The 57,671-nt window shown below is 71.4% G+C and carries 49 protein-coding genes, 1 tRNA gene and 3 rRNA genes (2 of these 53 only partly in view); 9 read left to right on the top strand and 44 right to left on the bottom strand.

Features of this window, described 5'->3' with window-relative positions; translation table 11 throughout:
* From ACQPZK_RS12025 to ACQPZK_RS12010, 4 genes are all read right to left on the bottom strand, one after another.
* On the bottom strand, positions 1 to 687 hold the beginning of the coding sequence (locus tag ACQPZK_RS12025) for a DUF6575 domain-containing protein (protein ID WP_433538357.1). Its footprint begins 1,134 nt before the window's first position; 687 of the gene's 1,821 nt are visible here — the first part of the coding sequence; the start codon lies at positions 685 to 687; its stop codon lies off the left edge, out of view.
* Positions 677 to 1,105 (bottom strand): hypothetical protein, encoded by a 429-nt coding sequence (locus ACQPZK_RS12020; RefSeq protein ID WP_433538356.1) that lies wholly within the window; start codon positions 1,103 to 1,105, stop codon positions 677 to 679. Before ACQPZK_RS12020 ends, ACQPZK_RS12025 begins: the two co-directional genes overlap by 11 nt.
* Before the next feature lie 497 nt (positions 1,106 to 1,602).
* Positions 1,603 to 2,145, bottom strand: coding sequence for a hypothetical protein (locus ACQPZK_RS12015; RefSeq protein WP_433538355.1), 543 nt, complete (start codon positions 2,143 to 2,145; stop codon positions 1,603 to 1,605).
* Positions 2,142 to 3,650, bottom strand: coding sequence for an alpha/beta hydrolase (locus tag ACQPZK_RS12010; RefSeq protein WP_433538354.1), 1,509 nt, complete (start codon positions 3,648 to 3,650; stop codon positions 2,142 to 2,144). Before ACQPZK_RS12010 ends, ACQPZK_RS12015 begins: the two co-directional genes overlap by 4 nt.
* Between ACQPZK_RS12010 and ACQPZK_RS12005 the strand changes: the two genes are divergently transcribed.
* Positions 3,585 to 3,899 (top strand): tyrosine-type recombinase/integrase, encoded by a 315-nt coding sequence (locus tag ACQPZK_RS12005; protein WP_433539187.1) that lies wholly within the window; start codon positions 3,585 to 3,587, stop codon positions 3,897 to 3,899. The genes ACQPZK_RS12010 and ACQPZK_RS12005 overlap by 66 nt on opposite strands.
* A gap of 113 nt (positions 3,900 to 4,012) precedes the next feature.
* Here the strand turns inward: ACQPZK_RS12005 and ACQPZK_RS12000 are convergent.
* The 9 genes from ACQPZK_RS12000 to ald form a co-directional block, all read right to left on the bottom strand.
* Positions 4,013 to 4,086 (bottom strand) — tRNA-Pro (locus ACQPZK_RS12000).
* A gap of 165 nt (positions 4,087 to 4,251) precedes the next feature.
* On the bottom strand, positions 4,252 to 5,652 hold the full coding sequence (der, locus tag ACQPZK_RS11995; protein WP_433538353.1) for a ribosome biogenesis GTPase Der: 1,401 nt from the start codon (positions 5,650 to 5,652) through the stop codon (positions 4,252 to 4,254).
* Positions 5,649 to 6,329 carry a (d)CMP kinase gene (gene cmk / locus ACQPZK_RS11990; protein ID WP_433538352.1) on the bottom strand — a complete coding sequence of 227 codons (681 nt, stop codon included), beginning with the start codon at positions 6,327 to 6,329 and terminating at the stop codon, positions 5,649 to 5,651. Before cmk ends, der begins: the two co-directional genes overlap by 4 nt.
* Before the next feature lie 196 nt (positions 6,330 to 6,525).
* Positions 6,526 to 7,296, bottom strand: a complete 771-nt coding sequence (locus ACQPZK_RS11985; RefSeq protein ID WP_433538351.1) for a pseudouridine synthase — start codon at positions 7,294 to 7,296, stop codon at positions 6,526 to 6,528.
* A complete protein-coding gene (scpB, locus tag ACQPZK_RS11980; protein ID WP_433538350.1) occupies positions 7,283 to 8,350 on the bottom strand; it encodes an SMC-Scp complex subunit ScpB in 1,068 nt (355 codons plus the stop codon). The genes ACQPZK_RS11985 and scpB overlap by 14 nt, the downstream gene beginning before the upstream one ends.
* Positions 8,347 to 9,354: a segregation and condensation protein A gene (locus tag ACQPZK_RS11975; protein ID WP_433538349.1), complete on the bottom strand. Its 1,008-nt coding sequence runs from the start codon at positions 9,352 to 9,354 to the stop codon at positions 8,347 to 8,349. Before ACQPZK_RS11975 ends, scpB begins: the two co-directional genes overlap by 4 nt.
* A gap of 41 nt (positions 9,355 to 9,395) precedes the next feature.
* Positions 9,396 to 10,319, bottom strand: a complete 924-nt coding sequence (locus ACQPZK_RS11970; protein WP_357120878.1) for a ParA family protein — start codon at positions 10,317 to 10,319, stop codon at positions 9,396 to 9,398.
* 183 nt (positions 10,320 to 10,502) lie between these two features.
* Positions 10,503 to 11,483 (bottom strand): site-specific tyrosine recombinase XerD, encoded by a 981-nt coding sequence (locus tag ACQPZK_RS11965; RefSeq protein ID WP_433538348.1) that lies wholly within the window; start codon positions 11,481 to 11,483, stop codon positions 10,503 to 10,505.
* Positions 11,484 to 11,494: 11 nt separating this feature from the next.
* Positions 11,495 to 12,610: an alanine dehydrogenase gene (gene ald, locus ACQPZK_RS11960; protein ID WP_433120255.1), complete on the bottom strand. Its 1,116-nt coding sequence runs from the start codon at positions 12,608 to 12,610 to the stop codon at positions 11,495 to 11,497.
* A 225-nt stretch (positions 12,611 to 12,835) separates the two neighbouring features.
* Here ald and ACQPZK_RS11955 point away from each other — a divergent pair, with 225 nt between their 5' ends.
* Positions 12,836 to 13,159 carry a TM2 domain-containing protein gene (locus ACQPZK_RS11955; RefSeq protein WP_433539186.1) on the top strand — a complete coding sequence of 108 codons (324 nt, stop codon included), beginning with the start codon at positions 12,836 to 12,838 and terminating at the stop codon, positions 13,157 to 13,159.
* 87 nt (positions 13,160 to 13,246) lie between these two features.
* Here ACQPZK_RS11955 and ACQPZK_RS11950 read toward each other — a convergent pair whose 3' ends face one another.
* The 9 genes from ACQPZK_RS11950 to recN all read right to left on the bottom strand — a co-directional run bounded on the left by ACQPZK_RS11950 (position 13,247) and on the right by recN (position 26,026).
* On the bottom strand, positions 13,247 to 13,852 hold the full coding sequence (locus tag ACQPZK_RS11950) for an NUDIX domain-containing protein (protein ID WP_433538347.1): 606 nt from the start codon (positions 13,850 to 13,852) through the stop codon (positions 13,247 to 13,249).
* A 37-nt stretch (positions 13,853 to 13,889) separates the two neighbouring features.
* The gene (locus ACQPZK_RS11945; protein ID WP_433538346.1) at positions 13,890 to 15,641 is read right to left on the bottom strand and encodes a CTP synthase; all 1,752 of its coding nucleotides are present in this window, start codon (positions 15,639 to 15,641) and stop codon (positions 13,890 to 13,892) included.
* Positions 15,642 to 15,804: 163 nt separating this feature from the next.
* Entirely contained in the window at positions 15,805 to 18,219 is a 2,415-nt protein-coding gene (locus ACQPZK_RS11940; protein WP_433538345.1) for a hypothetical protein, read from the bottom strand.
* Positions 18,219 to 19,367 (bottom strand): glycosyltransferase family 4 protein, encoded by a 1,149-nt coding sequence (locus ACQPZK_RS11935; RefSeq protein WP_433538344.1) that lies wholly within the window; start codon positions 19,365 to 19,367, stop codon positions 18,219 to 18,221. Before ACQPZK_RS11935 ends, ACQPZK_RS11940 begins: the two co-directional genes overlap by 1 nt.
* 31 nt (positions 19,368 to 19,398) lie before the next feature.
* Positions 19,399 to 21,090, bottom strand: coding sequence for a murein biosynthesis integral membrane protein MurJ (gene murJ, locus ACQPZK_RS11930; RefSeq protein WP_433538343.1), 1,692 nt, complete (start codon positions 21,088 to 21,090; stop codon positions 19,399 to 19,401).
* Position 21,091: 1 nt separating this feature from the next.
* Positions 21,092 to 21,958: a hypothetical protein gene (locus ACQPZK_RS11925; protein ID WP_433538342.1), complete on the bottom strand. Its 867-nt coding sequence runs from the start codon at positions 21,956 to 21,958 to the stop codon at positions 21,092 to 21,094.
* Between the two features lie 43 nt (positions 21,959 to 22,001).
* Complete coding sequence (locus tag ACQPZK_RS11920) at positions 22,002 to 22,943, bottom strand: copper transporter (protein WP_433538341.1); 942 nt, start codon at positions 22,941 to 22,943, stop codon at positions 22,002 to 22,004.
* A 27-nt stretch (positions 22,944 to 22,970) separates the two neighbouring features.
* A complete protein-coding gene (steA, locus tag ACQPZK_RS11915; protein ID WP_405433895.1) occupies positions 22,971 to 24,149 on the bottom strand; it encodes a putative cytokinetic ring protein SteA in 1,179 nt (392 codons plus the stop codon).
* Between the two features lie 119 nt (positions 24,150 to 24,268).
* Positions 24,269 to 26,026 (bottom strand): DNA repair protein RecN, encoded by a 1,758-nt coding sequence (gene recN, locus ACQPZK_RS11910; protein WP_433538340.1) that lies wholly within the window; start codon positions 26,024 to 26,026, stop codon positions 24,269 to 24,271.
* Positions 26,027 to 26,128: 102 nt separating this feature from the next.
* On the opposite strand from recN, the gene ACQPZK_RS11905 reads away from it, so the two are divergent.
* The gene (locus ACQPZK_RS11905) at positions 26,129 to 27,229 is read left to right on the top strand and encodes a helix-turn-helix domain-containing protein (protein WP_433538339.1); all 1,101 of its coding nucleotides are present in this window, start codon (positions 26,129 to 26,131) and stop codon (positions 27,227 to 27,229) included.
* 81 nt (positions 27,230 to 27,310) lie between these two features.
* Here ACQPZK_RS11905 and ACQPZK_RS11900 read toward each other — a convergent pair whose 3' ends face one another.
* The 5 genes from ACQPZK_RS11900 to ACQPZK_RS11880 all read right to left on the bottom strand — a co-directional run bounded on the left by ACQPZK_RS11900 (position 27,311) and on the right by ACQPZK_RS11880 (position 34,003).
* Positions 27,311 to 31,039: a S8 family peptidase gene (locus ACQPZK_RS11900; RefSeq protein ID WP_433538338.1), complete on the bottom strand. Its 3,729-nt coding sequence runs from the start codon at positions 31,037 to 31,039 to the stop codon at positions 27,311 to 27,313.
* A 158-nt stretch (positions 31,040 to 31,197) separates the two neighbouring features.
* Positions 31,198 to 32,082: an NAD kinase gene (locus ACQPZK_RS11895; RefSeq protein ID WP_433538337.1), complete on the bottom strand. Its 885-nt coding sequence runs from the start codon at positions 32,080 to 32,082 to the stop codon at positions 31,198 to 31,200.
* 88 nt (positions 32,083 to 32,170) lie between these two features.
* A complete protein-coding gene (locus ACQPZK_RS11890) occupies positions 32,171 to 33,025 on the bottom strand; it encodes a TlyA family RNA methyltransferase (protein WP_433538336.1) in 855 nt (284 codons plus the stop codon).
* A 37-nt stretch (positions 33,026 to 33,062) separates the two neighbouring features.
* Positions 33,063 to 33,344, bottom strand: coding sequence for a hypothetical protein (locus ACQPZK_RS11885; protein WP_433538335.1), 282 nt, complete (start codon positions 33,342 to 33,344; stop codon positions 33,063 to 33,065).
* On the bottom strand, positions 33,341 to 34,003 hold the full coding sequence (locus ACQPZK_RS11880; protein WP_433538334.1) for a hypothetical protein: 663 nt from the start codon (positions 34,001 to 34,003) through the stop codon (positions 33,341 to 33,343). The genes ACQPZK_RS11885 and ACQPZK_RS11880 overlap by 4 nt, the downstream gene beginning before the upstream one ends.
* A gap of 111 nt (positions 34,004 to 34,114) precedes the next feature.
* Here ACQPZK_RS11880 and ACQPZK_RS11875 point away from each other — a divergent pair, with 111 nt between their 5' ends.
* Complete coding sequence (locus ACQPZK_RS11875) at positions 34,115 to 34,453, top strand: SCP2 sterol-binding domain-containing protein (protein ID WP_355050207.1); 339 nt, start codon at positions 34,115 to 34,117, stop codon at positions 34,451 to 34,453.
* A gap of 108 nt (positions 34,454 to 34,561) precedes the next feature.
* Here the strand turns inward: ACQPZK_RS11875 and ACQPZK_RS11870 are convergent, their stop codons facing one another.
* Positions 34,562 to 35,587: an HAD-IIA family hydrolase gene (locus ACQPZK_RS11870; RefSeq protein WP_433538333.1), complete on the bottom strand. Its 1,026-nt coding sequence runs from the start codon at positions 35,585 to 35,587 to the stop codon at positions 34,562 to 34,564.
* The gene (locus ACQPZK_RS11865; protein ID WP_433539185.1) at positions 35,584 to 36,582 is read right to left on the bottom strand and encodes a hypothetical protein; all 999 of its coding nucleotides are present in this window, start codon (positions 36,580 to 36,582) and stop codon (positions 35,584 to 35,586) included. Before ACQPZK_RS11865 ends, ACQPZK_RS11870 begins: the two co-directional genes overlap by 4 nt.
* On the opposite strand from ACQPZK_RS11865, the gene ACQPZK_RS11860 reads away from it, so the two are divergent.
* Positions 36,571 to 38,409 carry a hypothetical protein gene (locus ACQPZK_RS11860; protein ID WP_433538332.1) on the top strand — a complete coding sequence of 613 codons (1,839 nt, stop codon included), beginning with the start codon at positions 36,571 to 36,573 and terminating at the stop codon, positions 38,407 to 38,409. The two genes, ACQPZK_RS11865 and ACQPZK_RS11860, sit on opposite strands and share 12 nt — an antisense overlap.
* Positions 38,410 to 38,499: 90 nt before the next feature.
* Here the strand turns inward: ACQPZK_RS11860 and rrf are convergent.
* The 4 genes from rrf to tyrS form a co-directional block, all read right to left on the bottom strand.
* A 5S ribosomal RNA gene (gene rrf / locus ACQPZK_RS11855) occupies positions 38,500 to 38,616 on the bottom strand.
* Positions 38,617 to 38,705: 89 nt separating this feature from the next.
* A 23S ribosomal RNA gene (locus tag ACQPZK_RS11850) occupies positions 38,706 to 41,816 on the bottom strand.
* 372 nt (positions 41,817 to 42,188) lie between these two features.
* A 16S ribosomal RNA gene (locus tag ACQPZK_RS11845) occupies positions 42,189 to 43,703 on the bottom strand.
* The 16S, 23S and 5S rRNA genes sit together here, the layout of an rRNA operon.
* Positions 43,704 to 44,344: 641 nt before the next feature.
* Complete coding sequence (tyrS, locus tag ACQPZK_RS11840; protein ID WP_433539184.1) at positions 44,345 to 45,637, bottom strand: tyrosine--tRNA ligase; 1,293 nt, start codon at positions 45,635 to 45,637, stop codon at positions 44,345 to 44,347.
* A gap of 100 nt (positions 45,638 to 45,737) precedes the next feature.
* Between tyrS and ACQPZK_RS11835 the strand changes: the two genes are divergently transcribed.
* A complete protein-coding gene (locus ACQPZK_RS11835; RefSeq protein ID WP_433538331.1) occupies positions 45,738 to 46,127 on the top strand; it encodes a PaaI family thioesterase in 390 nt (129 codons plus the stop codon).
* A 13-nt stretch (positions 46,128 to 46,140) separates the two neighbouring features.
* Here the strand turns inward: ACQPZK_RS11835 and ACQPZK_RS11830 are convergent, their stop codons facing one another.
* From ACQPZK_RS11830 to ACQPZK_RS11820, 3 genes are all read right to left on the bottom strand, one after another.
* On the bottom strand, positions 46,141 to 47,484 hold the full coding sequence (locus ACQPZK_RS11830) for a hemolysin family protein (RefSeq protein WP_433538330.1): 1,344 nt from the start codon (positions 47,482 to 47,484) through the stop codon (positions 46,141 to 46,143).
* Positions 47,485 to 47,610: 126 nt separating this feature from the next.
* Complete coding sequence (locus tag ACQPZK_RS11825) at positions 47,611 to 48,252, bottom strand: hypothetical protein (protein ID WP_433538329.1); 642 nt, start codon at positions 48,250 to 48,252, stop codon at positions 47,611 to 47,613.
* Between the two features lie 9 nt (positions 48,253 to 48,261).
* Positions 48,262 to 48,762, bottom strand: a complete 501-nt coding sequence (locus ACQPZK_RS11820) for a GNAT family N-acetyltransferase (RefSeq protein WP_433538328.1) — start codon at positions 48,760 to 48,762, stop codon at positions 48,262 to 48,264.
* A gap of 154 nt (positions 48,763 to 48,916) precedes the next feature.
* On the opposite strand from ACQPZK_RS11820, the gene ACQPZK_RS11815 reads away from it, so the two are divergent.
* The gene (locus ACQPZK_RS11815; RefSeq protein ID WP_433538327.1) at positions 48,917 to 49,774 is read left to right on the top strand and encodes a universal stress protein; all 858 of its coding nucleotides are present in this window, start codon (positions 48,917 to 48,919) and stop codon (positions 49,772 to 49,774) included.
* Here the strand turns inward: ACQPZK_RS11815 and ACQPZK_RS11810 are convergent.
* The 5 genes from ACQPZK_RS11810 to ACQPZK_RS11790 all read right to left on the bottom strand — a co-directional run bounded on the left by ACQPZK_RS11810 (position 49,767) and on the right by ACQPZK_RS11790 (position 53,757).
* On the bottom strand, positions 49,767 to 50,402 hold the full coding sequence (locus tag ACQPZK_RS11810) for an FMN reductase (RefSeq protein WP_433538326.1): 636 nt from the start codon (positions 50,400 to 50,402) through the stop codon (positions 49,767 to 49,769). The two genes, ACQPZK_RS11815 and ACQPZK_RS11810, sit on opposite strands and share 8 nt — an antisense overlap.
* A complete protein-coding gene (locus tag ACQPZK_RS11805) occupies positions 50,399 to 51,541 on the bottom strand; it encodes an LLM class flavin-dependent oxidoreductase (protein ID WP_433538325.1) in 1,143 nt (380 codons plus the stop codon). Before ACQPZK_RS11805 ends, ACQPZK_RS11810 begins: the two co-directional genes overlap by 4 nt.
* 123 nt (positions 51,542 to 51,664) lie before the next feature.
* Positions 51,665 to 51,940: a ubiquitin-like small modifier protein 1 gene (locus ACQPZK_RS11800; protein ID WP_433538324.1), complete on the bottom strand. Its 276-nt coding sequence runs from the start codon at positions 51,938 to 51,940 to the stop codon at positions 51,665 to 51,667.
* Positions 51,941 to 51,942: 2 nt separating this feature from the next.
* Positions 51,943 to 53,028, bottom strand: a complete 1,086-nt coding sequence (locus ACQPZK_RS11795; RefSeq protein WP_433538323.1) for a WD40/YVTN/BNR-like repeat-containing protein — start codon at positions 53,026 to 53,028, stop codon at positions 51,943 to 51,945.
* Positions 53,029 to 53,115: 87 nt separating this feature from the next.
* Positions 53,116 to 53,757, bottom strand: a complete 642-nt coding sequence (locus ACQPZK_RS11790; RefSeq protein ID WP_433538322.1) for a DNA-3-methyladenine glycosylase — start codon at positions 53,755 to 53,757, stop codon at positions 53,116 to 53,118.
* Between the two features lie 76 nt (positions 53,758 to 53,833).
* Between ACQPZK_RS11790 and ACQPZK_RS11785 the strand changes: the two genes are divergently transcribed.
* A complete protein-coding gene (locus tag ACQPZK_RS11785; RefSeq protein ID WP_433538321.1) occupies positions 53,834 to 54,259 on the top strand; it encodes a DNA-binding protein in 426 nt (141 codons plus the stop codon).
* Between the two features lie 167 nt (positions 54,260 to 54,426).
* The gene (locus ACQPZK_RS11780; RefSeq protein WP_433538320.1) at positions 54,427 to 54,780 is read left to right on the top strand and encodes an MmcQ/YjbR family DNA-binding protein; all 354 of its coding nucleotides are present in this window, start codon (positions 54,427 to 54,429) and stop codon (positions 54,778 to 54,780) included.
* A 42-nt stretch (positions 54,781 to 54,822) separates the two neighbouring features.
* On the opposite strand, the gene argH is transcribed toward ACQPZK_RS11780, so the two are convergent.
* The 3 genes from argH to argF form a co-directional block, all read right to left on the bottom strand.
* A complete protein-coding gene (gene argH / locus ACQPZK_RS11775) occupies positions 54,823 to 56,286 on the bottom strand; it encodes an argininosuccinate lyase (RefSeq protein WP_433538319.1) in 1,464 nt (487 codons plus the stop codon).
* Between the two features lie 82 nt (positions 56,287 to 56,368).
* Positions 56,369 to 56,884 carry an arginine repressor gene (locus ACQPZK_RS11770; RefSeq protein ID WP_433538318.1) on the bottom strand — a complete coding sequence of 172 codons (516 nt, stop codon included), beginning with the start codon at positions 56,882 to 56,884 and terminating at the stop codon, positions 56,369 to 56,371.
* Positions 56,881 to 57,671 carry the 3' portion of an ornithine carbamoyltransferase gene (gene argF / locus ACQPZK_RS11765; RefSeq protein WP_433538317.1) on the bottom strand. It continues 145 nt past the right edge of the window, so the window shows 791 of its 936 coding nt (coding positions 146-936); the start codon falls outside the window, past its right edge; it ends in the stop codon at positions 56,881 to 56,883. The genes ACQPZK_RS11770 and argF overlap by 4 nt, the downstream gene beginning before the upstream one ends.

Genomic DNA, 57,671 nt, shown 5'->3' with positions numbered 1-57,671 from the left:
AGGGGCTCGGCTCCGCTTTCGGTCGAGGTCGTCACGTATGTCCCGAAGACTGCCGAAAGGTAGATCCAGGGGAAGTCCTTCTTCCCACGAAAAGTACGCCCAAGAACGTGCCAGGAAACGCAGAGCTTCCCTCGCGTCAAGTACGGCTCCGGAGGCCTCATCACCCCAGACGTAGCTCCCAGCGATCGCCAGCCGAATTGCGACGCACGGAGACAGCGGAGCGTCGGCCTGCTCATCGAGTTCGGATGGATCGGAGGCCCACTGAAGTTCTATCCAAACGGCCTTAGAGTCTTGAGTGCCACGGTGCTGCTCAGTACCTGAAACGGCAAGGTTGGCGTCGGCAGGAGGAAGCCATGTATCAGGCAACTCGCTCGCCGTAATTGATTTAATCTCAAAGTCGACTGATTCGAGGGACCGCCTCACTGCCCAGACATGCGGACCGGACGGTTTGAGTATCGCATCGCGGAGGCTGATGCGGCCAGCAATCAAGTCTCGCATGCGGCCAGCGCTTTGAGGAGCATAAACGTACCATTCTGATTCGTCGTCTTCGTCGACAAAAATCGATAGGTAGTATTGCCCTAATTCATTCACGCAAGCAAAAAGTTTGGGTCCGTCGTATTCGACGAAGATGTCGGTGATCGACAGGACTCCAAGTTGTGTACCGAGGGGCGGGACATCACTCATCATCTACCGCCTCAAAAAAGGAGCTCGGCTCGATATTGGTGGGAAACCACCAGCTTGCATGTGATTTCAAGATTTCGTGAGCATGGGGAAAGTAACTGGGAGTGACTTGCGTTACTCCGCAAATCGGGCTCAATGCGCCTACCACCAAGCGTCTTTTCCTGAAACCCGGCACAAGCACAATTGCTCGTTGCGCATCTGTGAGATTTCCGTACAGCGAAAGCGCCGACGCTTGACACATTTTGTTCGGCGGAAAAGGCTCGGCCCTAGGGAGGTCTCGAGGGCGTCGAAAGTCTCGCTTTGTTAGCGGCAAGGCCTTGACAACGCGGTAGTAGCTGCCGGTAGCCGGCACCGCGGCGGCAGGCGGACACAGCTCGGGAAGATCATCTGCCCACTCGTAGGTGCGCTGTCGCTGCTCGGTCACGGCTTGGATAGTGGCACACGCAACAAGTTTCGTGGCAGGGGGTAACCGGCGCACTTGTGCCCAAGCCTCTGCCGGCTGCACTCGCCACCTGTTCGGCCTGCGAGACGGCATCCACCAACCGGCTCCGACTAGCTGCCGCTGGGCTGGTGACCGCAGCCGTGTGTCCATATGACCAGCGTAACGGCAGATTCTCCGCCGCTGGGTGGACTGCTACAACCAAGCAACGGTCGAGGCCGATCACCGAGGAGGACGCCAGCCGTCAGAGCCCCACGATGCCTTAGGCGACTTCGAAGAGTGCGAGTCTGTAGCACCTTCTGCGAAAGCAGGTAAGTCCGAGCAAATAGGTCGATTCGGCAGAGTGGCGTATTGATCGCCTTAGAAGGCCTGCGGTGTGCGCGTATGCGAGCACATGTGCATCGGCAGATAAGGGTGGCTGAATTACGACATGCGATGCTGAGCAAACCCTCGTCTGCCGTCCGAACTATACTGGCACTAGATCAAGCCTTGGCCGGACTCCCGCCGTCTACCGGCATGTAGCAGTCGCTGAGCAGCCCCACGGCCACCTGATCCAGTGCCTTGGTCGTGGTGAGTCTGACGGTGATCGCCGTACTCGGGTCACGAGCCGACAGCGACCCGCGGGTGCCGTCGGCGAAGCTACGGTCCTCGGTGATCTCGTAACCCTGCTGCCGCAGCGCATCCCGTACCCGGTTCAGTGTGGTGAGCTGCTCGGCGGGCGCCACCCGCAGGTTCGCGGTGGCGCCGAGGTACCAACGGCCGTCGTCGGCGGTCTCACCGCCACGCCCTTCACACGGCACCGTGTTAGTGCTCCAGCCCTCGAGTGGGCCGTCGGCAAGATCGGCAACCACCTGGGCTCGCGTCTGCACCAACTGAAGCACCTCGTTCACCGGCTTCTGCTGCAACGCCTCATCCTTACTCTCCGGTGGGTCGCTACCGCCGCCCGTGCACGCGCTCAGGGTCATCGTGAGCGCGATGACGGCGAGCAGCCTGCGCGCGGGCCTCTTGATGGTGCAGACCGTCACGGCGCCTTCCCCTGTTCGAGTAGGGCGGCGTCGTAGTCGCCGATGATGACCGCTACCTGTGAGTTCAGGGCCTGACTGTTCGGCGTCCAATAGCCACTGTGTCCCGAGGTATCGACGTGGAAGACATTGGCACCGAACTGCGGGTCGTGGGGCGCCGGCCCGTGGATCCCCACGGCGCCTTCGGCAACCCACCCACCAACGAGCGGCACACCGGTGAGCCAGCCGGCGTTCTCCTCGGGTCGGGCGACGAGGGTGTCATCGCTGGCGGCACCGACCCAGACGTGCCGAGGGTCGACGTTGAGTTCGCTGGCGGTGTCGACGCGCATGCCAGGGCTTCCGACGGCGATCATGTCGTCGGCAGCGAGCCCGTTACCGGTGCTGGCCGCCTCGCCCAGTACCGTCGAGCCGTAGCTGTGCCCGATGACGGTCAGGTGGGATGGGCTTCCGTCGTGTGCGGCCCGCAGCCCGTCGACGAACCCGTCGAGCGCTCGCGCGCCCGCCTCGGACTTTCCGCCGAAGGGCGCCGTGACGATGTCGGTGTCCGCGGATGGTGTGTCGTATCCGAGCCACGCCACGACCGCTACGGGCGGCCCCCCGGGGTTGAGCGCGATCGCGGTGTCCTGCAGGAGACTTGCCCTGTTGATCAGGCCGCGAATCCCCGCGAGCTCCGTGCCTACACCAGGGACGAGCACCGCAGTATTCCCCGCAGTGTCGGGATTTCCGAGGGCGACCGCAGCCTTCCCATCCCGGCTGGGATCGACCGACAACAGGTATAGGCGCTCGTCCGGCGCAGCGTTCTCGGCACCTTCCAGCTTGTCCAGCAGCATTAACGCGGCCGCGTGCTGGCGGCTGTCCAGGTCCTGTCGCTGGTTGACGTTGTCACCGATGAAGGTGCGCAACGCCAACTGGTTGGCGGCGTCCCGGTCCGTCGCGGGCAGGCCGTCAAGGGCACCCAACCGCTCGGGGTACGCCGCCAGGTAGACCTGCCGCTCATCACCCGACAGACCACTCCACCAGCTCCGTACGCCTGCGGGATCACTGCCCAGCGCGGGGATGTCGGACTCACTGAGCCCCAGGGCAGTCGCAGCCTCACGGGCACCGTCACGAGCCTTGTTGTATTCCCACGCGTACTGGCCCGGCATGCTGGCCTTCAACCGGCCGAGCACCCGAGCGATCCGATCGTCGACCTCCGTGGCCTCCTGAACGATCTTGACGATCAAGTCACCGTAGATTCGCGCGTTCTGCAGATCCCGACGGTGCAGCAGTTCCGCGTCCGGGTCGTTCCAGTCACCTCGGTCCGTTCCTCGGGTAGAGACCCGGCCCGTCCCATCGACACGCAAGCCCAGCGAGGCAGCAGCGTCTACCGCGGCATCGAGGCGCCGCTGTAGCTCTTCAAAGTCCTCCGCCGCCCCTCGGAGCACGCTCGCAGCGGTCCGGGTCTGCAGGCAGGCGAGGCCTACGTCGACAGCGACTACGTCCTGGTCGACGAACTCGGCCGCCCACAACGCACCGACTGGCTGCGTCGCCGGGTCTACAAGCTAATGGCCAAGGTCGGCGTGCGGAAGGTACGGCCCTACGACGCCCGTCACGCCTGCCTGACCTACCTCGCCGGCGCTAAAGTGCCCGATGTCGTGCTGGCGGCCTGGGCCGGCCACGCCGACGGCGGCACGCTCGCCAAGCGGGTCTACGTCCACCCCGACAACAGCCACCTCCAGGTGGCGGCCAAGCACCTCGAATCAGGCCTGTTCGGGTAACTCCAGCGCCCCAAATTCAGCAGTACGGGCGTACGTGAGAAATTGTGAGACGAAACGGCAAAAGGCCCCGACTCACCGAAGTGAATCAAGGCCTCTGAACTGCCGAAACTCTGTCGGGACGGCCGGATTCGAACCGACGACCCCTTGACCCCCAGTCAAGTGCGCTACCAAGCTGCGCCACGTCCCGCCCCCGCAGAGTTCCCCCTGCGACAGCCGGTACAGCTTAGCGCAGCACTCTCGCCCCGTCCGCACAGGCCCCACCCGCGTCGTCGAGGCAGCGAACCACCCCACAACCCCTAAAGCGTCCTAGGAGGGTGGGCCAGGAGAGAGCCTGGCCCACGCCTTCAAAAGGTCAGCCGTGCGCCTTGCCGCGGCCACCCGGGCCGAGCTTCTTGCGGGGGCGTACGGAGATCTCAATGGGGCTGCCCTCGTACCCGAACTCCTCGCGGAGCTTGCGCTCGACGAACCGCTGGTATCCGGCGTCGAGCGGGCCCGTGGTGAAGAGCACGAACCGCGGCGGCGCGACCCCTGCCTGCGTGGCGAACAGGATGCGGGGCGCCCGTCCACCGCGCACCGGGTGCGGGGTGGCCTGTACGAGCGCGGTGAGCCACTGGTTGAGGTGCGCGGTCGGTACGCGGAGTTCCCAGCTCGCCAGGGCCTTGTTGAGGGCCGGGGCCAGCTTGTCGACGGCGCGGCCGGTCATGGCCGACAGGTTCAGCCGGATCGCCCAGGGGATGCGGCGCAGCTCCCGGTCGATCTCCTTGTCCAGGTAGTACCGGCGGTCGGTGTCGACCAGGTCCCACTTGTTGAACGCGATGACCAGCGCGCGGCCGGCCTCGGTCACCATCGTGAGGATCCGCTGGTCCTGCTCGCTGATCGGCTCGCTGGCGTCCAGGAGCACGACGGCCACCTCGGCGGCCTCGATCGCGCCGGCGGTGCGCAGGCTGGCGTAGTACTCGGTGCCGCTGGCCTTGCCGACCCGCTTGCGCAGACCGGCGGTGTCCACGAGCTGCCAGGTCTGGCCGCCGATCTCGACGAGGCTGTCGACCGGGTCCACTGTGGTGCCGGCGACCGAGTCGACGACGGCCCGGTCCTCGCCGGAGAACCGGTTGAGCAGGCTGGACTTGCCGACGTTCGGCCGGCCGACCAGCGCCACCCGGCGCGGCCCGCGCGGCCGGTTCTCGACGATCGCCGGGGCTTCCGGCAGCGCGGCGAGGATGGCGTCCAGCAGGTCACCGGAGCCGCGCCCGTGCAGCGCGGACACCGGGAACGGCTCGCCGAGGCCGAGCGACCACAGCGACACGGCTTCCATCTCGATGGAGTTGTTGTCGGCCTTGTTGGCCACCAGGATGACCGGCTTGGCGCTGCGGCGCAGCATCTTCACCGCGGCCTCGTCCACGTCGGTGGAGCCGACCATCGCGTCGACCACGAAGAGGACCACGTCGGCGGTGAGCACCGCCGTCTCGGCCTGCGCGGCGATGGCCGCCGCACGGTCCTTCGCGTCCGGTTCCCAACCGCCGGTGTCCACCACGGTGAACGACCGGCCGTTCCACTGCGCGTCGTACGGCACGCGGTCCCGGGTCACGCCGGGAACGTCCTCCACGACCGCCTGCCGGCGGCCGATGATCCGGTTGACGAGCGTCGACTTGCCCACGTTGGGACGGCCGACGACCGCCACCACCGGTTGCGGGCCGGTCGGCTCCTCGACGACGAGGTCAGGCTCGCGCAGCTCAACCCAAGAACCCTCGCTCATGCCACTCCCCGCTCGGTGAGCAGGTCACGCAGTCGGGCCACGACCTGGTCGATGCCCAGTTCGGTGGTGTCCAGCACGACGGCGTCCGGCGCCTGGGCCAGCGGGTTGACCTTGCGGGTCGAGTCGAGCCGGTCGCGGCGGGCCAGGTCGGCGGCGGTGGCCTTGACGTCGGAGGCGTCCTCGGCGCTGCGCCGGGCCGCGCGGGCCGCCTCGGAGGCGGTCAGGAAGACCTTCAGGTCGGCGTCCGGCGCCACGACCGAGCCGATGTCCCGGCCCTCGACCACCATCCGGCCCGCGTTGACGATCATCTCGCGCTGGCGGGCGACCAGCAGCTCACGGACGGCCGGCACGGCGGCGACGGCGGAGACCGCCTGGGTCACCTCGGGCCCGCGGATGTCCGCGTCCACGCTCACGCCGTCGACGGTCACGCCGTACCCCTGGGGGTCGGTGCCGATGCGCAGGTCCGTCTCGCCGGCGACCTTGGCCACCGACGCGGCGTCCGTGAGGTCCACGCCGGAGCGCAGCACGGCCCACGTGATCGCCCGGTACATCGCCCCGGTGTCGAGGTAGCGCGCACCGATGCCGGCGGCGAGCCGCCGCGACACGGTGGACTTACCCGAACCGGACGGCCCGTCCACAGCGACCACACATCGCTCGGCCCGTACGTTTTCCTCCACCGTGTCCTCCTCAGCCCGTACCTCGCGGATCGCCCGGTGCTCTGACGCCGCAAGCGGTTGTCCATCGTCATCCATCATGCCCGGGGCCCGTGGCGGACCCACGCGCGACGCCGCCCGACGCGACGCACGCCACCTCCGGCGGCCGCTCCCCGGCCGCTGCGGAGCCTACCGGCAGCCGTACCCCGAAGGCCGGGGGTCAGTCGCCCACCGCGCGGAACAGGGCGGCGACCTCCGCGTTGGTCAGGCGCCGCAGACGCCCGGTGCGCAGGTCGCCCAACCGGATCGGACCGATGGAGGTACGCACCAGACGGGTGACCGGGTGCCCGACCTCGTCCATCAACCGCCGCACGATGTGCTTGCGCCCTTCGTGCAGGCTCAGCTCCACCTGGGCGCTCTTGCCCAGGGTGCCGACCACCTTGAACGAGTCGACCTTGACCGGCCCGTCCTCCAGCTCGACGCCGGCGAGGAGTCGCTTGCTCAGGTTGCGCGGGATCGGCCCGACCACCTCGGCCAGGTACGTCTTCAGCACCTCGTACGAGGGGTGCATGAGCTTGTGCGCGAGGGTGCCGTCGTTGGTGAGCAGCAGCAGGCCCTCGCTGTCCGCGTCGAGCCGCCCGACGTGGTACACCCGCTGGTCCAGCCGCCTGCCGATGAAGTCGGCCAGCTCGGTGCGGCCCTTGTCGTCCGCCATGGTGGTGACCACCCCGCGCGGCTTGTTCATCGCCACGTAGACGAGGCGGGTGTCGACCTGGAGGCGCTCACCGTCGACGTGGATCACGGCCTTGGCCGGGTCGACCTTGTCGCCGAGCTTGGCGACCCGCCCGTCCACGGTGACCCGGCGCCGGAAGATCAGGTCTTCGCAGGCGCGCCGGGAGCCCACGCCGGCGGCGGCGAGCACCTTCTGCAGGCGTTCCGCGCCCTCGTAAACGGGAGCGTCGGGCTTCGGGGAACGGTTATCGGGTCGCATCAGCAAGCTCTTCTACGTCGTCGGGCAGGAAGGGTGCGAGGGGTGGCAACTCGTCGACGGTGTTCAGCCCGAGCTTCTCCAGGAACAGCGTGGTGGTCCGGTACAGGAACGCCCCGCTGTCCGATTCGGTGCCGCACTCCTCGACGAGACCGCGAGTGACCAGCGTACGGATGACGCCGTCGCAGTTGACACCCCGGATGGCCGAGATCCGCGACCGGGTCACCGGCTGCTTGTACGCGACCACGGCCAGGGTCTCCAGAGCCGCCTGGGTCAGCCGCACGGACTGCCCGTCCAGGACGAACCGCTCGACGTACGTAGCGTATTCCGGCCGGGTGTACAACCGCCAACCGCCGGCGGCCCGGCGCAGCTCGAACCCGTTCCCGGCGGCCGTGTAACCGGCGGCGATCTCGTCGAGCATCGGCCCGATCCGCTCGGCGGGCTGTTCCAGCACCTGAGCCAGGACCAGCTCGCTGACCGGTTCGTCCACCACCAGGAGGATCGCCTCCAGCGCGCCGCGCAGCTCGGCGTCGAGCAGCTCGGGCGCGGGCTCCGGCACGACCGTCGCCCGCCGCCGCCCGGCCGCCTGCCGAGGGGGTACGTCCGGAGTCCCCGCCTGCGCGGCGACGACCGACTCAGTGGCGCTGTCCCGCACGGGCTCGGCGGGGCTGGCGGCCGCGACCGGCTCGGTGGTCTCCGACCCCTCAAACGTCCCGAACGCCTCAATCGGCTCGGCTGCCTCGGCGACGTCAGGCGCCGCAAGGGACTCCCCCGGCTCGGCGGAATCGGCGGCCTCCGCGGGCTCGGCGGACTCGGCGGACTCGACGGCCTCGACGGACTCGACGGACTCGGCGGGCTCGGCGGCCTCCGCGGGCTCGGCGGGCTCGACGGACTCGGCGGGCTCGACGGACTCCGCGGGCTCGACGACCTCCGGGTGGTCCTCAGGCGCCGACGCGGTTTCCGGGGCGGTCGGTACCGCTGGGCGGGGGCGTTCCCACGGGGGAACCCAGGCGGCGGCCTGGTCGGCCAGCGAGTCCCGGCGTTCCTCGTCACTCATCCCGCTCCACCCTCTGTCGCTCGCATCCCGGCGGCACCGCCGGTCTCCCCCGCCAGCTCCGGCCCGGCCGCCTCCGAACCGGCCGGCTCCGAACCGGCCGGCTCCGAAGCTGCCGGCTCCAGACCCGCCGGCTCCGCGCCGGGAGGCGCGTCGGACTCGGCCGCCGTGCCGGCGTACTCGTCGACGTGCAGCTCGGTCTCGCCGTCGGCGGGGCCGGTCCAGCGCACGGTCAGCTCCTCGAGGGCCTGCTCCTGCACGAAGGCCACCAGACCCTCCCGGTACAGCTCCAGCAGCGCCAGGAACCGCGCCACCACCTCGAGAATGGCCTCGCAGTCGGCGCAGAGCAGCGAGAACGTGGCCGTGCCGGCCCGGCGTAGCCGGGCGGTGAGGATCGCCGCGTGTTCCCGGACACTGACGCGGACCATGTGCACGTGGGCGATGGACACCTCCGGCGCCGCCTTCGGGGTCATCGCCTTCACGGCCAGCTTCAGCAGCCGTTGCGGGCCGATGCCGAGCACCAGGTCGGGCAGCGCCTCGGCGTAGCGGGGCTCCAGACTCACCGCGCGGGGGTACCGACGGCCACCGACGGCCTCCAGCTCGGCGATGTGTGCCGCCGCCTCCTTGTACGCCTTGTACTGCAGGAGCCGGGCGAAGAGCAGGTCCCGGGCCTCCAGCAGGGCGAGGTCCTCCTCGTCCTCGACGTCGGCGGCGGGCAGCAGCCGGGCGGCCTTCAGGTCGAGCAGGGTCGCGGCGATGAGCAGGAACTCGCTGGCCTCGTCCAGGTCCCAGTCGTCGCCCATGGCGCGGATGTAGGCGATGAACTCGTCGGTGACCGTGTGCAGGGCCACCTCGGTGACGTCGAGCTTGTGTTTGCCGATGAGTTGCAGCAGCAGGTCGAAGGGGCCGGTGAAGTTGGCCAGTCGTACCGTGAAGCCGCTGGGCTGCGCACCGTCGACCACGGCCGGATCGGCGGTGTCGGGCGGGTCGAGGGGTGGCGCGGTCACCGCACGACCGTAGTCCACGAGGCGGGCACCGGGACGTCCGGCTACCGCTCCGACTGGGCGGCGATCACCTCGCGGGCCAGCTGACGGTAGTTGCGCGCCCCGGAGGAGGCCGGGTCCATCGTCGTGATGGGGGCACCGGCCACGGTGGACTCGGGGAACTTCACCGTCTTGGTGATGACCGTCTGGTAGACCTTGTCGCCGAACGCCTCGACCACCCGCTGGAGCACCTGGCGGCAGTGGGTGGTGCGGCTGTCGTACATGGTGGCGAGGATGCCTTCGAGTTCCAGGTCGAAGTTGAGCCGCTCGCGGACCTTGTCGATGGTGTCGAGCAGCAGGGCCACACCGCGCAGGCTGAAGAACTCGCATTCGAGCGGGATGAGCACGCCGTGCGCGACGGTCAGCGCGTTGATCGCCAGCAGGCCGAGTGACGGCTGGCAGTCGATCAGGATGTAGTCGTACTCCTTGCGGACCGAGCGCAGCACCCGGGCCAGGGCCATCTCGCGGGCGACCTCGTTGACGAGCTGGATCTCGGCGGCGGAGAGGTCGATGTTGGCCGGCAGCAGGTGCAGGCCGGCGACGTCGGTCTTGATGAGGACGTCCTCGGCGGTCACGTCGTCCTGCATGAGCAGGTTGTAGACGGACAGGTCGAGGTTGTGCGGGTTGACCCCCAGGCCCACCGAGAGCGCGCCCTGCGGGTCGAAGTCGACGAGCAGCACCTTGCGGCCGTACTCGGCGAGAGCGGCGCCCAGGTTGATGGTGGTGGTCGTCTTGCCGACGCCACCCTTCTGGTTGGCCATCGCGATGATGCGCGCCGGACCGTGCCGATCGGTGGGCATCGGCTCGGGGATGGGCTTGCGCATCGTGTAGGCGGCCGGGTCGGCCGGACCCAGATCGTTGCCGAGCGCGGCCTGCTGCTCGCGGAGCTCCGACGTCCACGTCTCGGCACGGTCACCGTTGCCAGCCATGTGCTCGTTGCCCCCTCCCGACGACCCACCCGGCGTCGGAGCCGTCCGACGTCCTTCGCGGCGCCGCTGCGCACCCCGGTCGTGTCGCCCCAGGAGGTCCGCGCCGATGCCGACTGTACGCCACCGACCAGCAGGGCGTTCGGCACCGGCCCGGCGTGTCGGGGCCGACGCCTGCCGGGGCGTTCAGTCGCGGGCGCGCGGGTGGGCGGTGGCGTACACCTCGCGCAGCCGTTCGACGGTGACGAGGGTGTAGACCTGGGTGGTGGTCACCGAGGCGTGGCCGAGCAGTTCCTGGACGACCCGGACGTCGGCGCCGCCGTCGAGCAGGTGGGTCGCGTACGAGTGGCGCAGGGTGTGCGGGGACACCGCCGACGGTCCGTCGACCGGCAGTCCGGCGCGGGCGGCGGCGTGCCGCAGGATCATCCAGGCGCCCTGGCGCGACAGCGCGCCGCCCCGGGCGTTGAGGAACACGGCCGGGGTGCCCCGGCCCGCGGCGGCCAGCGCCGGGCGGGCCCGGACCAGGTAGGCGCGGACCGCGTCGACGGCGTACCCGCCGATCGGCACGAGGCGCATGCGACCGCCCTTGCCGCGCAGCAGCACGGCGCCCTCGTCGACGTCCAGGTCGTCGATCGCCGCGCCGACCGCCTCGGAGATGCGCGCGCCGGTGCCGTACAGGAACTCCAGCAGCGCCCGGTCCCGCAGCGCAAGCGACGCGCCGTCGCCGGTCGCGGTGACCGGCCCGGCGGTCTCCAGCAGCCGGACCACGTCGTCGACTCCCAGCGCGCGGGGCAGCCGGCGCGGCGGGGTGGGCGGGCGGACGTCGCGGCTCGGGTCGGCGCCGGCCAGCCCCTCCCGCAGGGCGAACCGGTGCAGGCCACGGACCGCGCTGGCCGCGCGGGCGGCCGATGACACGGCCAGGGGCGGATGGTCGTCGTCGCCCGCGCGCAGGCGGGCGAGGTGCGACTCGACGACGCCGGGGGCGACCGACGCGAGGTCGGCGACGCCGGCGGCGGCGAGGGTGGTGAGGTAGCGGTCCAGATCCCGGCGGTACGAGGCGAGGGTGTTCGCGGACAGGCCGCGTTCGACGGTGAGGTGGTCGAGGTACCCGCGGACGGCACGACGCAGGGCCGGCGCGGGTTCGACGCCCGCACCGGCCCGCCTCATCGTGGAGTCGGTCAGCCCAGCACCTCGGCCAGCGGGAGCACGGGCATGCCGTGCGCCTCGGCGACCGGCCCGTAGGTGACCTGGCCGTCGTGGGTGTTGAGGCCCAGCGCCAGCGCCGGGTCGTTGCGCAGGGCGTCGCGCCAGCCCTGGTTGGCCAGTTCGAGGGCGTACGGCAGGGTGACGTTGGTCAGCGCGTAGGTGCTGGTGTTCGGCACCGCGCCGGGCATGTTGGCCACGCAGTAGAAGATCGACTCGTGCACCTTGTAGACCGGGTCGGCGTGCGTGGTGGGGCGCGAGTCCTCGAAGCAGCCGCCCTGGTCGATGGCGATGTCGACGAGCACGCTGCCCGGCTTCATCCGGGAGACGAGCTCGTTGGAGATGAGCGTCGGGGCCTTCGCGCCGGGCACCAGCACCGCGCCGATGACCAGGTCGGCGTCGAGGACGGCCCGCTCGATCTCGTACGCGTTGGAGGCGACGGTCTGCAGGTGCCCCCGGTAGATCGCGTCGGCCTGGCGCAGCCGGGCGACGTTCTTGTCCAGCAGCAGCACCTCGGACTGCAGGCCCAGCGCGATGGCGGCGGCGTTCATGCCGGAGACGCCGGCCCCGATGACCACGGTCTTCGCCGCGTACACGCCGGAGACGCCGCCGGGCAGCACGCCCCGACCGCCGCCGGTACGCATCATGTAGAACGCGCCCACCTGCGGGGCGAGCCGACCCGCCACCTCGGACATCGGCGCGAGCAGCGGCAGCGACCGGTCGGGCAGCTCCACCGTCTCGTACGCGATGCCGGTGACCTTCCGGTCCACCAGCGCGTCCGTGCACTCCTTGGAGGCGGCCAGGTGCAGGTAGGTGAAGAGGACCTGCCCCTCGCGCATCCGGTGGTACTCCTCGGCGATCGGCTCCTTGACCTTGAGCACCAGCTCTGCGGTGTCCCACACCTCGTCGGCGGTGGCGAGGATCTTCGCGCCGGCGGCGGCGAACTCCTCGTCGGTGATGCTGGAGCCGACACCGGCGCCGGACTCGACGAAGACCTGGTGGCCGCTGCGGGTGAACTCGTTGACGCCCGCCGGCGTGATCGCCACGCGGTACTCGTGGTTCTTGACCTCGCGTGGGATTCCGACCTTCACGATGCAGACACCTCTCTTCGGGGCTGCGTCACCCCGACCGCTCGGCGCCACGACGGCCCCATTGCCGCCGCGGTCCACCGGTCCCGCCGGCGGCAGTCTAGGCGCGTCCGGTGCCGCAACGAGCCAGCACAGTGGCATCCGGTGCCCGGGTGACCTGACGGAGTGTCAGGGCACGGACCGGGCCGGCGGTGGACGTCACCTCAGCCGTCAGGACAGTGTTCGCCCATTATCGTCCCATCTGCCGCGTGGCGGTACGGACAGCAGGCGAGTGGATCACTATTGTGTCCGCCCATGACCACTCCTCCTTACCAGCCCGGGTACGCCCCGGGCGTCTCCGACAAGAGCAAGGTCGTCGCGGGCATCCTCGGCATCCTGCTCGGCACCTTCGGTGCCGGTCGGTTCTACACCGGACACACCAAGATCGCCGTTCTCCAGCTCGTCGTGAGCCTGGTGACCTGTGGCGCCGGCGGCCTCTGGGGCCTCATCGACGGCATCCTGATCCTCGTCAACGGCGGCACGGACGCGCAGGGTCGCCCGCTGCGGGACTGACCATCCGCTCGGACATACAGAGGGGCCCCGCCGATGGCGGGGCCCCTCTGGCGCGTACTCGATGATCGGCGGGACCGGCGGCGGCGCTCAGCGCGGCAGCGGCGCCTCCGCCCGGCGCAGCGCCGCGAAGCCGGTGTCCCGGCCGCGCGCCGCCGCGAGCAGCCCGGCCACCGCGGACGCGTTGGTGATCTCGCCGGCCAGGACCATGCCGACCGCCTCGTCGAGGTCGACGCGGACGACCTGGAGGTCGGCCTCCTCGTCGTGGCGCTCGTGCCGCTCGTCGGCCGGCACGTCGACGAGGTCCCGGGCCAGGAAGACCCGCACGAGCTCGTTGGTGAACCCGGGCGAGCTGTGCAGGTCGACGAGCACGTCGATCCGCCCGGCGGTCAGGTCGGCCTCCTCGGCCAGCTCCCGCAGCGCGGCGGCCGGCAGCTCCTCGCCGGAGACGTCCATCAGCCCGGCCGGCAGCTCCCACAGGTGCCGGCCGACCGGGTGCCGGTACTGGCGGATCAGCACGACCTGGCCGGCGTCGTCGAGGGCCACCACGGCCACCGCCCCGACGTGCCGCACCAGATCCCGCCGAGCGGTACCGCCGCCCGGCATGGTCACCTCCTCGGTGACCACGTCGAAGATCCGCCCCCGGTAGCGCTCCTCGCGGGAGCGGACCTCGTACCGGTGCTCCAGCCCGCTCACGCCGTCGCCCCGCTGCTGGGCCTGCTGGTCCGCTCGCTCATGACGCCGACGCGGCCTTGGTGGCGACGCCGTTGCGGGCGGCCTTGCGGGCCGACGGGGCCTCCGCGGCGGCCTCGAGGTCGACCGGCAACTGGTCGGCCTGCGAGTACGCCACGGCGGCCTTGACGAACGACGCGAACAGCGGGTGCGGACGGGTCGGGCGGCTCTTGAGCTCCGGGTGCGCCTGCGTGGCCACGAAGAACGGGTGCAGGTCGCGGTCCAGCTCGATGAACTCGACGAGCCGGCCGTCCGGCGAGGTGCCGGAGATGTGCAGGCCCGCCTTGGTCAGCGCGTCCCGGTAGGCGTTGTTGACCTCGTAACGGTGCCGGTGCCGCTCGCTGATCTCGGTGCTGCCGTACGCCTCGGCGACGATCGAGCCCTCGGTCAACGTCGCCGGGTACGCCCCGAGCCGCATGGTGCCGCCCAGGTCGCCCTTGCCGGCGACGATGTCCTCCTGGTCGGCCATCGTGGCGATGACCGGGTGCGCGGCCTGCTCGTCGAACTCCAGCGAGTTGGCGCCGTCGAGGCCGGCCAGGTGCCGGGCCACGTCGATCGTCATGCACTGCAAGCCGAGGCAGAGGCCGAGCAGCGGGATGTTGTTCTCCCGGGCGTACCGGGCCGTGCCGATCTTGCCCTCGATGCCGCGGACGCCGAACCCGCCCGGGATGAGGATGCCGTCCACGCCGGCCAGGGCCGCCGCCGCGCCGGCCGGGGTGACGCACTCGTCGCTGGGCACCCACCTGAGCTGCACCCGGGACCGGTTACCGAACCCGGCCGCCCGGATCGCCTCGCTCACCGACAGGTACGCGTCGGGCAGGTCGACGTACTTGCCGACCACGGCGACGGTCACCGTGTGCCGGGGACGGTGCACCCGCTCCAGCAGGTCGTCCCAGCTCGCCCAGTCCACGTCCCGGAACGACAGACCGAGCCGGCGCACCACGTACGCGTCGAGGCCCTCGCGGTGCAGCACCTTCGGGATGTCGTAGATGCTCGGCGCGTCCGGGGCGGCGACGACCGCCTCGCGGTCGACGTCGCAGTAGAGCGACAGCTTCTCCTTGAGCTTCTCCGGGATCTCCCGGTCGCAGCGCAGCACGATGGCGTCCGGCTGGATACCGATGTTGCGCAGCTGCGCCACCGAGTGCTGGGTCGGCTTGGTCTTCAGCTCGCCCGACGGCGCCAGGTACGGCACCAGCGAGACGTGCAGGTAGAAGCAGTTGTCCCGGCCCAGGTCGTGACGGACCTGACGGATCGCCTCCAGGAACGGCAGCGACTCGATGTCGCCCACCGTGCCGCCGACCTCGGTGATGACCACGTCGGGCAGGACGCCGTCCTCGTCCGGGTCCGCCATGGCCAGGATCCGCGACTTGATCTCGTTGGTGATGTGCGGGATGACCTGGACGGTGTCGCCCAGGTACTCGCCGCGCCGCTCCTTGGCGATCACGTCGGAGTAGATCTGCCCGGTGGTGACGTTCGCCTTGCCGGACAGCGCCCGGTCGAGGAAGCGCTCGTAGTGCCCGACGTCGAGGTCGGTCTCGGCGCCGTCCTCGGTGACGAAGACCTCGCCGTGCTGGAACGGGTTCATCGTCCCCGGGTCGACGTTCAGGTAGGGGTCGAGCTTCTGCATCACGACGCGGAGCCCGCGCGCGGTCAACAGGTTGCCGAGGCTGGAGGCGGTGAGGCCCTTACCCAGCGAGGAGGCGACGCCCCCGGTGACGAAAATGTGCCTGGTCGTCCGTGCTGATGGGGCCAAGGCCTGCTCCCGTGTCGTCTGTCGCGGTCATGCAGACCGCCGTGCTCGATCAGCAAAGTGATCACGCGATCCACGGGATTCCACGGTAACACCTCCGCGACGGGTACTCGCAGGCCGCACCCCGGCTGGCACCGGAACGGGCCACCCCGGCGACACCCGACGGTCAGGAGGCGGCAACCCCGCTCGATGGCGCCGGCGCGTCCGCCGGACGCCGCTGCGCCGGAGCGGTGGCCGTAGCGCCCGCCGTCGGACCCTCCGGCCGTCCGGGCCCGTCGGCCACCGGGGAGCCCGAGGACACGTCCGGGTCCGGCCGCAGGACGACCGTACGGGGTGGCGCGGCGGGCGAACCGCCGATCGGCCGAGGGTGACCCGCTCCGAGCGGACCACCGCCGCCGGTCGGACCGCTCCCCCCGCCGGCTGGCCCGTCGCCCCCGGAACCCGAGTCGTCGTCGGCCTCGTTCTCCCGCGCACGGCCCGTGGCGGGACGGGTCCGGTCGGCGGCGTGCCCGAGGACCCGCAGCGACGCCAGCGCCGCCATCGGCACCACCAGGGCCGCCGCCGCGCCGGCCACGTCCAGGGCCGCGCCGTCGAGCACACCGCCCAGCACCGCCGCGACCGCCGTGCCGGCGAATGCCGCCCGCACCGCCGGGTAGATGCCGAACAACCGCATCAGCCCACCCCACGGCTGGAGCAGGGCGAACCACACCAGCAGCCCGCCGGCGAGCGCCAGCACGGTCAACGGGCTGTTCACCAACGTCTCGAAGTTCGCGGTGCTGGACCGGTGCACGGTGAAACCGCCGGTGCCGTCGCCGACCGCGGACAGGAACCGGCCGAGGCTCCCCCGCTCGGCCGCCGGCCGGCGCAGGTCCACCACGGCGAAGCCGATCCCGACCGCCAGGGCGGCCATGGTGGCCCAGGCCAGTCGACTGATGGTCAGCCAGCCACCGGCGCTGATCGCCGCCGCCACGCTCAGGCCGGCGGTCAACGCGATCGCGCCGACCGGGTCGGCGCCCAGGTACGGGCTGCCGACCACCACCACGGCGAGGCCGCCGACGGCGACCATCACGGCGGGCCGCCAGCGACGGTGCACCCGCTGGGCGAGCCATCCGCCGGTCACCAGCGCGCCGGCGAGGAACACGCCCAGCGCGACCGTGCTCAGCCCGGCGTAGCGGCCACCCTGCAACGCCGAGTAGCCGACCACGCCGTTGAGCTGGAGGCTGGCCCCGGTCAGCACGTCCACGCCGACCACCAGGGTCGTCAGGCCGGCCACCGCGCCGACCGGGCCGAGGGTCTTCGCGTACCCGGGGGCGAAGCGGACCGCGGCCGTGCCCCCCGCGACCAGCAGCGCGGTGACCCCGGCGAAGATCCACCCGGGGTGCCCGCCGCGCCACCAGGGGACGGCGTCGGCCAGCAACGCGGCCGGAACGGTCAACGCCGCCGCGACCAGCACCAGCTCGACGACCGCCACGACCCGGGCGGGGATCGGGGTCGGACCGGTCGGGCCGGCGTGTGGCCGCGCGCGGCGCAGCAACGGCAGCACGGCCAGGGCCAGGAGCACCTGCACCCCGGCGAGCAGGGTGAAGAACCCGCCGGAGACGGTCCGCTGGGCGGCCGCCTCCCGGTCGGCGTCCGCCGGGGCGTTGATCGCCTCCGTCAGGTCCGCCGGCCGGCCGCCGGTGCTGACCGCCGGCCGGCCGAGGAACAGCCGCTCCGGCATCGGCCGGCCCAGCGCGGCCAGCGCCGTCGGCGCGAGGTCGACGAGCTGGAGGTAACCGTCCCGGCCGGTGCTGGCCGAGGTGAGCCAACCCCGCTCCCAACCCGGCCCGTCGGCGATCGCCACGTGCAGCCGCGACGGCCGCTCGGTGTCGGAGATGCCGGCGACCAGCACCAGCGAGCGCGGCGGGCGGGCGGCCAGGACCCGGGCCAGTTGGGCGTCGGCGGCCCGCGCCTCCGCGGCGCGCGCCGCCGGGTCGGTCCCCTCGATCGTGCCGAGGTCGACGATGCTCAGGACGCACGAGCCGAGCAGCCGACGCGGATCGGCCGGCAGCCCCGCGGCGTACCTGTCGACCCGGCCGAACGGCCGTGCGGCGGCCACTGCGGCGCCCGGCCCCACGGCGACCGAGCAGCGCACCGACTCCGACAACGACCCGGGCAGGGTCCCCCACGGCAGCCGCTGCTGGTTGTACTGGACCACGCTCTCCTGGTCGGGGAGGTTCGCGCCGATCCCGTCCGGCTGCTCCACGGCCACCGAGGCCGGCGGACAGCCGCCGTCCGGGCGGGCGCCGTTCCATCCGGCGAAACTGCCCGCGCCGAGCGTCAGCCAGCCGTCCACCGGGCAGGTGGGCCGGTGCGCGGACCGCACCGACAACGAGCCGATCGAGCCCTCCTGGGCCATCCGCCACAGCGTCGGCGTGCTCTGCTGGTCGACGTCCTCCCAGCGCAGCCCCGCGATGCCGGCGAGCACCACGAAGTCGGCGGTGCGCTGCGGCGTGCCCTGCGGCGGTCGGACGGCCAGCGCGGCGACGCCCAACGCCACCACGAGCACGGTCAACAGGGCCGGGGCCAGTCGACGCACCATCACCGGTGTCCCGTCAGGGGCGCGTCGGAGCCGGGCGCCGCCGGGTGGGCGGCGAGTTCGGCGTAGAGGGCCGCCAGCACGGTGACCGTGTCCGCCTCGGTGGGCCACGTCGCCGCCCGTTCGGCGCCGCGCCGACCGAGGTCGGCCCGGGCCGCCGGGTCGTCCAGCAGCGCGCGCACCGCCGCGTCGACCGCGTCCACGTCGACCGAGGGGACCAGCGCGGCGGCGTCACCGACCAGTTCCGGCAGGCCGCCCACCGCCGTCGTCACCAACGGGACGCCGGCCCGCATCGCCTCCTGGGCGAACAACTGCCGCGCCTCCCATTCGCTGGTCACCACCGCGAGGTCCGCGCCGGCGAGCAGGTCGGCCACATCGGTACGGTGCCCCAGCAGGGTCACCGGAGCACGGGCCGCCGAGATCCGGGCGGCCAACGCCAGGTACGCCGGGCCACTCCCGGCGATCACGACGACCGGCGGTGGGGTACGCGTCCGCCAGCGGGCCGCCGCGTCGACAAGCACGTCGTAGCGCTTCTGCGGGTGCAGCCGCCCCACGGAGAGGATGAGCGGCTGCTCCGGTCCCACCCCGAACTCGGCGCGGACGGCGGCGCGACGCCGACGCGGCACGGGCAACGTCGGGGCGGCGACCGGGGCGAGCCGCGCGTCGGCGGCGCCCAGCGCGGCCGCCCGCTCGACCAGGTCGGCGGACGCCCCGAGCGCCACCCGGGCGCCCCGGGCGACCACCCGCTCGACGAGCCGGGACACCCCGCCGCGCAACCCGCCCGCGAGGACCGCGTTGTGCCAGGTCACCACGAGCGGCGCGGTCGGCCGGGCCAGGACGGCGACGAGACCGGCGCGCAGGCCGTGCGCGTGCACCACGTCGACACGGGCCGTGGCGAGCACCCGCCGCAGGGCGAGCACCGCCCGCGCGTCGGCCGGGGTCGGGCTGGCCGGGATCTCCACCGGTTCGAAACGCGCGCCGACGCCGGTGAAGTCGAACTGCTCCTGCGTCGCCGCCGGCCCACAGACCAGCACCGTGGCCCCGGACGCGACGAGCCCGCGCGCCACCGAACGGACGTGCTGGCCGACCCCACCGGTGCTGGACGCCAGCACCAGCGCCACAGCGCCCGACCAGCCGTTGGTCTCCGTCATGCCGGCCACCGCCGGTTGGTGTTGACAACGCTCACCGAACCGCCGTCTCCTTCCCGTCGCCCCGCTCCGGGGGCACCGCGCCCGGCGTGGACGTGCCGGCTTGGCCCCGCTGGCCCCGCCGGAGGCGGCGGGCCACCGCGGTCAGTAGCGGCCGTACGTCCCGCCGGTCGACGAACCAGACCACGACGAGGAACACGACACCGACCAGAACCCCGGACAGCATGCCCTGACCGAGCGCCACGGCCGTCGTCGGGGTGCCGCCGTCCAGCCTGTCGAGCCACCGGCTCAGGCCCAGACCGGCGAGCGCGGCCAGCAGCCCGGCGAGGACGCCGGCCGCCCCGGCGCGCGCCGCCCCGGCTAGCGCGGCCGCACCGGCGGCCCGCGTCACCGCGACGACCAGCAGCGCACCCAGCACCACCATGCCCACCGAGTTCGCGGTCGTCACGGCGAGCACCCGGTCGGTCAGCGGCAGGATCCGGCCGAGCGCCAGCACCGCGACCGGCACCACGAGGAAGCCGACGGCGGTCGCCACCGTCGCCGCCCGGGTCTGCCCGCGCGCGTAGAGCGCCCGGGTGAGGATCGCGAACAGGCCGTAGCCGACCAGGCCCGGGGCGTACCCGATGATCGCGGCGGCGGCGGTGGGCGCGGTGGACGCGGGGAAGAAGAAGTGCCCGACCGGCCCCGCGGTCCCCACCAGCGCCGCCGCGCCGAGGCAACTGAACAGCAGCACCCCGCGCACGGCCGGCGCGAGGGTCGCGCGGTAGGCGTCCTCGTCGCCGACCGAGCGCGCCGCCGCGAGGGTCGGGTACGCCGCCACGGCCAGCGGCACCGCGAGCACCGCCCACGGCAGCAGGTAGACGGTCTGCGCCAGGTTGTAGACGCCGGGATTGCTGCGCGCGCCGGCGGTCACCTGGTTCAGGCTGACGATCAGGGCGATCTGCTGCGTGGTGACGGTGACCGCGCCCGCCACCGCCAGAGCGCCGACCCGGGCCCGCGCGTCGGCGGGGAACCCGAACCCGGGCCGCGCCCCCAGTCCCAACCGGCGGACCGGGACGAGCAGCGACAGCGACAGCACCACCACGCCCAGCGTGGTGCCGGCGGAGAGCAACACCTCGCCGCCGGGGCTCACCCCGCCGACCGTGGCGTAGCGGCCCTGGGTGGCCGTGAACCCCAGGTAGACCACGATCACGGTGAGGCTGGACAGCAGCGGGGCGAGCACCGGCCAGGCGAAGCGGCGGTGTGCCTGGAGCACCCCGGTGAGCACGATGCCGACCCCGTACAGCGGGAGCTGCGGCGCGAAGACCCGCAGCATCCGTACGCCGCTGTGCTGCTGGGCGTCGGTGAGGTGGTGCCCCAGCGACTCGACCACCGGGCCGGCGAACAGCGCCACGAGCAGCGCGAGCGGCACCAGCAGGGCCAGCGTCCAGGTCAGCAACGCGCCGGTGGTCCGGGCGACCGTCGTACGGTCACCGGCCTCGACCGCGCCGGCCAGCAGCGGTACGACGAGACTGGCCAGCGCGCCACCGGCGACGATCTCGAAGATGAAGTTCGGTACGGCGTTGGCGACCACGTAGGCGCCGCCGAGGTCGGTCGGGGCGAGGCTCCAGGTGAACACGGCGGTCCGGCCGAAGCCGGCGAGCCGGCTGAGGACGGTGAGGGCGGCGATGAGCGCGGCTGCCCCGGCCACCCGGCCGGCGCCGGCGAGGGGGGCCGGTCTGGTCACGTCAGTCGGTGCGCCGGCCCAGTGCGTCGAGCTCCCGCAGACCCGGGGTTCGCTGGATCACCGCCGTGAAGCTGACCTTCTCGCTGGCGGCGGTGAGCCCGGCCAGCACGGCGAGCAGACCGGCCCGGCCGAGCGGGCCGCTGCGGGCGGCCAGCGCGACGCCGAGCAGCGCGCCGAGCGCGTTCGCGCCGCTGTCGCCGACCATGACGTCCTCGGACAGGTCGTCGCCGAGCAGGCCGGCGGCGGCACCGGCGGCACCGGCGGCGATCCCGCCGTGCGGACCGCCGGTCAGCGGCGCGGCGAGCAGCAGCCCGGACTTGATGGCCCGGCCGGGTCGCAGGTCGAGCAGGTTGAGCAGGTTGGCGGTTCCGGCGATCACGCCGGCGCCCAGCAGCACGTCGACGCCCCGGCCGAACGCCCCGTGGCGCTGCCGGCGCGGGTGCGCGGCGACGCGGGGATCGGCGGCGAGCAGCGCGGCGGCGCCCAGGCCGGCCGCGCCCACCCCGACCACCTTGACGAGCCCGGCGGTGACCCGCCCCTCGCGCAGCGCCGCGAGGTGCCCGGCGAAGCCCTTGGCCGCCTTCTGCTCGGGCCGCGCCCCGACCACGTCGTCGTAGAGCCCGACACCGCCCGCGCCGAGACCGGCGACCAGGGCGGCCCCACCGGTGGCGGCGCTCGTCGCGCCGAACGCGCCCGCGGCGGTCGCGCCGGCCGCGAGGGCCGGGCCGGCGGCGAGGGTCACCGTGCGGCCCCGGAAGTTGGTGCGCTCAAGCGCCGGCCCCACCGGGGCGGTCCGCACCTCGCGCAGCGCGTACCGGGCGGCGGCCGCTCCGGCGGCGGCGATCAGCAGCCGTCCCAGTGTGCTCATGCCGGCACCTCGTCGATTACGGACACGGCGGTACGTCGTTCGCTCACTGGGGCAGTCTAGGCAGCAGGGACGCGGCGTTGTCGCCGACGCCGTACTGGCCGGCCTTCTTCTCGGTGAGCTGCTGCACCAGAGCCAGGCTGGTGACCAGTTGACCCTGGACGGTGTTGGCGTTGTCGACGGTCGAGATCGTCTGCGACAGCACCGGGTCGCCACGGACCACGGACACCACGTTGCCGCCGGCGGAGCCGTTGCCGCCCACCACGATCGCCCCGGTGCGGTCGAACTGTTCGGCGATCTTGACGACCGACTCGTCCCGCTTCTCGGAGTCCTTGTCGACGTACGGCTGGCCGCTGACCACCACGACCGCCTCCGCCGGGCCGGTGACCTTGTTGTTGTCGGTGGTCAGGTAGCCGGCGTTGTTGTACGCGGCGAGCACCGCCCGCCGGTCGGCGTCGCTGACCGGAGCGGTGCCCTGGGCGCGGTCCAGCAGGACGCTGGCCAGCAGCGCGCTGGAGGTCTCCACACCGTGCCCGTTGCCCGGCAGGCCGGTGGTCTGCGCGGTGGGCCGGGCGGCGGTGACGGCCAGCTCCAGCAGATTGGAGTTGTTGTCCGGGTTGAGGAACTTGTCCTGCAGGTCCACCCGACCGGTGATGGTGGCGCCGGCGAGCTGGAGCTTCTTGAGCACACCCTCGGTGTGGTCACGACCGTTCGGCAGGCTGAGCACCACCACCCGCCGGCCGCTGAGGGTGCCCGGCAGGACCACCTGCGACATCTCCTCGGCGAACTCCTCCTCCAGACCGAGCTGCTTCTCCATGTTGGCGACCTGCTGACGCCACTGCTGGTTGTCCTTGCGCAGCCCGGTGACCTGCTGCTTGAGCGAGTCGGCGACCGGGCCGTTGAGGGCGGCGGTGCCGACCACCAGGCCGATCGCCAGGGCCAGGAAGACCGCGGTGAGGGACACCACGTGGTAGCGGAAGTTGATCACGCTTGCAGCCTCTTGATCGGTCGGGAACTAGAAGAGCCGGTACAGCTGGAACACGAAATTGTCCCACCACTCGGCGACCACACCCAGGTACGCCTTCCCGACGGTGGAGACCGCCACCGCGGAGGCCATCGCCGCGATCGCCGAGAGCACCAGCAGCAACAACGACGAACCGGAGATGCTCTGCCGGTAGAGCCGGCTCACGCCCTTGGCGTCGACCAGCTTGCCGCCGACCTTCAGCCGGGTCAGGAACGTCGAGGCCATCCCGCCGCGCCCCTTGTCGAGGAACTCGACAAGGGTGGCGTGGGTGCCGACCGCGACCAGCAGCGAGGCCCCCTTCTCGTCGGCCAGCAGCATCGCCAGGTCCTCGCTGGTCGCCGCGGCGGGGAACGTGATGGCCGGGACGCCGAGCCCGTTGACCCGGGGCAGGCCGGGCGCCCGCCCGTCCGGGTAGGCGTGCACGATCACCTCGGCGCCGCAGCGCAGCACGTCGTCGGTGACCGAATCCATGTCCCCGATGATCATGTCTGGGGTGTACCCGGCCTCGACCAGCGCGTCCGCGCCGCCGTCCACGCCGATGAGCACCGGCTTGAACTCCCGGATGTACGGGCGCAGCACGTCCAGGTCGGCCTTGTAGTCGTACCCCCGGACCACGATCAGGCAGTGCCGGCCCTGGATCTGGGTCTGGATGTCCGGTACGCCGACGCCGTCGAGCAGCAGGTCGCGTTCCTGGCGCAGGTAGTCCATCGTGTTGGCGGCGAACGCCTCCAACTGCACCGACAGCCCCTCGCGGGCGTCGGCCATCGCCTTGGCGACCGACTCGGCGTCCTGCAGGGTGCCGTGCGCCACCGGCTCCTCGCCCGCGAACACGGTGTTGCCCTCGATGCGTACCTGGTCGCCCTCGCGGATGCGCTCGAAGACGCCCTCGCCGAGATCGTCCAGCAGCGGGATGCCGGCGGCGATCAACACCTCCGGCCCGAGGTTGGGATAGCGGCCGGAGACCGACGGCTTGGCGTTGAGGACCGCGGCGACACCGACAGCGACCAACGAGTCGGCCGCCACCCGGTCCAGGTCGACGTGGTCGATGACCGCGATGTCACCGGGGCGAAGCCGGCCGACCAGGCGTTTCGTTCGGCGATCAAGGCGCGCGGTGCCGAGGACTCTGCCCGGTTCGGCATTCCGGTTCCGGCGCAACGTGGGTAGACGCATCGTGACCATCCTGGCATGTGAGGCAGGCTTTTCTGTCGCGACATGCCTGAGCAGGGCCGCCTACCCAGGGAAGCACACGCCTGCGGGAGCCGGTGTGCTTGCGCCCACAATACGCGGCGTCACAACCGCCTTTCCTTCGCCGCGACCGCCAGAAGCTCCTCGGCGTGAGCGATACCCAGATCCGAATCGGGCAAACCGGCGAGCATCCGGGCCAGTTCGCGGGCGCGTTCGGTGTCCTCCACGACCCGTACGCCGCTGGTGGTCACCGCGCCGCCGGTGTCCTTGGCCACGACGAGGTGCCGGTCGGCGAACGCGGCGACCTGCGGCAGGTGCGTGACGACCAACACCTGGTGACTGCGGGCCAGCCGGGCGAGCCGCCGACCGATCTCCACCGCGGCCTGACCGCCGACACCCGCGTCGACCTCGTCGAAGACGAGCGTGGGCGGACCGCCGGAGCCCGCGAAGACCACCTCGATGGCGAGCATCACCCGGGACAGCTCACCGCCGGAGGCGCCGCGCTGCAACGGCAACGACGGCGCGCCCGGATGGGCCAGCAGTCGCAACTCCACCTCGTCGCCGCCGTCGGCCGCGACGCCCACCTCGACGCCGTTGACCGTCAACGACGGCTCGGCCCGGCCCGCGGGTCGGGGCAGCACCGCCACCTCGATCCGCGCGTGCGGCATCGCCAGACCGGCCAACTCGACGGTGACCTGGTCGGCGAAGCGGACCGCCGCCTCCTGCCGCGATGCCGACACCCGGGCGGCCAGGTCGGCCACCTCGCCGGCCAGCCGCTGCCCCTCCCGGTCCAGCTCGTCGAGCAGGTCGTCGGAGGTGTCCAGGTCGGACAGTCGGGTGCGGGCCCGCTCGGCCCAGGCGACGACCCCGTCGACGTCGTCGGCGTACTTGCGGGTCAACGTGCGCAGCGCGGCCCGCCGCTCGTAGACGTGCTGCAACCGGGCCGGGTCCGCGTCCAGCGTCGCCAGGTACGCCGACAGCTCCGCCGACACGTCGGTGACCAGGGTGGCCGCCTCCTCCAGGCGGGCCGCCAGCTCACCCAGCGCGGGATCGGTGCCGGCCTGCGCCTCCAGGGTGCGCCGGGCCGTGCCGAGCAGCGCCGCCGCGTCCGGCGTCTCGTCGGTCGCCTCCGCGCCACCCGCCACGCACTGCTGGGCCAGCTGCGCGGCCGTGCGCAGCCCTTCGGCGTGCTCCAGCCGCTGCGCCTCGGTCTTGAGCTCGTCGTCCTCGCCGGGCTGCGGGTCGACCCGGGTGATCTCGTCGAGGCCGAGCCGCAGCAGGTCGGCCTCCTGGCTGCGCTCGCGGGCGTTGCGCCGCCGGTCGGCCAGGTCGTCGACGATCCGCCGCCAACCGGTGTACGCCTCGCGCAGCGCGTCGAGCAGCTTCTCGTGCGCCGGTCCGGCGAACCGGTCCAGGGCGGCCCGCTGCTCGGCCGGACGCAGCAGGCGCAGCTGGTCGGACTGGCCGTGTACGGCCACCGCCTGCTCGCCGACCTCGCCGAGCATCGACACGGGCATGCTCCGGCCGCCCAGGTGGGCCCGCGAGCGGCCCTCCACGGTCACCGTACGGCTCAGCAGCAGCGAGCCGTCCTCGTCGGGCTCGCCACCGGCGTCGCCGATCCGGGCGTGCACCGCGTCGGCGACGCGCCCGGAGAGGCGCAGCCGCCCCTCGACCACGGCCCGGCCCGGCTGGGCACGGACCCGCCCGGCGTCGGCCCGGCCGCCGAAGAGCAGGCCGAGGCCGGTGACCACCATCGTCTTGCCGGCACCGGTCTCGCCGGTGATGACGTTCATGCCCCCGGTCAACGGCAGCGTGGTGTCCTCGATGACGCCGAGTCCGGTGATGCGCAGCTCTTCCAGCACAGCACCCGACAGTAGACGCGAGGGCCGACAGTTGACCAGCCGACGGGCCCCACGACCGGGCCCCGGTGCGGTCGTGACCTCGCCGACGTACAGTCTTGCCCCGTGTTGGACGTGATCGGCCTGACTCCCGCCGAGGAGGCGCTCTACCGCTGCCTGCTCCAGCTCACCACGGCCCGCCTCGACGAACTGGTCTCCCGGCTCGGCTGGCCGCGGGCGCAGGTGGTCGAGCAGGTCGAGGCGTTGCGGGCCAAGGGTCTCGTGCAGCCCACCGACGACGATCCGGACGCCCCGCTGTACCCCACCGCGCCGGACGTCGCCCTCGGCGCCACGCTGCTGCGCCGCCAGGAGGACCTGGAGGCCGCCCGCCACCGGGTCACCCAACTGGCCGAGGAGTACCGCGCCGGCCTACGCCGCCACCACGTCGACCATCTGGTCGAGGTGATCCGTGGCGGACGGGCGCTGCGCGACCGCCTACGCGACCTGCAGAACTCGGCCCGCGAGGAGGTGCTGTGGTTCTGCCGCGCCAACCCCCTCGCCATGGCCGGCCCGGAGAACGTCGAGGAGTTCGACGCCCTCGCCCGCGGGGTGAGCTACCGCGCCATCTACGAGCGGGACCTGCTGCTCGAACCGGGCGCGCTGGCCGACCTGACCAAGGGGGTCGCCGCCGGTGAGCAGGCCCGGGTGCTGGACCGGCTGCCGGTCCGACTGGCCATCGTGGACGGGCGGACCGCCATCTGTCCGCTGGTGCCCGACCGGGGCAACGGCGAGCCGAGCGCCGCGGTGATCGGCCGCAGCCAACTGCTCGACGCGCTGCTCGCCCTCTTCGAGAGTTACTGGCGGGTCGCCACCCGACTGCGACTCGACGACCCGCTCCCCGGCGCGACGACCGAACACCGCCGCGGCAGCGGCTCCAGCGGCGACCGCCGCGGCAGCGGCTCCAGCGGCGACCGCCGCGGCAGCGGCTCCAGTGGCGACCGCCGCGACACCGGCGACGAGCGTCCGGCCGACGGCTACCGGCCCGACGCCGACGAGGCCCGGCTGCTGTCGCTGTTCGTGGCCGGCGTACCGGACAAGTCCATCGCCTCCCAGCTCGGGGTGAGCCGCCGCACGGTGCAGCGCCGGCTCGCCGACCTGATGGACGCCGCCGGTGTCGACACCCGTCCCGGGCTGGCGTTCCAGGTCGCCCGGCGCGGCTGGCTCTGACCTGGCGCTGCGGCCGTGGCGCGACGAGGGACGCGGCCGGGCCCACCGTCGCCTTGACGGTGGGCCCGGCCGGTCCGGCGATCAGCGCAGCCCGTACGCCCGCAGCACCGTCTGGTCGACGGTGTTGCCGGCCCGGTCGGCGGCGTGCACCCGCAGCGACACCGTTCCGCGTCCGGCCGGCACCATCGCCGTGTAGCGGACGCCCGACCCATGGGTCGGTACGGACCGCCAGGTGACGCCCTCGTCGAACGACACCTGCACGGTCAGGCCGGCGCCCTTCGGAGCGGCCACCCCGGCGGGCTGGCGCAGGGTCAGCCCCACCTGGTGCGGACGGTTGCCGGGCACGGTGCCGGACAGGTCGGCCGGCACCCGGTAGTCCACCTGCAGCAGCGACAGCGGCGTGGCCGCGTCACCCGCCGGGCGGGCCGACGTGAACTGCCACGCCGTGTCCGTCCGGGTGGCGTAGCGCCACTCGTCCGAGGCCCGCCGCGTCGTCACGTCGAGGCGGTAGCGGGCCGCCGCCGCCGTGGTCGACACCGGCGCCCAGCCGTCGGACAGGTCGGCGATCTGCCGCCCGTCGCGGCTGAGGCGGGCCTCGACGGTGTCCGACTCCTCGCTGTCGCCCGCCACGCTGTAGTGGCCGTCAGCGTCGACGAACTCGGGCACCCGCACGTCGAGGACGTCGCCCGTCCGCGTCGGCACCGGCGCGCCGCTCGCCGGCACGGCCGGACGGATCACCGGAGCGTGCCAGGACTCGGTCTCGCGGTCGTCGGCGGCATACTGGCGGGGCTCCTGGGTGAGGCCACCGGTCAACTGCCCCCACTGCATGAACATCTGCTTGTGCAGCACCCGGTGCTGCCACCAGTTGTCACCGGCGCTGACGAACTCCTGCCGCGTGGTGCCGTTGTGGACCAGGCGCTGGTCGTCGTTCCAGGCGTACTCCTGCCACGGACGCCAGCCGAACCGCTCCTCGGTGGCCCAACCCGCGCCCGTGTCGCCGTAGCGCGCGGTCACCTCGGCGGTGTTTCCGGCGGTCACCGTGTGCACGATGCGCTCCGGCACCCGCCCCTTCGACACCTGCCACACGTCGTACAGGTAGGGGCTGTCCACGGTCAGCGTCAGGTCCAGCGTGGCGCGAGCCTTGCGGGCCGCCGCGATGAGTCGCTGCCCGTCGTCGTACGCCACGACCATCGCCGGTACGGGCAGCCGCTCCCCCTCCGGACGCCAGACCGTCCACGCGCTCTGGTCCTCGGGGCGCACGATCAGCACCGCCGCCGCGCCGGCCGCCGCCGCCGCGGCCACCTGTTCGTCCTCGCTGCGGTTCTCATCGGTGGTGAGCAACGCCGCCGCGCCCCGCACCCGGGTCAGCTCGGCGGACGTTCCGGTGCCCGCCCAGACCAGCGGCAGCGTGCGTCGGCCGGTCGGCGCCGGGGACGAGCCCAGCAGGTTGATGTCCGACGGCGCGGACACACCGGTGACCGTGGCGTCCACCATGGGCGCGACGAGCTGCCAGCGGGAGGCGAACTCGAACTCACCCTGACGCACCGGACGGGTCGGCGTGACGTTGACCTGCTGGATGGTGCTGTACGCCATGACGCCGTGGTCGATCTGCCGGCCGTTGCCCAGCACCCGGTGCACGTAGAAGCTGAGCGTGGCCCGCTGTTCGCTGGGCTTCGGCGTCTCGATGCGTACCGGCGTGCCTCTGCGGGCGTCGAGCACGACCGTCAGGTCCCGGTCGACGGTCAGCTCGGGTTCGACGGTCTGGGTCAACTGCTCGTCCAGGGGAGCGCCGTGCTCGACCAGCGCGGTCAGCAGGTAGGTGCCCTCCTCGACCCGCAGGGTGCCCTCGCCCGGCCACCAGCCCCAGTAGTCCGACTCCGGCTGCTCACCGAAGAGGGTCAGGGCGGGCGAGAGGGTCAACTGACCCTGACGGCCCAGCACCTTGATCGTGACGTCGTGCTGCGGTCCGCTGACGGTGAGGCCCACCGGCGTGCGCACGGCGACGCCGTCCGCGCCGGTCGCCACCAGCCATCCTCCGTGCGGACCCCGGGCCAGTTTCGCCGGGTCGGCGCGCAGCGGCACGGCCACGCTGCCGCCCGCCGGCACGGTCACCTCGCCCGAGCCGACGGCGACGCCGTCGGTCTCGGCCGCGCCGCTGTCCAGGTTGCGCAGCTCCAGGGCCAGGCGCAGGGTCCGCGCGACGGAGGTGCCATTGGTGTACGTCACACTGCGCTCGGCCACCGGTCCGCCGGTGTTGACCCGGCCGAAGTCCGCGGTGGCCGACGCGTACACCCGTTGGGTCAGCGCCCGCGCCACGTCGACGCGACCGCCGCCCTGTTCGAAGACGGTCAGCTCCGGGTTCGCCTTCGTGGTGCTCACCAGCGCGTCCTTGAGCGTGCCGGCCTTCCAGTCCGGGTGGTCCTGGGCGAGGATCGCCGCCGCGCCCGCCACGTGCGGGGTGGCCATGGACGTCCCGGACGCCGCCGTGTAGGCGTCGCCGACCGGCGTACCCATGGTGGTGCCGGCGGCTCGCGCGGCGACGATGCCCACGCCCGGCGCGGTGATCTCGGGCTTGATGCCGTTGTCGCCCACGCGCGGTCCCCGGCTGGAGAAGTCCGCCAGGTTGTCGTCGCGGTCGACCGCGCCGACGGTCAGCGCCGCCGTGGCCGCGCCCGGCGCGTTGACGCTCCGCGCCTGGCCCGAGTTGCCGGCGGCGATCACGAACAGCGCGCCCGTCTCGGCGGTCAGGTCGTCCACCGCCTGGCTCATCGGGTCGGTGCCGTCGGTCGGGCCGCCGCCGAGGCTCATGCTGACGACCTTCGCGCCGGAGTGGGCGGCCCACTCCATGCCGGCGATGATGGCCGAGTCGTAGCCGGAGCCGCCGTCGTCGAGCACCTTGCCGACCAGCAGCCGCGCGCCCGGGGCGACGCCCTTGCGCAGCCCCGCCGAGGCCGCGCCGCTGCCCGCGATGGTGGCGGCGACGTGGGTGCCGTGGCCGTGGCCGTCCCGGGCGCTGCCGCTGCCGGAGAAGTCCCGCTCCTCGGCGATCCGCCCGGCCAGGTCGGGGTGGGTGGCGTCGACCCCGGTGTCGAGCACGGCCACCGTCACGCCGGTGCCGTCGCGGCCGGCCGCCCAGGCCGCCGGAGCGCCGATCTGCGGCACGCTGTGCTCCAGCGTCGGGCGCACCCGACCGTCCAGCCAGACGTGGGCGACACCGCCGCCCAACCGGGGAGTCGTCGTCCGGGTCGTCGTCGTCCGGGTCGTCGGCGTACCGGCGAGCGTGGTCCACAGGCCACCCAGGTCAGCCTTGCCGACCCGCACCGCGGCGCCGTTGATGCTCGGCAGGGGCCGGGCGTCGGTGACGCCGCCGAGCGGCCGGACCCGACCGGCGGACGGCTCCTGGTAGCGCACGATCAGTGGCAGCGCGCCCTGCGCGGCGTCGCCGTAGCCGTCGGCGGCCAACTCCTGCACGTCGAACAGGTTGGCGTCCAGGACACCGCTGGAGATGTAGGGCGCGGCGTCGCTGGGCACGACCCGCAGCCCACCGTCGACCTCGAGGGTCTGGAAGATGATCCGCTCCCGCCCGGCTCCCGGGCGTACGGTGGCGGCGACCCGGCCCGGCGCGGCCGGCGACAGTTCGACCTGGTCGCCGGTGATGAGGGTGATGCGGACGGGCGCGACGGCCGGGGCGGACGCGCCCAGGCTCGGGCCGGTGGGCCGGACGGGCGGCTCGGCGGACGCCGGCGCGGCGAGGCCGACCACCAACGCGCCGACCGCGCCGGCGCTGAGCCAGCGGGGGGACCAGTGCATGCGATGCGCTCCTTCACTCCTTCGGGCCCGACATCCGTGGATAAGGACCGATCGGAGTCTGCGACGCAGCGCACAACCAGGTCACTAGCCTCTCGCCGCCGCAGCGGCGACATGTCGTCAGGTGGACAACCGCCGGACACCGACGGTGTGCGCCACCGTCACCGGCGGCTGCCCCGCCAGCCGTGCACCGGCAGGCCGAACTTGGCGACCAGCCGGTCGGTGAACGGGCGGGCCCGCAGCCGCACGATGCGCACCGGCAGGGCCCCGCGCCGCACGGTCACCCGGGCGCCCGGCGGCAGGTCGTACACCCGGCGACCGTCGCAGCACAGCACGGCGAGGGTGGTGAACGGGTCGACGGTGATGACGAACGTCGAGGTGGGGGCGGTGACCAGTGGACGGCTGAACAACGCGTGCGCGCTGATCGGCACCATCAGCAGGGCCTCCACCTCCGGCCACACCACCGGACCCCCGCCGGAGAACGCGTACGCGGTGGAGCCGGTCGGGGTGGCGCAGACGACGCCGTCGCAGCCGTAGCGGGAGAGCGGACGCCCGTCCACGTCGACGAGGAGCTCGAGCATCTGTGCCCGTTCGCCCTTCTCGACGCTGATCTCGTTGAGCCCCCACGACTCGATCGTCGGCCCGCCGTCGAACTCGGCGGTGACGTCGAGCGTCAGTCGCTCGTCCACGGTGTAGTTGCGCTCGACGACGTCGCGGACCGCGATGTCCAGGTCGTCGATCTCCGCCTCGGCGAGGAAGCCGACCTTGCCGAGGTTGATGCCGAGCAGGGGCGCCTTCGCCGGACGGGCCAGCTCGGCCGCCCGCAGGAACGTCCCGTCCCCGCCCAGCGCGAAGACGATCTCGGCGCCCTCGGCCGCCTCCGGGCCGGCGACCGGGACCACGCCGGGCAGGTCGAGATCGTCGGCCTCGTCGGCGACGACCCGCACCTCGAATCCCGCGGCGATGAGGTCAGCGGCGACCGACCGGGCGTGCTCGGTGCTGCGCCGACGACCGGTGTGGGTCACCAGCAGCGCGGTGCGGCTCATCGGACCGGCCGCCCGTCCACGACGGCACGGCCCGGCGCCCACGCCCCGGCACGTCCGCGTGCCGTCGTGTGCCGCTCGCTGTACGCCTTCACCCTGCGACCTCCTCCGCCGCCACGTCCGGCACGTCGCCGGCCGTCGTCGTGCCGTCCGGCCCGGCGTCCACCACGGCCCGTACCCGCTGCGGATCGGCCGCCGGCGCGCCCCGGCGCAACCATACGAAGAACTCCACGTTGCCGCTGGGACCCGGCAGCGGGCTGGCCGCCACGTCCGCCAGGCCGAGGCCGAGCTGGGCCGCCGCGGCGGCCACGTCGAGCACCGCCTCGGCGCGCAGCGCCGGGTCGCGGACCACCCCGCCGGCCCCGACCCGCTCCTTGCCCACCTCGAACTGCGGCTTGACCATCAGGGCCAGGTCGCCGTCCTCGCGGGTGCAGCCGGCCAACGCCGGCAGCACCAGCCGCAACGAGATGAACGACAGGTCGGCCACCGTCAGGTCGACCGGCCCACCGATCGTCTCCGCGACGAGGGTACGGACGTTTGTGCGTTCCAGGACCCGGACGCGCTCGTCGGTCCGCAGGGACCAGGCGAGCTGCCCGTAGCCGACGTCCACGGCCACCACCTCGGCGGCGCCGGCGCGCAGCAGCACGTCGGTGAAGCCTCCGGTCGAGGCGCCCGCGTCCAGACAGCGCCGCCCGGCGACGCGCAGCCCACCGAACGCGGCGAGAGCCCCGGCGAGCTTGTGCCCGCCCCGGGAGACGTACTCCTCGGTCGGGTCGGCGCCGGTGACCAGCAGCGGGTCGGCGGGGTCGACCATCGCGGCGGCCTTGCGCGCGGGCACTCCGCGCAGCTGGACCCGGCCAGCCTCGACCAGCGCGGCGGCCTGCTCACGCGAGCGGGCCAGCCCGCGACGGACGAGTTCGGCGTCCAGCCGGTTGCGACGTGCCATGGGTGTTTCTCCGGTCTGTCGGGCGAGGTCGCCCTGTTCAGGTCTGGTCGATGGTGGCGAGGGTTTCGCGCAGCGTCTCGTAGGCCGCCTCGTACTGCGCGATCTGGTCGGCCGGGGCGAGCGCCGCCGCGTTGTCCATGGCCCGCACGGCCGCGTCGACCGCCGGGTGGCTCGCCGCGTCGTCGGCGTCGGCCGCCACGTCCGGCGGCGGGCCCGGGCGGACGCCGGGCGGCGGGCCCGGCCGAGCCGCGAACGAGCCGGCCGGAGGCGGGCCGGGCCGGAAGCCCCCGGGTGGGCCGGGACGCGCGCCGTCGCTCACGACGCACCGTCCGGGCGGCGCTTACGGACGGCCTTCTTCGCCGGCATGTCCGCCGGAGTCGGGGTGTCGTCCTGGCTGACGGGCGTCTGCGTCTCGTCGCCGGTCCGGCTGATCGTCGCGGGAGGCTTGCGGGCGATGGCCTTCTTCGCGACGGCCTTCTTCGCGATCGCCTTCTTGGCGACGGGCGCGGGGGCCTTCTCGGCGACGGGCGGCGCGGCCTTCTGGGCGACCGGTGCGCCGGCGGGGCCGTCGGACGGCACCAGGCCATCGCCGGGCTGCGCCGCGCGGGTCGGGTCGGGCTGCGGCGTGGCGTCGGCGGACGGACCGCCGGCCGTCGTCGAGCCGGACGACTCGGTGGCCCGCGCCTCGCGCAGTTGCCGTTCCAGGTCCCGTACCCGCCGGGTCAGCTCGGCCACCTCGTCGGCCGTCGCCAGACCGACCGCGCCGAGGGCCCGGTCGACCTCGAAGCGGACCAGCTTGGTCAACGCCTCCCGGTTGGCGGCGCTGGTGCTCACCAGCTCCTCGGCGAGGGCCTGCAGCTGGGCGGCGGTCGCTCCGCCCGTGCCGACGACACGACGCACCGCGTCCTGCGCCTTCTTCCGGGGCGCCTCCGCCAGGCCCAGGGCCAGTTCGAGGTAGGCGCGCCACGCGTCCTGCATGCCTTGGTCCTTCCATCGGGCGGGGTCTGCAGGTGTCACGCTACCGGGCACCGCGGACTGTCCCGTGCGGTACGGTGCCGGGGACGGCGTGGCAATCGGCGAGGGGGACATGTGGCCAGCGTGGACGAGTGCCGGCAGGCGTTGCAGGAGCTGGCCGCCCGGTTGGACCGCAACGCCGAGACGGTCCGCGAGCGTATCGACCTCGAGCGCACTCTGGCCTGCCGCATCACCGACCTGGACACGGCCTTTCACGGGCGGATCAGTGGTGGCCGGCTGGTCGAACTGGCCGACGGCGACGACCCGAAGGCCAAGATCGCCTTGAGCACGTCCAGCGACGACCTGCTCGCCCTGGTCCGCGGTGACCTGGACGTCACCAAGGCGGTCACGTCCCGCCGGGTGTCGATCAAGGCCAACCCGTTCGACCTGATGAAGCTGCGCAAGCTGCTCTAGAGGTTCGCGCTCGCCCGGCCGGTGTGGCGGTGGCCGGCCTCGGCCGTCAGCTGTCCCGCCGTCGGCCGGGCCCACGCCGTGCGGGCGGCCTTCACGCGGTGGCCGGCCTCACGCGTCGGCGGGCAGCCCGAAGCTCTTCAGGGCGGCAGCCGCCTCCGGGCCCGCCGGGCGGATCGCCGGCACGGCCGGGGCCGCCCAGGCAGCCCCGCACAGGGCGGCCAGCGCGTCCAACGCCCGGCCGTCGCCGGCCAGCTCCAGCGTCCCGTCGCGGTCCGTGACGGACCACCCGCCGGCGTCCGTCGGGCCCGGGACCCGCACCGCCGCCGCCGGGTCGAAGAGCCCCGCCAGATCCCGTGCGACGTACGTCGGCCGTCGTCGTGGCTCGGCCGCGAGCAGCTCGGGTACGTCACTGACACCGGTGAGCACGAGCAGGCTGTCCAACCCCGCCCGGCGGGCACCCTCGATGTCGGTGTCCAGCCGGTCTCCGACGACCAGTGCCTTCCCGCCGTCGCCGCGCCGAGCGGCGGTCTCGAACAGGGCCGACTCCGGCTTACCGACCACCAGGTCCGGATCCCGCTCCAACGCGGTCCGCAGCACCGCGACCAGTGACCCGTTGCCCGGCAGCGGGCCACGGGCGCTGGGCAGCGTACGGTCGGTGTTGGTGGCGACCCAGATCGCGCCGGCCCGGACCGCGACCGACGCCTCGGCCAGCTCGGCCCAGCCGACCTGGGGGCCGTAGCCCTGCACCACAACGGCCGGCTTCTCGTCGGCGCGACTGACCGGGGTCAGCCCGACCGCCCGCAGCTCGGCGCGCAGCGCCTCCGCACCCACCACCAGCACCGGCGCGCCGGCCGGCAGCCGGTCGCGCAGCAGCTCGGCTGCCGCCGCGGCGGAGGTGAGGACCTCCTCCGGTCGCGCCGGCACACCCATCCCGGTCAGCAGGTCGGCGACGTCGCCGGAACGGCGTGAGGCGTTGTTGGTGGCGTACGCCACGGCCCGCCCCTCGGCGTGCAGCCGGGCCACCGCCTCGACGGCGCCGGGAATCGGCCGGTCGATCAGGTAGATCACACCGTCCAGGTCGAAGACGACCAGGCTGTACCCGTCGATCAGCCGTTCCCCGGCGTTCGCGCTCACCGCTGCGTCGACTCCGGCTCGTCGCCCCGGGCGGGGGCGGCCTCGTCGCCGTTCACGACAGCGTCGCCGTTGTCGACGGGCGTGGTCGGGGCCGGAGAGGCGTCGTCCTTCTCGGCAGCGCGGACGTCGTCGTCACCGTCGACGTCCTCGTCGTCACCGTCGACGTCCTCGGCGTCCACCCGGTCGGCGTCCTGCGCCAAGCGGCCGGTGACGCCGTCCTCCTCGTCGTCGTCGAAGTCCTCGTCGTCGTCGACGTCCTCGTCGCCAGCTGTGGCGGCGAAGTCGTCGTCGTCCTCGTCGTCGTCGACGTCGTCCTCGTCGGTGTCGCCTGCGGTCAGGTCCGTGTCCGGCTGAGCCGGTACGGCGCCCGGAGTGCCCGGCCCGGCGGCGATCTCCTCGGTCTCGTCCTCTTCGTCGCCCTCGATGAGGACGCCGTCGAGTTCGAGCAGCCGCTCCGCGGCGTCGGTCTCGCCCTCGGTGTCCACGTCCGCGGCGCGGGAGAACCACTCGCGGGCCTCGTCGCGCCGGTCCACCGCGAGCAGCGCGTCGGCGTACGCGTACCGCAGTCGTGCCGTCCACGGCACCGTCGTCTCGCTGGTGAGGTCGGGCACCTGGAGCATCGCGACCGCGGCGTCCTTCTGGCCGAGGTCACCCCGCGCTCCGGCGGCGACGATCAGCAGCTCGATCGCGACGGCCTGGTCCAGCTTCTCCTGGTCGGCGCCCCGATACAGGTCGATCGCCCGCTCCGGCCGGCCGAGCGCGCGCTCACAGTCGGCGAGCACGGCGAGGTGACTCTGCAAACCGGTCATCCGGTGGTACGTCCGCAGCTCGGCGATCGCGGTCTGCCACTCCCCCGCGTGGTACGCGGCCAGGCCGACCGCCTCGCGGACGGCGGAGATCCGCGACGCCAACCGCCGGGCGGCCAGCGCGTGGGCCAACGCCTCGGCCGGGTCCTCGTCGATCAGCTGACCGGTGGCGACCAGGTGTCGGGCCACGGTCTCGGCGACCGGCTTGTTCAGCGAGAGCAGCTCGGCACGGACGTCCTTGTCGAGGTCGGTCGCGACGATGTCGTCCGGCAGTGCCGGGGCCACGTTGCGCCCACCCTCGGACGCCTCCGGGCCCGCCCCACGCTCGTCGCGGCGGTAGTCGTCCTCGCGACGCGGCCGCTCGTCGGCCCGGAAGCCGCCGTCACGGTCGCCACCGCGGTATCCGCCCTCACGGCGGTCACCACCCCGGAAGCCGCCCTCACGGGGCGCACGGTCGCCACCCCGGAAGCCGCCCTCGCGGTCGCCGCCCCGGAAGCCACCCTCACGCGACGCGCCCGGACGCGAGGCGCCACGCTCACCACCGCGGAAACCACCGGAGTCGCGGTCGCCGCTCCGGAAACCGCCCTCGCGGGGCGGACCGGAACGACCACGGTCACCGCCACCCTGGTAACCGCCCTCGCGGCGGTCACCACCACGGAACCCGCCCTCACGGCGGTCACCGCCGCGGAAGCCTCCCTCGCGGTCGCCGCCCCGGAAGCCGCGCTCGCGGTCACCCCCACGGAAACCACCGTCACGGTCACCGCCCCGGAAGCCACCCTCGCGCGGTCCGCCGGAGCGCGACGCGTCGCGGGAACCACCGTCACGGCGGTCGCCCCCACGGAAGCCACCTTCGCGGTCGCCGCTCCGGAAGCCACCCTCGCGGCGGTCGCCCCCACGGGAGCCACCGTCACGGTCGCCGCCGCGGAAGCCACCCTCGCGGGGCGGACCGGAACGACCACGGTCACCGCCACCCTGGTAACCACCCTCGCGGCGGTCACCGCCACGGAAACCGCCCTCGCGGTCGCCGCCCCGGAAGCCACCCTCGCGCGGCCCGCCGGAGCGCGTCGCGTCGCGGAAACCGCCCTCGCGGCGGTCGCCACCACGGAAACCACCCTCGCGACGGTCACCACCACGGAAACCACCCTCGCGACGGTCACCACCCCGGAAGCCACCGTCACGGTCGCCGCCCCGGAAGCCACCCTCGCGGTCGCCGCCGCGGAAGCCACCCTCGCGGGGCGGACCGGAACGACCACGGTCACCGCCACCCTGGTAACCACCCTCGCGGCGGTCACCGCCACGGAAACCGCCCTCGCGGTCGCCGCCCCGGAAGCCACCCTCGCGCGGCCCGCCGGAGCGCGTCGCGTCGCGGAAACCGCCCTCGCGGCGGTCGCCACCACGGGAGCCACCCTCGCGGTCACCGCCCCGGAAGCCGCCCTCACGGGGCGGACCGGAACGACCACGGTCACCGCCACCCTGGTAACCACCCTCACGACGGTCACCACCACGGAACCCGCCCTCACGCGGCCCGCCGGAGCGCGACGCGTCGCGGAAACCACCCTCACGACGGTCGCCACCACGGGCGCCACCATCGCGGTCACCGCCGCGGAAGCCACCCTCGCGACGGTCGCCACCACGGAAGCCACCCTCGCGGTCACCCCCACGGAAACCGCCCTCGCGGTCACCGCCGCGGAAACCGCCCTCACGACGGTCGCCACCTCGGGCGCCACCATCGCGGTCACCGCCCCGGAAGCCACCCTCACGGGGCGGACCGGAACGACCACGGTCACCGCCACGGAAGCCACCGTCCCGGTCGCCGCGGAAACCGCCTTCGCGACGGTCACCGCCACGGTCACCGCCATCGCGGCCGCCGGTGTAGCCGCCACGGGCGCCGCCGGCGTTGTCACGGTCTCCCCGGTACGGGGGCCGGTCATCGCGGCGCGCTCCACGGTCGCGTCCAGCCGGGCCGTCGGTGCGGTCCTCGTAACGACGGGGACGGTCTCCGCCCTGCGGTCCTGAGCTCACAGGTACATCCTTCCTGATTGCGCCACCAATGGCGCTACGCAGTCGAGGGCCGACCCTGATGGGGCGGCCCTCGACTGAAAGATTGTCCGGCGGTGTCCTACTCTCCCACACCCTCACGAGTGCAGTACCATCGGCGCTGGAGGGCTTAGCTTCCGGGTTCGGAATGTGACCGGGCGTTTCCCCTCCGCCATGACCGCCGTAACTCTATGAACATATCAACCACAACCCCGGGCACACACACGGTGGGTGGGTGTTTGTTCAGAGTTGCACAGTGGACGCGTAGCAGCTTGGTAGTCAAGTCCTCGGCCTATTAGTACCGGTCAACTGAACCCGTTACCGGGCTTACATTTCCGGCCTATCAACCCAGTCGTCTAGCTGGGGGCCTTACCCCCACAAAGTGGGGTGGGATACCTCATCTTGAAGCAGGCTTCCCGCTTAGATGCTTTCAGCGGTTATCCCTTCCGAACGTAGCTAACCAGCCGTGCCCCTGGCGGGACAACTGGCACACCAGAGGTTCGTCCGTCCCGGTCCTCTCGTACTAGGGACAGCCCTTCTCAAGTATCCTACGCGCACGGCGGATAGGGACCGAACTGTCTCACGACGTTCTAAACCCAGCTCGCGTACCGCTTTAATGGGCGAACAGCCCAACCCTTGGGACCTGCTACAGCCCCAGGATGCGACGAGCCGACATCGAGGTGCCAAACCATCCCGTCGATATGGACTCTTGGGGAAGATCAGCCTGTTATCCCCGGGGTACCTTTTATCCGTTGAGCGACACCGCTTCCACTCGCAAGTGCCGGATCACTAGTCCCGACTTTCGTCCCTGCTCGACCTGTCAGTCTCACAGTCAAGCTCCCTTGTGTACTTGCACTCAACACCTGATTGCCAACCAGGCTGAGGGAACCTTTGGGCGCCTCCGTTACCCTTTAGGAGGCAACCGCCCCAGTTAAACTACCCACCAGACACTGTCCCTGAACCGGATAACGGTCCGAAGTTAGATACCCAAATCAACCAGAGTGGTATTTCAAGATTGCCTCCACCCATACTGGCGTATGAGCTTCACCGGCTCCCACCTATCCTACACAAGCTAACTCAAGTACCAATGTCAAGCTATAGTAAAGGTCCCGGGGTCTTTCCGTCCTGCCGCGCGTAACGAGCATCTTTACTCGTACTGCAATTTCGCCGGGCCTGTGGTTGAGACAGTGGGGAAGTCGTTACGCCATTCGTGCAGGTCGGAACTTACCCGACAAGGAATTTCGCTACCTTAGGATGGTTATAGTTACCACCGCCGTTTACTGGCGCTTAAGTTCTCCGCTTCGCCCCGAAGAGCTAACAGGTCCCCTTAACGTTCCAGCACCGGGCAGGCGTCAGTCCATATACATCGAATTACTTCTTCGCATGGACCTGTGTTTTTAGTAAACAGTCGCTTCCCCCTGCTCTCTGCGGCCATACAACGCTCCACCCGCGCGGGGCTTCACGTCTCCGGCCCCCCTTCTCCCTAAGTTACGGGGGCAATTTGCCGAGTTCCTTAACCACAGTTCGCCCGATCGCCTCGGTATTCTCTACCTGACCACCTGTGTCGGTTTGGGGTACGGGCCGCTAAGAACTCGCTAGAGGCTTTTCTCGGCAGCATAGGATCACTGACTTCACCTGAATCGGCTCGGCATCACGTCTCAGCCTACATGCGCCACGGATTTGCCTATGGCACGGCCTACACGCTTACCCCGGCACAACCACCGGCCGGGCTCAGCTACCTTCCTGCGTCACCCCATCGCTTGACTACTACCCGCCAGGTTCCCACGCTCCCTCAGATCAGTCCGAAGACCTCACCAAGCTCGGGTGGTTAGCACAACGAGGTTCATCAGGGACGCTCTTTCGCGGGTACGGGAATATCAACCCGTTGTCCATCGACTACGCCTCTCGGCCTCGCCTTAGGTCCCGACTCACCCAGGGCGGATTAGCCTGGCCCTGGAACCCTTGGTCATCCGGCGGAAGGGTTTCTCACCCTTCTTTCGCTACTCATGCCTGCATTCTCACTCGTGCCGCGTCCACAACTGGGTCACCCCGCTGCTTCACCCCCGGCACGACGCTCCCCTACCCATCCACACACCTGCACGGAGAATCAAGTCCCCGCGGGGTTAAAATGTGAATGCCACAGCTTCGGCGGTGTGCTTGAGCCCCGCTACATTGTCGGCGCGGAACCACTTGACCAGTGAGCTATTACGCACTCTTTAAAGGGTGGCTGCTTCTAAGCCAACCTCCTGGTTGTCTATGCGACCCCACATCCTTTTCCACTTAGCACACGCTTAGGGGCCTTAGCTGGTGATCTGGGCTGTTTCCCTCTCGACTACGAAGCTTATCCCCCGCAGTCTCACTGCCGCGCTCTCACTTACCGGCATTCGGAGTTTGGCTGATTTCGGTAAGCTTGTGGGCCCCCTAGACCATCCAGTGCTCTACCTCCGGCAAGAAACACGCGACGCTGCACCTAAATGCATTTCGGGGAGAACCAGCTATCACGGAGTTTGATTGGCCTTTCACCCCTAACCACAGGTCATCCCCCAACTTTTCAACGTTGGTGGGTTCGGCCCTCCACGCGGTCTTACCCGCGCTTCAGCCTGCCCATGGCTAGATCACTCCGCTTCGGGTCTAGAGCATGCGACTAAAAACGCCCTATTCAGACTCGCTTTCGCTACGGCTCCCCCACACGGGTTAACCTCGCCACATGCCACTAACTCGCAGGCTCATTCTTCAAAAGGCACGCCGTCACCCCGCAAGGCTCCGACGGATTGTAGGCGAACGGTTTCAGGTACTATTTCACTCCCCTCCCGGGGTACTTTTCACCATTCCCTCACGGTACTCGTCCGCTATCGGTCACCAGGAAGTATTTAGGCTTACCAGGTGGTCCTGGCAGATTCACGGCAGATTTCAGGGGTCCGCCGCTACTCGGGAACACCCACAGAAGACCAGCAGCTTTCACCTACCGGACTATCACCGCCTACGGTTGGCTTTTCCACACCATTCGGCTAGCAACTGGCTTTGTAACTTCTCCAACAGATGTCAGTCTGTTGAGCAGGGTCCCACAACCCCGACCACGCAACCCCTGACAGGTATCACACGCAGCCGGTTTAGCCTCAATCCGCTTTCGCTCGCCACTACTCACGGAATCACTATTTGTTTTCTCTTCCTACGGGTACTGAGATGTTTCACTTCCCCGCGTTCCCTCCACACACCCTATGTGTTCAGGTGTGGGTGACACCACATGACTGGTGCCAGGTTTCCCCATTCGGACACCCTGGGATCACAGCTCGGTTGACAGCTCCCCCAGGCCTATCGCGGCCTCCCACGTCCTTCATCGGCTCCTGGTGCCAAGGCATCCACCGTTCGCCCTTGACAACTTGACCACAAAGATGCTCGCGTCCACTGTGCAATTCTCAACAAACAACCAACCCACAACCCGACATGCCCCACACCAACATCACCACCGTGACCGGTATGCGGGGCCAGGCCATGCCTGGCAGACTCCCAACCCCACACGGGGTCGGATCAGTCTCTGAAAGACAACCATGGGTTGTTCTTTCAGGACCCAACAGGGTGCTTACATCCTCCCCCAGCCGCACCAAGACCAATCCGTTCCCACCACCGAAGTGGCTGTACTAGGTGATCCCGGCCGTTGCCAGGGACAGACTTGCCAGTGTCTCCGCCATTGAGCACCCCGACCCGACATTCGCAGGTCGCGGGCTCCATACCAGCTTTCGCCGGATGGTGCTCCTTAGAAAGGAGGTGATCCAGCCGCACCTTCCGGTACGGCTACCTTGTTACGACTTCGTCCCAATCGCCAGCCCCACCTTCGACGGCTCCCTCCACAAGGGTTGGGCCACCGGCTTCGGGTGTTGCCGACTTTCGTGACGTGACGGGCGGTGTGTACAAGGCCCGGGAACGTATTCACCGCAGCGTTGCTGATCTGCGATTACTAGCGACTCCGACTTCACGGGGTCGAGTTGCAGACCCCGATCCGAACTGAGACCGGCTTTTTGGGATTCGCTCCACCTCACGGTATCGCAGCCCATTGTACCGGCCATTGTAGCATGCGTGAAGCCCTGGACATAAGGGGCATGATGACTTGACGTCATCCCCACCTTCCTCCGAGTTGACCCCGGCAGTCTTCGATGAGTCCCCGCCATAACGCGCTGGCAACATCGAACGAGGGTTGCGCTCGTTGCGGGACTTAACCCAACATCTCACGACACGAGCTGACGACAGCCATGCACCACCTGTGACCGCCCCCGAAGGACCCCCCATCTCTGGAGGTTTTGCGGCCATGTCAAACCCAGGTAAGGTTCTTCGCGTTGCATCGAATTAATCCGCATGCTCCGCCGCTTGTGCGGGCCCCCGTCAATTCCTTTGAGTTTTAGCCTTGCGGCCGTACTCCCCAGGCGGGGCGCTTAATGCGTTAGCTGCGGCACAGGGAACCGGAGAGGCCCCCCACACCTAGCGCCCAACGTTTACAGCGTGGACTACCAGGGTATCTAATCCTGTTCGCTCCCCACGCTTTCGCTCCTCAGCGTCAGTATCGGCCCAGAGACCCGCCTTCGCCACCGGTGTTCCTCCTGATATCTGCGCATTTCACCGCTACACCAGGAATTCCAGTCTCCCCTACCGAACTCTAGCCTGCCCGTATCGACCGCAGGCTTGGGGTTGAGCCCCAAGTTTTCACGGTCGACGCGACAAGCCGCCTACGAGCTCTTTACGCCCAATAAATCCGGACAACGCTCGCGCCCTACGTCTTACCGCGGCTGCTGGCACGTAGTTGGCCGGCGCTTCTTCTGCAGGTACCGTCACTTACGCTTCGTCCCTGCTGAAAGAGGTTTACAACCCGAAGGCCGTCATCCCTCACGCGGCGTCGCTGCATCAGGCTTCCGCCCATTGTGCAATATTCCCCACTGCTGCCTCCCGTAGGAGTCTGGGCCGTGTCTCAGTCCCAGTGTGGCCGGTCGCCCTCTCAGGCCGGCTACCCGTCGTCGCCTTGGTAGGCCATCACCCCACCAACAAGCTGATAGGCCGCGAGCCCATCCCAAGCCGAAAAACTTTCCACCCCCAGCCATGCGGCCAGAAGTAATATTCGGTATTAGCCCCCGTTTCCGAGGGTTATCCCAAAGCTTGGGGCAGGTTGCTCACGTGTTACTCACCCGTTCGCCGCTCGAGTACCCCGAAGGGCCTTTCCGCTCGACTTGCATGTGTTAAGCACGCCGCCAGCGTTCGTCCTGAGCCAGGATCAAACTCTCCAACAAAAAATTAGTTGAACAGCTATCCCGGCAACAAAATGTTGCCAAAGGAATCCCAACCAACAACCCACCAAAGCAGGCTGCCAGTCCGGGGTATAAATCATAATTGGCACTGGCTTTACAAGCACCCTGTTGAGTTCTCAAAGAACAACCACACACCAACTCGAAGCCCCATCTCCGGGACCCCAACTTGGGGCTTTTCGTTCCGCGTGTCCGGCGCTTTCAGCGCCAGGCACTTTTACTACGTTACCCGCTGGTTTCTGCCGTGTCAAACCGGTGTTTCCCGGTTCGTCGCGCTTTCCGCCGTCTTGCGGGCACCATGGTTCGACCGGCTCGCGCCGCTCTCATCATGGGTTGGCAGGCCGGCCGCAGCGGTCTCCCGCTTGCTCGTCCGTTTCCCTGCCGGCTGACTACCTTACCCGGTCGGTTCCGCCGCACCAAATCCGCCTCGCGGCGTTTCCGTGGACACCACCCAGTCGGCGATCCGGCGGTTAACCCGCCCGACCCCGAGGTCGTCACCGCGCTCCGGCCGCTTCAGGCTTTCGCCTGTTTCGTCCGTTCCGCGCTGGCAGAGAGAAAGTTACGCGTCCGGCCGGATGATCGTCAAATCCGCCGGACGCGTCCCCCGTCACATCGTCGACGATCGACTATTCGCCCAGCTCAACGCCGGCGAACGACCGCTTTCCCCGGCGCAGCACCAGGTACCGGCCGTGCAGCAGGTCGTCGGTCGACACGGTGGCGTCCACCTCGGTCACCCTCGTGTTGTTCACGTAGGCGCCGCCCTCGGCGATCACCCGGCGGGCTTCCTTGAGGCCGCTCACGAGCCCGGAGTCCCGCAGCAGGCCCGCCACGTCCGGCAGGTCTCCGGAGAGCCGCACCAGGCCCGCCTCGGTGAGGGCCGCGCGCAGCGTCTCCGGGGCCAGGTCGTCGAGCGAGCCACGGCCGAAGAGCGCCTGGCTGGCGGCGACCGCCTGCCGGGTCTCCTCGGCGCCGTGCACCAGCGTGGTCAACTCCTCGGCCAACGCTCGCTGGGCCAGCCGGGCCGCCGGCCGTTCGGCCGTCGCCTTCGCCAGCTCCTCCAGCTCGTCGCGACTACGGAAGCTGAAGTACCGCAGGTAGCGGTCGACCTCGCGGTCGTCGACGTTGAGCCAGAACTGGTAGAACGCGTACGGACTCGTCAAGGTGGGGTCGAGCCAGACGGCTCCGCCCTCGGTCTTGCCGAACTTCGTACCGTCGGCCTTGGTGACCAGCGGCGTGGTGAACGCCTGCACCGGTCCCGCGCCGCGCCGCCGGATGTAGTCGACGCCCGCCGTGATGTTGCCCCACTGGTCGGAGCCACCGAACTGGAGCTGGCAGCCGTACCGCCGGTGCAGCTCGAAGAAGTCGTTGGCCTGCAACAACTGGTAGCTGAACTCGGTGAAGCTGATGCCGGTCTCCAGCCGCGCCCGCACCACCTCCCGCGCGAGCATCTTGTTCACCGGGAAGTGCTTGCCCACGTCGCGCAGGAACTCGACCACGGACATCTCGCCGGTCCAGTCCAGGTTGTTGACGAGCTGGGCCGCGTTCTCACCCGTGTACGACACGAAGGGCGCGAGCTGCTCGCGGATCCGCTCCACCCAGCCGGCGATCACGTCCGGCGGGTTGAGCGTCCGCTCGGCGCTCTCCTTCGGGTCACCGATCTGCCCGGTCGCCCCGCCCACCAGCAGCAGGGGGCGGTGACCCGCGAGTTGCAGCCGCCGGGCCGTGATGACCTGCATGAGCGAGCCGACGTGCAGGCTCTGCGCGGTGGGGTCGAAGCCCACGTAGTAGGTGGTGGCCGTCCCGCCGTCGAGCAGCTCGCGCAGCTCGTCGAGGCCGGTCGAGTCCTGGATGAGGCCACGCCAGAGCAGGTCGTCGGTCAGGGAGTCCCGCCCGGACGGCGGGGAGTTGCTGTCGGTCACGGTCACCGATTCTCCCCCATCGCCGGCTTCGACCCGTACCGGGTTTGGCGCAACGCGCCCGGTTACGCTTGCGCCCCACTGTTTTCGGGAGGGTTCTGCCGTGGAGACACCGGATCTGACAGGTGGTTTCGTCAACCTGCTCGGCCTGAAATTCGAGGAGGCGACCCCCGACCGCGTCGTCATCAGCTGGCAGGTCCGCCCGGAGCTGCACCAGCCGTTCGGCATCCAGCACGGCGGGGTGTACTGCTCGGTCGTGGAGACGGCGGGCAGCGTCGGGGGTTCGCTCTGGCTCGCCGACCGGGGAACGGTGGTCGGGGTGTCCAACCAGACCGACTTCCTGCGGGCCGTGCCCGACGGAGAGCTGCGGGCGGTCGGCACTCCCGTGCACCGGGGGCGCAGTCAGCAGCTCTGGCAGGTGGAGATCACCGACGCGAGGGAGCGCCTGGTGGCCCGCGGTCAGGTCCGGTTGCAGAACCTCTCGCGCGACTGATCGACGGGCCCGGTCAGCTCCGGGCCTCGTCCAGCACCGGCTCGGCGGCCTCGTCGGCGTCACCGTCGTCGGCCGTCTCGTCGTCGGCGGGGACCTGCCGCACTCGTACCTCGGTGATGGCCCGGTGGTCGATGTCGGCCACCGTCAGCACCCAGCCGTCCAGGGTGACGTCCTCGCCCGCGACGGTCGGGATGTGCCCGAGGCGGGCCAGCACCAGCCCGGCGACGGTGGTGTAGTCGCCGGCCGGGCGCGAGGGCAGCTCGACGCCGATGTCCGGAAGGTCGTGCACCGGGAAGGTGCCGGGCAGCACCATCGTGCCGTCCGGCTCGCGGCGCACCGAGTAGCCGTCCCGGTCGGTCTCGTCGTAGATCTCTCCGACGATCTCCTCCAGGATGTCCTCCAGCGTCACGATGCCGTCGACCGCGCCGCGCTCGTCCACGACGAGGGCGATGTGCTGACGCTCGGCCTTGAACTGGCGCAGCGCGTCCACCACGGGCAGCGAGTCGGGCAGCAGCATCGGTGGGCGGGCGATCTCGTCGATCGGGCGGTCGTCGGGCACGCCGACCAGGTCACGCAGGTGGATCACGCCGGCGGTGTCGTCCAGGCCGCCGTGGCGCACCACCGGGGCCCGGGAGTGCCCGGTGGCGGCCAGCACGAGCCGCGCGGCCTCCGCCGTGGTCCCGCTGTCGAGCGTGAAGACCTGCAACCGGGGTACGAGCACAGCCCGCAACCGCCGGTCGGCGATCTCCACCGCGCCGGCGATGATCGTGCGTTGTTCCTTGGTGAAGCCGTGGTTGCCGGCGACGATGTCGCGCAGCTCGTCCGGGCCGATCTCCTCGGGCTCGTGCTTCGGGTTGAGCCCGACCAGGCGGACCACCAGGTCGCTGGTCGCGCCGAGGGCCCAGACGGCGGGGCGGGTGAGGCTGGCGAGCACGTCGAGCGGGCGGGCCACCAGCAGCGCCCACCGCTCGGCCGACTGCATGGCGATCCGCTTGGGCGCCAACTCGCCGAAGACGAGGGTGACGAAGGTCAGCGCGAGGGTGACCACCACGATCGCCACCGTCTCGGCGGCGCTGCCGAACACCCCGAGCAGCGGGACGAGGGGCTTGGCGAGGGAGACCGCCGCCGCGGCGGAGGCCAGGAAGCCGGCGAGGGTGATGCCGATCTGGATGGTGGCCAGGAAGCGGTTCGGGTCCTTGGCGAGCCGGGCCAGGACCCGTCCGGCCCGGCTGGTGCGTTCGAGGCGCTGGATCTGGCTGTCCCGCAGTGACACCAGCGCCATCTCGCTGCCGGCGAAGAGCGCGTTGATCACGATCAGGATCCCGACCAGGGCCAGTTGGCTCCCGTAGCTCTGCACGCCCGGTTCGCTCCCTCTGCGATGGTGACGCCTGCGGTACGCACGGCGCCCGCCGGTCGGCGAGCCCGCCCGGCGTACGCGCTTCTGTGCCCCGTGCGGCGGCGGCCGAATCCTGCCCGGGTGACGCTACGCCGCTCCGGTGGCCGGCGACGCGGGTAGGTCGAGGACGTACGAGTCGCCCTCGGGGCGGAAGCCGAGCCGGTGGTAGTAGGGGGCGACCATGCCGGGCGGGCTCACGACCCGGTGGAAGCCGCGTTCGGTGAAGAGGCGGCTGCGCCGGTAGACGAACTCGCCGGGGGTGAAGTCCCGGAACTTCGGGGTCACGTAGTCCAGGTCGATCTGGGCGACCCCGCGTGCCTCGGCGTGCGACAGCACCACGCCGACCACCTCGTCGGCGGTGACCACGAGGAAGGCCGACCGGTCGGCGGCAGCCGGGTCCCAGCGGAACTCGGGGTTGAAGCGGGCGATGTCCGGCCCGTGCACCCGCAGCGTGTGGGCGAGGAACTGGTCGTCGACCCCGACCTGCACCACCTGGTAGGTCTGCTCGTCGTGGCGGGTGGCGAGCATTCCCCGCAGGTACCAGATGTTGATCACCGCGAGGACGATGTTGAGCCCGACCATGGGCCAGACCTCGATGGCGGCGTTGTAGCCGATCAGCACGGCACAGCCGACGAGGTTCAGGGCGCGCAGCCGCAGGATGCGCGACTGCAGCAGCGACCAGACCAGCACCGCAGAGCCCGCCCAGCCGACCAGATCCAACCAATTCACCCCGCGAGACTAGTGCTTGCCCAGGTCAGGGGCGTCGGCGGGCAGCTCCAGCAGCCACTCCTCGACCTCCGTGCCGCGCCCGTTGGCGTACCCCGAGTCCTCACCGACCACGACGAACCCGCACTTGCGCAGCACGGCGAGCGAGGCGGCGTTGTCCTTCGCGGCGCGGGCGTGCACCGGCCGGGGCAGCTCGCGCAGCAGGGCGGCCAGGGCCGCGGTGGCATGGCCCCGGCCCCAGCGGGCCGGGTCGATCCAGTAGCTGACCTCGGTCTGGTCGTCGACGGGGAAGGAGCTGACGTAGCCGACCACCTCGCCGTCGGCCTCGACCGTGCGGACCCGGTTCGCCGGGTTGGTCAGCACCCGCGCCCAGTGGCGGGCGAACTCGCGGTGGTCCGACGGGTCGGCGGGACCGAACGCGGCCATCCGGTTCGCTTCGGGATCCTGCTGGTGCAGGAAGAACTCCACGAGATCGTCCTCCCGAACGGAACGAAGCCGCACCTCAGAAGTCACCCGCCAAACCTAACCCCACCCCTCCCCCGCCCACCCGCGCGCCGATCTTGCACTTTCTGTCGTTGCATAAGTGGTCAAACCGACATTCCGCCGACAGAATCTGCAAGATCGGCGTGGGAGTGGCGCGGGGGCTGGGCCAAGTCAGGGGGAGTTGATGAACCGACCTGTCGTGGTGGGTGTGGACGGTTCGCCGTCGAGTCTCGTCGCCGCGGAGCACGCGGCGCGCGCCGCCCAGCTGCGGTCCCGGTCGCTGCTGGTGGTGCACGGCTACCTGCACGCGCCGCTGAATCCGTACGACCTGAGGATGCCGCCGCCGTCCGAGGAGGCGCAGAAGATGGTGGAGGACGTGGCGGCCGACCTCACCGAGCGGTTTCCCGGCCTCGCCGTCGAGGTACGCCAGGTCGCCGGCGGGCCCGGCGCGACGATCGTCGAGGAGTCCCGCCGGGCGGAGCTCGTCGTGGTGGGCAGCCGCGGGTTGGGCGGCTTCACCGGCCTGCTGCTCGGCTCGGTGGGCGCGCAGGTCGCCGCGCACGCACACTGCCCGGTGCTGGTGGTGCGTCCCGAGGGGCAGCCGATCGACGTGGACGGGCCGGTCGTCGTGGGCGTCGACGGGTCCGAGCCGTCCCAACTCGCCGTCGGGCACGGGGCCGTCGAGGCGACGCTACGCGAGGTCCCGTTGGTGTTGACGCACGTCGGCACGTCGGGCGCCGACCGGCCGGTGCCGGACGAGATCGAGGAGACGCAGGCCGCCGAGCAGGCCGAGGCGGTGCGGTTGCTCGCCGACGCGTCCGCCGTCGTCCGGGCCGAGCATCCCGACCTGGTGGTACGGGAGCACCCGGTCCGGGCGTCCAGCCCGGCCCAGGCGCTCGTCGAGGCCAGCGGCGCGGCGTCGCTGCTGGTCGTCGGCACCCGGGGTCGGGCCGGATTCGCCGGGCTGCTGCTCGGCTCGGTCAGTCAGGCCGCCGTCCATCACGCGCACTGCCCGGTGCTGGTGGCCCACCCGGTCAGCTGACCGGAGCGTCGCCACCTCGGCCGAGCATCGACAGGAAGTCGGTGGTGAGGGCGAACGGGTCGGACGGCCCGCTGGTGGGCGGCCGGCGTTCGATCTGGTCGGCCAGCTCCCCCGCCGCACGCCGGATCCGGCCTCGCAGGGCGCCGTCCGCGGTGCCGTCGGACCAGTCCTCCGGCGCGGCGAAGACCGCCGTGGGGACGACCACCGCCCGCAGGTAGCTGAACATCGGGCGGACCGCGTGCTCCAGCGCCAGGGAGTGCCGGGCGGTGCCACCGGTGGCGGCGATGAGCACCGGCCGGTCGACCAGCGAGCCCGCGTCGAGGACGTCGAAGAAAGACTTGAACAGCCCGTTGTACGAGGCACTGAAGATCGGCGTGACGGCGATGATGCCGTCCGCCCCGGTCACCGTGTCGATGGCCGCGCGCAGCCCGGCCGGCGGGAACCCGGTGAGCATGTTGTTGACCACGTCGTGGGCGTACTCGCGCAGGTCGATCGGGCGCAACTCCGCGTCGTGGCCCCGCCGGACCAGCTCGTCGCGGGTCGCCCCGGCGAGCTGGTCGGCGAGCAGCCGGGTGGACGAGGGCTGGCTCAGCCCCGCCGACACCACGGCCAGCGTACGGCGGGTCATCGGGTCGCCCCCTCCGGCGCCTTGCCCGTGACGTCGTCGACGGCGTGCACGGTGCTGTCCTTCGCGCCACCGGCCGCGGCAACCAGGGAGGCGTGCGTGGGCGCCTCCGGGACGTGCACCGGACGCAGCGCCGCGAACTCCTTGCGCAGCACCGGCACGACCTCCTCGCCGAGCAGGTCGAGCTGCTCCAGCACGGTCTTGAGCGGCAGGCCCGCGTGGTCGATCAGGAAGAGCTGCCGCTGGTAGTCGCCGACGTACTCGCGGAAGCCGAGGGTGCGGTCGATGACCTGCTGCGGGCTGCCCACGGTCAGCGGGGTCTCCCGGGTGAACTCCTCCAGCGACGGCCCGTGCCCGTAGACCGGGGCGTTGTCGAAGTACGGCCGGAACTCCCGGACGGCGTCCTGCGAGTTGCGGCGCATGAACACCTGGCCGCCGAGGCCGACGATGGCCTGGTCGGCGGAGCCGTGGCCGTAGTGGGCGTACCGCTCGCGGTAGAGGCCGACCATCCGCTGGGTGTGCTCCTTGGGCCAGAAGATGTGGTTGGCGAAGAAACCGTCGCCGTAGTAGGCGGCCTGCTCGGCGATCTCGGGGCTGCGGATCGAGCCGTGCCAGACGAACGGCGGCACCCCGTCGAGCGGGCGTGGCGTCGAGGTGAAGGACTGCAACGGCGTGCGGTACTTGCCCGTCCAGTCGACCACGTCCTCGCGCCACAGCCGGTGCAGCAGGTCGTAGTTCTCGATGGCCAGGGGGATGCCGGCGCGGATGTCCTTGCCGAACCACGGGTACACCGGGCCGGTGTTGCCGCGGCCCATCATCAGGTCCACGCGGCCGTCGGACAGGTGCTGGAGCATCGCGTAGTCCTCGGCGATCTTCACCGGGTCGTTGGTGGTGATCAGCGTGGTCGCGGTGGACAGCACCAGCCGCTCGGTGCGGGCGGCGATGTGACCGAGCATGGTGGTCGGGGACGACGGGACGAACGGCGGGTTGTGGTGCTCACCGGCGGCGAAGACGTCGAGCCCGACCTCTTCGGCCTTGAGTGCGATGGCGACCATCGCCTTGATCCGCTCATGCTCGGTCGGCTCCCGACCGGTGGTCGGATCGACCGTGACGTCACCGACGGTGAAGACTCCGAACTGCATGACCAGCTCCTCGCGTGTCAACCGGATGCCGTCGTGGTACCCGGACGCAGCTCACAACTTATTTGACGAGTCAACTATTCCGTCGGGGGCATGCGCTGCGGTGACGCCGGTCACTCGCGGGAATCACCCCCCGGCGACGGATGGCAGGACCTGCACCTGGGCGCCGTCGCCGACCGGGGTGGCCAACCCTCCGGAGTGCCGGCAGTCCTCCCCGTCGACGTACACGTTGACGTAGCGGCGCAGCTCGCCGCGCTCGTCGCGGATCCGCCGGGCCAGGCGGGGATGCGCGACGGCCACCTCGTCGAGGACCGCCCGCAGCGTCCCGGCGGCGGTCACGTTCAGCCGACTCGCACCCCCGGCCTCGCCGCGCAGCGGGCCGGGCAGCAGCACGGTGACCACGCTCAGACCTCCGCGGCGCGGACGCAGAGCACGTCGGGCAGGTGTGCGGCGACCGACGACCAGGAGTCGCCCTCGTCGCGGCTGGCGAAGACCGAGCCGGAGCGGGTGCCGAAGTAGACCCCACCCGGGGTCGCGCCATCGGCGCACATGGCGTCGCGCAGCACCGCCGGATAGAACGGCCCCTCGGGCAGCCCCACCGACTGCGCCTCCCACTTGCCGCCGGCGTCGACGGAACGGAACACCCGGCAGCGGTGATCGGCCGGAAACCGTTCGCTGTCCGCCACCAGCGGGAAGGTCCACACCGTGCCGCCACGCCCGGGGTGAGCCACCACCGGGAAGCCGAAGTCGCTGGGCAGCCCGTCGGCGATCGAGGACCAGGTGCGGCCGTCGTCATCGGAACGGTAGACGCCGTGGTGGTTCTGCGCGTACAGCCGCTCGGGGTTGTCGGCGTCCCGGGCGACCTTGTGCACGCACTGGCCGAACTCCGGCCACTCGTCGGGCATGAAGTAGGCGCGGATGCCGGTGTTTCCCGGCGCCCAACTCGCCCCGGCGTCCTCCGAGCGGTAGACCCCGCCGGTGGACATGGCGACCAGCAGTCGAGCCGGGTCACGTGGATGGGGCAGCACGGTGTGCACGGCCTGACCGCCGAACCCGGCCTCCCACTGGGGGCGGTGCGGGTGGTCCCAGAGGGAACGGACCAGCTCGAAACTGCGGCCGCCGTCGGTGGACTTGAACAACGCCGAGGGCTCGGTGCCGGCCCAGATGACGTCCGGCTCGTCGGGGCCGGCCGGCATCAGCTGCCAGACCCGCCCGAGGGAGACGCCGGTATCGGCCGGGAACGCGACCGGCGCCTGGTCGGGCTCGTCCCAGGTAACGCCGAGGTCGTCGCTGGTGGCGACACTGGGGCCGAAGTGCGAGCTGGTCATGCCGGCGAGCAGGCGCGGGGTCGGACGGCGGGTGTCCACCGCCACCGAATAGACACCGGTCATCGGGAAGTGCGGACCGGTGATCTCCCAAGTGCGCCGGTCGTCGGCGCTGGTGGCGAGAAACAATCCCTTGGCGGTGCCGATCGCGAGCAGCGTTGCCATGACGTCCTCCAAACCGTCGGTGGGCAGGTGGGGTGATTATGGCCACAACCCCCGACAGCCTCACCGGTCACACGCCGCAGGCGGCTCTCACCGACGGACGCGGGGTACGTGCCGCCGGTACGCGCTGACCGTCGGATCGCCGTCGAGCCAGAACCGCCAGGGCAGGTCGTGCGCGCCCGTCACGCCGACCCGGGGCCCCGCCACCACCGTCTCCTGCGGCACCGGCTCGACCGGCGGTCGCAACCGGACCGCGCCGTCGCCGAGCAGGTACGCGCCGTACGCCGACCGGTCGATGCCGAGCGTGGCGCAGAGCCGGGCCGGCCCACGGGCGAGGTCCACGTCGCGCCGCACGGCGGGCCGGCGTTCCCGAGCCGTGGTCAGGCCGTCGACCACCGCGCCGGCACGCAGCAGCACGGCGGCGGCCTCCCCCTCGTCACCGGTGACCACGTTCATGCACCAGTGCATGCCGTAGGTGAAGTAGACGTAGGCGTGCCCGGCGGGACCGAACATCACCGCGTTGCGGGGCGTACGGCCCCGGTGGGCGTGCGAGGCGGGGTCCCCGGCCGTGCCCGCGTACGCCTCGACCTCCGTGATCCGGACGGTGACGCCCCCGGCGGTCAGGCGGCAGCCCAGCAGGCCACGGGCCGCCGGCAGGAGCGGGCCGGCGAGCAGGTCCGCCAGCCCCGCCAGGCCGGCATCGGCGGTCCGGTCGTCCGGCACGAGATCCATGGGCCGAACGGTACCCAACCCGCCGACGTTTGAACATTCTGTTGACAACGGGGCGTTTATGGGGTGTGCTCGGGACATGACGACCCCGGATCTCTTCACAGCGCCCGACCCGGGTCGGGCCCGCGCCCATCGCACATTCGAGGCGTTGCAGCGGATCAGCGAGCGGCACGCCGGCTCCGACGCGCAGCGGGGGCGCTGGGCCCACCCGTACGTGCTGGATCCGTGGGAGGCGGTCGCCCTGGTCACCGCCCTCGCCGCCGGTGGCGCCGTGCGCGAGAGCGGTGAAGAGCCGGTCGACGCGGCCGACCTCACCGCCGCGCTGACCCTGCTGCCACACGTACGCGCCGAGCTGGACGCCCTGGAGGCCGGGCTGCTCACCCTCGCCCGCGACCGGGGCCTGACCTGGCAGTCCATCGCGTACGGGCTGGGCCTCGGCAGCGCCCAGGCAGCCCGCCAACGCTACGAACGGCTGGCCGCCCGCTCCACCGAAACCCAGCCCTGACCCCACCCAACCCCACCCACGCGCCGCCGATCTTGCACTTGCTGTGGCGACACAACGGACCTTGCCGGACACATCGACAACAGAAACTGCAAGATCGGCGCAAGCGTGGGGCGGGGACGCGGGGACGCGCGGGGACGCGGGGGGTTGGCTAGGACTAGGAGGCGTTGATGGAACGTTCTGAGATGTTGTCGTACTGCCTGGGCAAGCCGGGGGCGTGGTTGGACCGGCCGTGGGAGGACGACGAGGTGGTGAAGGTGGGCAGCCGGATCTTCGCGTTCCTCGGCAACGGCGACCGGGAGCCCACGGTCGGCGTCAAGTGCGGCGCGAACCGCGAGATCGCCGACGAGTGGCTGCACCGGCACCCCGACGACGCGCGTCCGATGCCGTACATCGGCCGGTCCGGCTGGAATACGCTGCGCCTCGACGGTGGGATCGACAGCGACGAGCTGACCGAGGCGGTCGACTCGTCGTACGACATGGTGGTGGCCAAGCTCCCGAAGCGGGAGCGCCCGACGGCCTGAACCACCGCGGCGCCGGCGGCACGCGCCGACGCCACGGTGAGCTCAGCGGGGTACGACCCGCTCGGTGGCCCACTCCCGCCAGCCGGCCAGCCGGTCCGCCGCGGCGGCGAGCTGGTCGGCGACCGGCCCGGGGCCGGTCGAACCGGGAGTGATGCGGGCGGCCAGGGCCGAGCGCACCGAGAGCACGTCGCGCACGGACGGATCGAGATGCTCGCTGACGGCGGCCAGGTCGGCGTCGGAGACGTCCTCCAGCTCGCACTCGCGGGCCGCGCAGAGCGCCACCAGTCGGCCGGTGATCTCGTGTGCGTCGCGGAACGGCACGTTGCGCCGGACCAGCCAGTCGGCGACCTCGGTGGCGAGGGAGAAGCCCACCGGGGCGGCGGCGACGAGCCGGTCCACCCGGACGGTCATCGTGGAGATCATCCCGGCCAGGGCCGGGAGCAGCAGTTCCAGCGTGTCGACGGCGTCGAACGCGGGCTCCTTGTCCTCCTGCATGTCCCGGTCGTAGGTCATGGGCAGACCCTTGAGCATGGTCAGCACCGTCATCAGGCCACCGACCAGCCGACCGGACTTGCCCCGGGCCAGCTCGGCGATGTCCGCGTTCTTCTTCTGCGGCATGATCGACGAGCCGGTGGCGAACGCGTCGTCCAGCTCCACCCAGCCGAACTCGTGCGACGTCCACAGCACCACCTCCTCGCCGAGGCGGGACAGGTGCACCCCGATCAGCGCGGTGGTGAAGAGGAACTCGGCCACGAAGTCCCGGTCGGCGACCGCGTCCATCGAGTTGGCGAACGACGTCCGGAAACCCAGCTCCTTGGCGACCGCCACCGGGTCCAGCGGAAGCCCGGAGCCGGCGAGCGCGCCGGCGCCGAGCGGGCTGATCGCCGCGCGGTGGTCCCAGTCGCGCAGCCGTTCCAGGTCGCGCAGCAGCGGCTGCACGTGCGCCAGCAACCAGTGCCCGAAGGTGACCGGCTGGGCGTGCTGAAGGTGGGTCATGCCGGGCGCGGCGGTGTCGACGTGCCGCTCGGCCTGCTCGACGAGCGCCTCGGCCAGCTCGACGACGCGGCTGGCCACGCCCCGCGCGTGGTCCCGCAGGTAGAGCCGCAGGTCGGTGGCGACCTGGTCGTTGCGGGACCGGCCGGCGCGCAGCTTGCCGCCGAGGCTCCCCAGACGCTCCAGCAGACCCCGCTCCAGCGCGGTGTGCACGTCCTCGTCGTCGACGGTGGGCCGGAACGCCCCCGACGCGCAGGCCGCCTCGAGGTCGTCCAGGGCCGCCAGGATGCGGCCCAGCTCCTCCGGGTCGAGCAGGCCGGCGCCGGCCAGGACCCGGGCGTGCGCCCGGGAACCCGCGATGTCGTACGGGGCCAGACGCCAGTCGAACTGCACGCTGACCGACAGTCGGGCGAGCGCCTCGGCGGGGCCACCGGCGAACCGGCCACCCCAGAGGCTCGTCCGGTTGGTGCCGGCGCTGTTCTCGGTGAGGCTCTTGTCGTCCACGCCGCTCATTGTGGTCCCCATGCTCGTCAGCCACCCATCCGGGCGTCGCGGGCCGCAGCCATCCGGCTCGGCGTGCTCCCCATGTGCGCGGTCACGGTGCGCTGTTCCCTTCGACGCTGTCTTCCCGGCGGGCCCAACCGGCGAGCTTGTCGCCGAGAGCGGCCCCACCGACGGCCTCCCGGGCCACGACGAGAATGGTGTCGTCGCCGGCGATGGTGCCGACGACCTCGGGCAGACCCGCCCGGTCCAACGCGCTGGCCAGGTACTGGGCCGCGCCCGGCGGAGTCCGCAGCACCGCGATGTTGCCGCTGGCGTCCACTCCGTTGAGCAGTTCGCGCAGCAGCCGCACCAGCCGGGCCGGGGCGGCCTCGGCGTCGCGCAGCGGCCGTTTCCCGTCCTCGGGGATCAGGTAGACGGCCGGACCGTCGCCGCCGCGCACCTTGACCGCGCCCAGCTCCTCCAGGTCGCGCGAGAGGGTCGCCTGGGTGACCCCGACGCCGTCTGCGGCGAGCAGGTCGGCCAGTTCGGTCTGCGAGCGTACCGGCCGGTCCCGGATCAGCTCGACGATCCGGGCGTGCCGGGCGGCACGGGTCAGCGGAGCGGTCATCGTCGCTCCCCGGACGCGGTCAGCAGGAACGTCAGCAGCGCCTTCTGGGCGTGCAGCCGGTTCTCCGCCTGGTCGAACACCGCGCTCTGCGGGCCGTCGAGCACCTCGTCGGTGATCTCCTCGCCCCGGTGCGCCGGCAGGCAGTGCAGCACGATCGCGTCCGGCGCCGCGTGGTCGAGCAGCTCCTTGTTGACCTGGTACGGCAGGAACGGGGTGACCCGGTCCAGCCCGTCGGTCTCCTGACCCATCGAGGTCCAGGTGTCGGTGGCCAGCACGTCGGCGTCACGGACCGCCTGCGCCGGGTCGGTCAACACCCGTACCGATCCCCCGGTGGTGGCCGCGATCTCGGTGGCCTGCCGCACCACGGCCTCGTCCGGCGCGAACCCCGCCGGGCCGGCGATCCGCACGTGCATCCCGGCCGTCGCCCCGGCCAGCAGGTACGACTGCGCCATGTTGTTCGCGCCGTCGCCCACGTAGGTCAGGGTCCGGCCGGACGTGCCGCCACACCGCTCCCGGATGGTCAGCAGGTCGGCCAGCAGTTGGCAGGGGTGGAACCCGTCGGTGAGGGCGTTGACCACCGGCACGGTCGCGCCGCCGGCGACCTCGGCGATCCGGTCGTCGCCGTGGGTACGCAGGACGATGGCCGCGACGTAGCGGGACAGCACCCGGCCGGCGTCGGCGAGCGACTCGCCCCGGCCGAAGTGGGTGACCTGGGTGTCCACCACCAGCGGATGCCCGCCCAACTCGGCGATGCCGGCGTCGAACGAGATCCGGGTCCGCAGGCTCT

Origin of the sequence: Micromonospora sp. CA-249363, assembly GCF_050950185.1 — a bacterium.
In the GTDB taxonomy this organism is placed as follows: Bacteria; Actinomycetota; Actinomycetes; order Mycobacteriales; family Micromonosporaceae; genus Micromonospora.
This window is presented reverse-complemented; position numbering and strand designations above follow the sequence as displayed.

Coding starts and splice junctions, on each gene's coding strand:
- der (WP_433538353.1), bottom strand. CDS start 5,652: ATGAGCGAGGGTTCTTGGGTTGAGCTGCGCGAGCCTGACCTCGTCGTC.
- ACQPZK_RS11985 (WP_433538351.1), bottom strand. CDS start 7,296: ATGCGACCCGATAACCGTTCCCCGAAGCCCGACGCTCCCGTTTACGAG.
- scpB (WP_433538350.1), bottom strand. CDS start 8,350: ATGAGTGACGAGGAACGCCGGGACTCGCTGGCCGACCAGGCCGCCGCC.
- ACQPZK_RS11970 (WP_357120878.1), bottom strand. CDS start 10,319: ATGGCTGGCAACGGTGACCGTGCCGAGACGTGGACGTCGGAGCTCCGC.
- ACQPZK_RS11965 (WP_433538348.1), bottom strand. CDS start 11,483: ATGAGGCGGGCCGGTGCGGGCGTCGAACCCGCGCCGGCCCTGCGTCGT.
- ACQPZK_RS11940 (WP_433538345.1), bottom strand. CDS start 18,219: ATGGTGCGTCGACTGGCCCCGGCCCTGTTGACCGTGCTCGTGGTGGCG.
- ACQPZK_RS11935 (WP_433538344.1), bottom strand. CDS start 19,367: ATGACGGAGACCAACGGCTGGTCGGGCGCTGTGGCGCTGGTGCTGGCG.
- ACQPZK_RS11925 (WP_433538342.1), bottom strand. CDS start 21,958: ATGAGCACACTGGGACGGCTGCTGATCGCCGCCGCCGGAGCGGCCGCC.
- steA (WP_405433895.1), bottom strand. CDS start 24,149: ATGCGTCTACCCACGTTGCGCCGGAACCGGAATGCCGAACCGGGCAGA.
- ACQPZK_RS11900 (WP_433538338.1), bottom strand. CDS start 31,039: ATGCACTGGTCCCCCCGCTGGCTCAGCGCCGGCGCGGTCGGCGCGTTG.
- ACQPZK_RS11895 (WP_433538337.1), bottom strand. CDS start 32,082: ATGAGCCGCACCGCGCTGCTGGTGACCCACACCGGTCGTCGGCGCAGC.
- ACQPZK_RS11890 (WP_433538336.1), bottom strand. CDS start 33,025: ATGGCACGTCGCAACCGGCTGGACGCCGAACTCGTCCGTCGCGGGCTG.
- ACQPZK_RS11880 (WP_433538334.1), bottom strand. CDS start 34,003: ATGCAGGACGCGTGGCGCGCCTACCTCGAACTGGCCCTGGGCCTGGCG.
- ACQPZK_RS11815 (WP_433538327.1), top strand. CDS start 48,917: ATGAACCGACCTGTCGTGGTGGGTGTGGACGGTTCGCCGTCGAGTCTC.
- ACQPZK_RS11810 (WP_433538326.1), bottom strand. CDS start 50,402: ATGACCCGCCGTACGCTGGCCGTGGTGTCGGCGGGGCTGAGCCAGCCC.
- ACQPZK_RS11805 (WP_433538325.1), bottom strand. CDS start 51,541: ATGCAGTTCGGAGTCTTCACCGTCGGTGACGTCACGGTCGATCCGACC.
- ACQPZK_RS11795 (WP_433538323.1), bottom strand. CDS start 53,028: ATGGCAACGCTGCTCGCGATCGGCACCGCCAAGGGATTGTTTCTCGCC.
- ACQPZK_RS11790 (WP_433538322.1), bottom strand. CDS start 53,757: ATGGATCTCGTGCCGGACGACCGGACCGCCGATGCCGGCCTGGCGGGG.
- ACQPZK_RS11785 (WP_433538321.1), top strand. CDS start 53,834: ATGACGACCCCGGATCTCTTCACAGCGCCCGACCCGGGTCGGGCCCGC.
- ACQPZK_RS11780 (WP_433538320.1), top strand. CDS start 54,427: ATGGAACGTTCTGAGATGTTGTCGTACTGCCTGGGCAAGCCGGGGGCG.
- argH (WP_433538319.1), bottom strand. CDS start 56,286: ATGAGCGGCGTGGACGACAAGAGCCTCACCGAGAACAGCGCCGGCACC.
- ACQPZK_RS11770 (WP_433538318.1), bottom strand. CDS start 56,884: ATGACCGCTCCGCTGACCCGTGCCGCCCGGCACGCCCGGATCGTCGAG.